The organism is Streptococcus sp. HMSC078H12, from assembly GCF_001814615.1.
GTDB lineage: Bacteria > Bacillota > Bacilli > Lactobacillales > Streptococcaceae > Streptococcus > Streptococcus salivarius_F.
The window spans coordinates 88,380-143,051 of sequence record NZ_KV817346.1 but is presented as its reverse complement, the minus strand read 5'-3'; the positions used below and the strand labels follow the sequence as shown (position 1 = coordinate 143,051).

At 41.9% G+C, this 54,672-nt stretch carries 40 protein-coding genes, 2 tRNA genes and 1 pseudogene; 5 read left to right on the top strand and 38 right to left on the bottom strand.

Going from position 1 to position 54,672, the window contains the following annotated elements:
* Together HMPREF2979_RS10525 and HMPREF2979_RS09855 are read right to left on the bottom strand one after the other, a co-directional pair.
* On the bottom strand, positions 1-2,578 hold a 2,578-nt coding region (locus tag HMPREF2979_RS10525), incomplete at its 3' end, for a Spy0128 family protein (RefSeq protein ID WP_261787330.1).
* 528 nt (positions 2,579-3,106) lie between these two features.
* The gene (locus HMPREF2979_RS09855; RefSeq protein WP_070656608.1) at positions 3,107-4,195 is read right to left on the bottom strand and encodes a hypothetical protein; all 1,089 of its coding nucleotides are present in this window, start codon (positions 4,193-4,195) and stop codon (positions 3,107-3,109) included.
* A gap of 434 nt (positions 4,196-4,629) precedes the next feature.
* Between HMPREF2979_RS09855 and HMPREF2979_RS09850 the strand changes: the two genes are divergently transcribed.
* Complete coding sequence (locus HMPREF2979_RS09850; RefSeq protein WP_070656606.1) at positions 4,630-6,153, top strand: ATP-binding cassette domain-containing protein; 1,524 nt, start codon at positions 4,630-4,632, stop codon at positions 6,151-6,153.
* Positions 6,154-6,244: 91 nt separating this feature from the next.
* Here HMPREF2979_RS09850 and HMPREF2979_RS09845 read toward each other — a convergent pair whose 3' ends face one another.
* Together HMPREF2979_RS09845 and HMPREF2979_RS09840 are read right to left on the bottom strand one after the other, a co-directional pair.
* Positions 6,245-8,113, bottom strand: coding sequence for an ABC transporter ATP-binding protein (locus HMPREF2979_RS09845; RefSeq protein ID WP_070656604.1), 1,869 nt, complete (start codon positions 8,111-8,113; stop codon positions 6,245-6,247).
* On the bottom strand, positions 8,103-9,848 hold the full coding sequence (locus HMPREF2979_RS09840; RefSeq protein WP_070656602.1) for an ABC transporter ATP-binding protein: 1,746 nt from the start codon (positions 9,846-9,848) through the stop codon (positions 8,103-8,105). The genes HMPREF2979_RS09845 and HMPREF2979_RS09840 overlap by 11 nt, the downstream gene beginning before the upstream one ends.
* A gap of 641 nt (positions 9,849-10,489) precedes the next feature.
* Between HMPREF2979_RS09840 and gshAB the strand changes: the two genes are divergently transcribed.
* Complete coding sequence (gene gshAB / locus HMPREF2979_RS09835) at positions 10,490-12,754, top strand: bifunctional glutamate--cysteine ligase GshA/glutathione synthetase GshB (RefSeq protein ID WP_070656599.1); 2,265 nt, start codon at positions 10,490-10,492, stop codon at positions 12,752-12,754.
* Positions 12,755-12,815: 61 nt separating this feature from the next.
* On the opposite strand, the gene HMPREF2979_RS09830 is transcribed toward gshAB, so the two are convergent.
* From HMPREF2979_RS09830 to HMPREF2979_RS09690, 29 genes are all read right to left on the bottom strand, one after another.
* Positions 12,816-13,412 (bottom strand): hypothetical protein, encoded by a 597-nt coding sequence (locus HMPREF2979_RS09830; protein WP_070656597.1) that lies wholly within the window; start codon positions 13,410-13,412, stop codon positions 12,816-12,818.
* Positions 13,393-14,922, bottom strand: coding sequence for a DUF1310 family protein (locus HMPREF2979_RS09825; RefSeq protein WP_070656595.1), 1,530 nt, complete (start codon positions 14,920-14,922; stop codon positions 13,393-13,395). The genes HMPREF2979_RS09830 and HMPREF2979_RS09825 overlap by 20 nt, the downstream gene beginning before the upstream one ends.
* A gap of 106 nt (positions 14,923-15,028) precedes the next feature.
* Positions 15,029-15,589: a GNAT family N-acetyltransferase gene (locus HMPREF2979_RS09820; protein ID WP_070656593.1), complete on the bottom strand. Its 561-nt coding sequence runs from the start codon at positions 15,587-15,589 to the stop codon at positions 15,029-15,031.
* 219 nt (positions 15,590-15,808) lie between these two features.
* Complete coding sequence (locus HMPREF2979_RS09815) at positions 15,809-18,214, bottom strand: glycogen/starch/alpha-glucan phosphorylase (RefSeq protein ID WP_070656591.1); 2,406 nt, start codon at positions 18,212-18,214, stop codon at positions 15,809-15,811.
* Positions 18,215-18,540: 326 nt separating this feature from the next.
* A complete protein-coding gene (glgA, locus tag HMPREF2979_RS09810; RefSeq protein WP_070656589.1) occupies positions 18,541-19,971 on the bottom strand; it encodes a glycogen synthase GlgA in 1,431 nt (476 codons plus the stop codon).
* Positions 19,968-21,104 (bottom strand): glucose-1-phosphate adenylyltransferase subunit GlgD, encoded by a 1,137-nt coding sequence (glgD, locus tag HMPREF2979_RS09805; protein ID WP_070656587.1) that lies wholly within the window; start codon positions 21,102-21,104, stop codon positions 19,968-19,970. Before glgD ends, glgA begins: the two co-directional genes overlap by 4 nt.
* Positions 21,094-22,236: a glucose-1-phosphate adenylyltransferase gene (locus HMPREF2979_RS09800; RefSeq protein WP_014634805.1), complete on the bottom strand. Its 1,143-nt coding sequence runs from the start codon at positions 22,234-22,236 to the stop codon at positions 21,094-21,096. Before HMPREF2979_RS09800 ends, glgD begins: the two co-directional genes overlap by 11 nt.
* 191 nt (positions 22,237-22,427) lie before the next feature.
* A complete protein-coding gene (gene glgB, locus HMPREF2979_RS09795; RefSeq protein ID WP_070656584.1) occupies positions 22,428-24,308 on the bottom strand; it encodes a 1,4-alpha-glucan branching protein GlgB in 1,881 nt (626 codons plus the stop codon).
* 169 nt (positions 24,309-24,477) lie between these two features.
* Positions 24,478-26,673 carry a type I pullulanase gene (pulA, locus tag HMPREF2979_RS09790; protein WP_070656582.1) on the bottom strand — a complete coding sequence of 732 codons (2,196 nt, stop codon included), beginning with the start codon at positions 26,671-26,673 and terminating at the stop codon, positions 24,478-24,480.
* A 214-nt stretch (positions 26,674-26,887) separates the two neighbouring features.
* Positions 26,888-29,302: an FtsK/SpoIIIE family DNA translocase gene (locus HMPREF2979_RS09785; protein ID WP_070656580.1), complete on the bottom strand. Its 2,415-nt coding sequence runs from the start codon at positions 29,300-29,302 to the stop codon at positions 26,888-26,890.
* 82 nt (positions 29,303-29,384) lie between these two features.
* On the bottom strand, positions 29,385-30,383 hold the full coding sequence (locus tag HMPREF2979_RS09780) for an NAD(P)/FAD-dependent oxidoreductase (protein ID WP_070656578.1): 999 nt from the start codon (positions 30,381-30,383) through the stop codon (positions 29,385-29,387).
* A 1-nt stretch (position 30,384) separates the two neighbouring features.
* Entirely contained in the window at positions 30,385-31,104 is a 720-nt protein-coding gene (trmD, locus tag HMPREF2979_RS09775; RefSeq protein WP_002886864.1) for a tRNA (guanosine(37)-N1)-methyltransferase TrmD, read from the bottom strand.
* Positions 31,094-31,612 (bottom strand): ribosome maturation factor RimM, encoded by a 519-nt coding sequence (rimM, locus tag HMPREF2979_RS09770; RefSeq protein WP_070656576.1) that lies wholly within the window; start codon positions 31,610-31,612, stop codon positions 31,094-31,096. Before rimM ends, trmD begins: the two co-directional genes overlap by 11 nt.
* Before the next feature lie 220 nt (positions 31,613-31,832).
* Positions 31,833-31,904, bottom strand: a tRNA-Glu gene (locus tag HMPREF2979_RS09765).
* 29 nt (positions 31,905-31,933) lie between these two features.
* Positions 31,934-32,005 (bottom strand) — tRNA-Gln (locus HMPREF2979_RS09760).
* 301 nt (positions 32,006-32,306) lie between these two features.
* Positions 32,307-32,951, bottom strand: a complete 645-nt coding sequence (locus HMPREF2979_RS09755; protein ID WP_070656574.1) for a response regulator transcription factor — start codon at positions 32,949-32,951, stop codon at positions 32,307-32,309.
* Positions 32,941-33,951 (bottom strand): envelope stress sensor histidine kinase LiaS, encoded by a 1,011-nt coding sequence (locus HMPREF2979_RS09750; protein WP_045768527.1) that lies wholly within the window; start codon positions 33,949-33,951, stop codon positions 32,941-32,943. Before HMPREF2979_RS09750 ends, HMPREF2979_RS09755 begins: the two co-directional genes overlap by 11 nt.
* Positions 33,948-34,646, bottom strand: a complete 699-nt coding sequence (liaF, locus tag HMPREF2979_RS09745; protein ID WP_014634809.1) for a cell wall-active antibiotics response protein LiaF — start codon at positions 34,644-34,646, stop codon at positions 33,948-33,950. Before liaF ends, HMPREF2979_RS09750 begins: the two co-directional genes overlap by 4 nt.
* Before the next feature lie 162 nt (positions 34,647-34,808).
* A complete protein-coding gene (locus HMPREF2979_RS09740) occupies positions 34,809-35,567 on the bottom strand; it encodes a potassium channel family protein (RefSeq protein ID WP_070656572.1) in 759 nt (252 codons plus the stop codon).
* A 147-nt stretch (positions 35,568-35,714) separates the two neighbouring features.
* Complete coding sequence (gene pknB, locus HMPREF2979_RS09735; RefSeq protein WP_070656570.1) at positions 35,715-37,586, bottom strand: Stk1 family PASTA domain-containing Ser/Thr kinase; 1,872 nt, start codon at positions 37,584-37,586, stop codon at positions 35,715-35,717.
* Entirely contained in the window at positions 37,586-38,323 is a 738-nt protein-coding gene (locus tag HMPREF2979_RS09730; protein WP_037604753.1) for a Stp1/IreP family PP2C-type Ser/Thr phosphatase, read from the bottom strand. The genes pknB and HMPREF2979_RS09730 overlap by 1 nt, the downstream gene beginning before the upstream one ends.
* A gap of 43 nt (positions 38,324-38,366) precedes the next feature.
* On the bottom strand, positions 38,367-39,689 hold the full coding sequence (gene rsmB, locus HMPREF2979_RS09725; RefSeq protein WP_070656568.1) for a 16S rRNA (cytosine(967)-C(5))-methyltransferase RsmB: 1,323 nt from the start codon (positions 39,687-39,689) through the stop codon (positions 38,367-38,369).
* Positions 39,679-40,614: a methionyl-tRNA formyltransferase gene (fmt, locus tag HMPREF2979_RS09720; RefSeq protein ID WP_070656566.1), complete on the bottom strand. Its 936-nt coding sequence runs from the start codon at positions 40,612-40,614 to the stop codon at positions 39,679-39,681. Before fmt ends, rsmB begins: the two co-directional genes overlap by 11 nt.
* A gap of 17 nt (positions 40,615-40,631) precedes the next feature.
* Complete coding sequence (locus HMPREF2979_RS09715; protein ID WP_070656564.1) at positions 40,632-43,028, bottom strand: primosomal protein N'; 2,397 nt, start codon at positions 43,026-43,028, stop codon at positions 40,632-40,634.
* 142 nt (positions 43,029-43,170) lie between these two features.
* Positions 43,171-43,485: a DNA-directed RNA polymerase subunit omega gene (rpoZ, locus tag HMPREF2979_RS09710; protein ID WP_013990232.1), complete on the bottom strand. Its 315-nt coding sequence runs from the start codon at positions 43,483-43,485 to the stop codon at positions 43,171-43,173.
* Positions 43,486-43,506: 21 nt separating this feature from the next.
* The gene (gene gmk, locus HMPREF2979_RS09705) at positions 43,507-44,136 is read right to left on the bottom strand and encodes a guanylate kinase (protein ID WP_002884259.1); all 630 of its coding nucleotides are present in this window, start codon (positions 44,134-44,136) and stop codon (positions 43,507-43,509) included.
* 233 nt (positions 44,137-44,369) lie between these two features.
* The gene (gene ftsY / locus HMPREF2979_RS09700) at positions 44,370-45,767 is read right to left on the bottom strand and encodes a signal recognition particle-docking protein FtsY (protein WP_070656563.1); all 1,398 of its coding nucleotides are present in this window, start codon (positions 45,765-45,767) and stop codon (positions 44,370-44,372) included.
* 10 nt (positions 45,768-45,777) lie between these two features.
* Positions 45,778-46,596, bottom strand: a complete 819-nt coding sequence (locus HMPREF2979_RS09695) for a Cof-type HAD-IIB family hydrolase (protein ID WP_070656561.1) — start codon at positions 46,594-46,596, stop codon at positions 45,778-45,780.
* The gene (locus HMPREF2979_RS09690) at positions 46,589-47,383 is read right to left on the bottom strand and encodes an HAD family hydrolase (RefSeq protein ID WP_070656559.1); all 795 of its coding nucleotides are present in this window, start codon (positions 47,381-47,383) and stop codon (positions 46,589-46,591) included. The genes HMPREF2979_RS09695 and HMPREF2979_RS09690 overlap by 8 nt, the downstream gene beginning before the upstream one ends.
* 181 nt (positions 47,384-47,564) lie before the next feature.
* Between HMPREF2979_RS09690 and HMPREF2979_RS09685 the strand changes: the two genes are divergently transcribed.
* Genes HMPREF2979_RS09685 through HMPREF2979_RS09675 form a run of 3 tightly spaced genes read left to right on the top strand, consistent with a single transcriptional unit; the run spans position 47,565 to position 49,442 of the window.
* Positions 47,565-47,942 carry a GntR family transcriptional regulator gene (locus HMPREF2979_RS09685; protein WP_002884206.1) on the top strand — a complete coding sequence of 126 codons (378 nt, stop codon included), beginning with the start codon at positions 47,565-47,567 and terminating at the stop codon, positions 47,940-47,942.
* 4 nt (positions 47,943-47,946) lie between these two features.
* Positions 47,947-48,645 (top strand): ABC transporter ATP-binding protein, encoded by a 699-nt coding sequence (locus tag HMPREF2979_RS09680; RefSeq protein WP_070656556.1) that lies wholly within the window; start codon positions 47,947-47,949, stop codon positions 48,643-48,645.
* A gap of 11 nt (positions 48,646-48,656) precedes the next feature.
* Positions 48,657-49,442: an ABC transporter permease gene (locus tag HMPREF2979_RS09675; protein ID WP_070656554.1), complete on the top strand. Its 786-nt coding sequence runs from the start codon at positions 48,657-48,659 to the stop codon at positions 49,440-49,442.
* Positions 49,443-49,495: 53 nt separating this feature from the next.
* On the opposite strand, the gene HMPREF2979_RS09670 is transcribed toward HMPREF2979_RS09675, so the two are convergent.
* The 5 genes and pseudogenes from HMPREF2979_RS09670 to HMPREF2979_RS09650 form a co-directional block, all read right to left on the bottom strand.
* Positions 49,496-50,425 carry an ATP-binding cassette domain-containing protein gene (locus tag HMPREF2979_RS09670; protein WP_070656552.1) on the bottom strand — a complete coding sequence of 310 codons (930 nt, stop codon included), beginning with the start codon at positions 50,423-50,425 and terminating at the stop codon, positions 49,496-49,498.
* Positions 50,418-51,503: an ABC transporter ATP-binding protein gene (locus HMPREF2979_RS09665; protein WP_070656550.1), complete on the bottom strand. Its 1,086-nt coding sequence runs from the start codon at positions 51,501-51,503 to the stop codon at positions 50,418-50,420. The genes HMPREF2979_RS09670 and HMPREF2979_RS09665 overlap by 8 nt, the downstream gene beginning before the upstream one ends.
* Before the next feature lie 9 nt (positions 51,504-51,512).
* The gene (gene oppC, locus HMPREF2979_RS09660) at positions 51,513-52,439 is read right to left on the bottom strand and encodes an oligopeptide ABC transporter permease OppC (RefSeq protein ID WP_070656548.1); all 927 of its coding nucleotides are present in this window, start codon (positions 52,437-52,439) and stop codon (positions 51,513-51,515) included.
* Complete coding sequence (locus tag HMPREF2979_RS09655; protein WP_014634823.1) at positions 52,439-53,932, bottom strand: ABC transporter permease; 1,494 nt, start codon at positions 53,930-53,932, stop codon at positions 52,439-52,441. The genes oppC and HMPREF2979_RS09655 overlap by 1 nt, the downstream gene beginning before the upstream one ends.
* A 60-nt stretch (positions 53,933-53,992) precedes the next feature.
* Positions 53,993-54,672, bottom strand: a pseudogene (locus tag HMPREF2979_RS09650) (peptide ABC transporter ATP-binding protein); the annotation flags it as partial.

Below are 54,672 nucleotides of genomic sequence, written 5' to 3'. Positions count from 1 at the left end.
TTTGAAGAACAGTTCCGTTGGCATCTTTCAATTGGAAACTGAATTCACCATCTTTAAGAGTACGACCTGCAAGAGCTTTGGTGAAGTCGAATTTAGTTTTAACTGGTGCTACAACATAGTTGTTGAAGATCTTATCATCTGCGCTTGAAGCAAAACCACCAGTACCACTGTATTTAACTGAAGCTTGCAAATCACCATTAGCATCTTTCGTAACCTTTACAGTCATGGTTACTTCCATAGTATCATAGTCGACATCCTTGTCTCTACCAGCTAATTCGGTGATTGTATATGTATAAGTACCTTCTTTTTTAAATGACAATTCTGAGAAGGTTGCCTTACCACCTTGGTTTGTAACAGTTTCTTCCACACCAGGTGAAGAAGAGTTTTCCTTGATCTTGAAGCTAAATTCACCATCTGTAAGGACACGTCCTGCCAATTGTTTTTCAACTTCTGGTTTTACCTTGATAGTTTCTGTCTTATCGTAGTAGTAAATTGGTTGTTTGTATGGTACAAGAGAGTTGAGCAAGTCAACATTCATACCACTACCTGTAACTCCTCTTCTAAGTTGCTCATTATCAATCTGATAACCAATATTATCTCCCAAGAACGGAACAAAGACAGTCTTATACGGTGTGTATCCAGCAGCTTTTTGGAAGTCAAATGGAAGTTCAATACCATTCGGATGATTCACACCATCAGTACCAGTAAATGGAATTGTATGAAGAGGTGACATTTTCTTAACCAATTCCTGAGTATTGTTCTCACCTGGTTTGATTGGCTTAGTTTCTGCTAAAAGCATATAGCCATCAGTACTCAAAGTACCATCTGAACGTTTGCTTTGTTGTTTTGGATCTAACAAGTAAACGCGAATGACGACTGAACCATCTTCACCAACGATTTCTTTGATACGTTTAATACCGTATCTATCAGCATCCATAAACTTGGTTCCAACTTTATATGGACGACTGACATAACCAGCAGTTGTATCTGGATCTGCTGTTTGATAAAGTTTATAAACCGTTTCTTTAGTAATGCCATTACCGAGATCTTCAGTTTGTTTCGTAAATTGACGTTCTCCAGAAGCTGTGAAGTTTTGACCTTCCATAGCTTTCAGAGTATATTTAGCTAACTCAGTTTCATTACGATTTTCTTTATAGTCCTGAGTTGTAACAGACTTACCAGTTTCCTTGTAGGTAGGGTTTTTCTTGTCAACAAGTTTATAGTAGGTAGTCTTTTCAACATTAACAGGAATCTTAAAGTTCGTATCAGTAACCTGACGACCATTATATGCAGGTTCAACTGCATTTAAGATATCATTTGAATTACGTGCAGAATATACGGCTAGCAAATGTTGTTGCTCGGCTTCGGTCAATTGATGTCCTGGAGCTACATAAGATTGAATCGCTGGTCCAACTTCAAATCCTAATTGAATGAAAGGTTGATCTGTCTTACCAGGACCTTGTCCAATACCGGCTTGGTAGTCCGCTTTGAGCGTCAACTCATTATTAGATTTTGGAGTTGTTGTAGTGAATTTTTGAACACCACTTGTTGCAGTAAGTGTGTGTGTTTCAACAACACTACCAGTCGTTTTATCTATCAATTCGACTGTTGTATCAGTTGAAGTATCAAAGTTTTTATAAGCACGGACATAGTAGTTTGTGTTGTAACGCTCATTGTATTTTGTAAGATTCCAGATACCATAAGTATAGAAGTCACCTTCTTTAGCTTGGTAACCTGCTGGAATTGTTTGAGAGTGTACAGAAGCTCCGTTAGGATCTTTCATATCTGGATTAGCAGAAACATTCGAAGCAATGGTCGTTACAACATCAATCGGTGTCACATTATGGTCTGTCAAATCACGTTTACGACGGCTACGACTTGTTGCCAAAGCACCACCATTTGTCATATCAGTTGCAGCACGATCAAGTGTTGCACTACGGTCTTCAGCTGCTGCTCTAACTGAGTAAGCACGTGCTGTGACATTTGGCTTAACACTTGTTGCTGCTGCCGCAGTTTCGGCTGCTGCTGTTTCTTCAGTTACTGGAGCGGCCGTTGCTGCAGTACGATTAGCCGCTGTTGCAGCTGGAGTTGCTGCAGCGGTTGTCGCTGAAGCTGTTGTTTCAACGTTGTTGCTAGCTGCATTTGAAGATGCCGCTGTAGCTGGTTTAGCTGTTTCTGTAGCAGCTTTTTCAGTTGGTTTTGCAGTCTCTGAAGCTGGTTTAGCTGCTTCAGGTTTTGCAGTTTCTGTAGCTTGTTTGTCAGTTGTCTCTGCGGCAGCCTTATCTGTTGTTGAAGCTTCTGGCGTCAAGTTAAATGTTGACGCAGTTGCATCAGTTGAAGATACAGCTGCAGTAGGATCTGCTTGAGCTGTTGATGCTGTAGACGTCTCAACCAGGTCTGACGAACTTTCGCCCTCAACTGATGAACCAGGGTTTGATGAAGAAGCGTCAGGCGCTGTTACTTCATCAGCCTGTGCAGTATGAGCAGCAAAGAGTGCCGTTCCTAGCAAGACTGAAGCGACACCAAACGAATATTTACGCAATGAAAATCGTTGACGTCTGTTAAAAATGTCTTTCATTTCAAGTCTCCCTCTGTATGAAATAGTTAGTTATAGGTCACGAGTATACAAGAATCCTATACTTGAACTCATGATTCTATTACATTCTAACATTCTGACAATTCATGGTCAAGTGATTAATCGATATTTTTTAAAAAAAATCAAGTTGTCTGACAATTCAACTAACAACTTTTGCTCGTTTTTTATTTTTACAAGTGTAAAATCCTTGATTTTATTTGCTTTATACCGTTTTCAAATTTCTATTTTATTTTCTTTTCATTCCTAACTTTCTCATATTATTCAAGTAAGATGTCAGAGTTATGAGAGATTTTAACTCATTTTATTGGCCGATATTCTCACTTTGATTCTAATTTTCACCTTCTTATTACAAACCATCCGATTCTGTAACACCTTCGATAAACCATTGATATACAATTTAATAATCCTCTTTCACGACTAAAGTCTCCCATTAGCATTTCAAAAACACTAAAAAACCCAAGTATCATAAACTTGGGTTCATAATCTTATGGGTTTCAGAGGTAAATTCCTCTATTTTTTTCTGATATGGTTGTCATTCCAAGTCTGCAATTCTTGGTAGGACTTGACTTTCCCTTCTTCCTGAGTCGGTCTAAATGCCCTAACCGGTAACTCGTAGGCATCCTGGCCTTCAGGTGCCATCCAATGGAGTAAGGTATTGAACCAGGTTTCATTATTAATCTTGCTTGGAATGGTGTAGATCCTAGCATGTTTGGTCTTAATCGCTTCATAAGCATCCTTATGCTCTTTGGCAAAGTTGGTACTATCCATATTGAGGCTTCTGTCTTTTTCAGAAATGTAATATAGAGCAGGCAGACTCGCAATTGGTGTTTCTCTTGGATAATCTAGATCTTTACCATTAGTTGCACCTGGCCACATTTCAAGACCAAAAGGCTCTAAAGTCTTACGCATATCAACATTGGCGTAATCCAATTCCGAGTCCAAAGTATTCGAGTTAGCTGGAATATTCATTTCCTCAATCTTTTGCGTTTTGAGATTGAGGTATTTTTTATTAGAAGCAAAATCAGCTGATGACGCACCAAAAGGCATTTGTAAGTAAGCTTGCTCATTAAGCATGAAAAGCCTTAGACTTGCCTGATTTAAATAATCTTCATCCCCAGCTTTTTTAGCCAATTTCAAGAGGTCAATTTGTTTAGGTTTTTGATTTGGTTTTTCCGTGTCATACATATAGATATTAAAGTAGTCATACTTATAAAGTGTCTCACCCTTGGCATTTTTCTTACCAGATTCACCCCCCTTGTACTCCTGAGTGACTAAGTATTGACCAGCTACCCCCACAATGTTAAACATGTTTCTATCATGACCAGGATTTGGTGTCACGAGTAAAAATTCTTTATTATCTCCGAAGGTTTTCAGGGTGATTTTGAACAAGGGGTCTTCTGCATTGCTGCCGGAATAGACTGTCGTACTCGACTTACTGGATGCAACTGAACCTTTGGTAGCCTTACTGCTACTATTCACAGCAAAGAAGATAGCCGTCCCTGCGATTATAAAAAGTAATGCCACTAAGAGACCTATAAAAACAATTCTTGTGGACTTATCCCCCTTAGGTGTTGGTTGCTTTACAAACTTATTTTCCATAAATAATCTCCATTTTAGTACTGATTCTAGTATAGCATAGGTGGAGACTGTTGATAAGGTGCATCGGAGGTCTAATAGGACTGGATATTTTATTTTCATTTGACAAAATCTCTCGGACAGCGTACAATCAAGGCAAGTAACATTCGGAGGTAAATGGAGACATGAACAACTAAGTCTATTCACAATAAACCTGCTTTATTTGATAGATTGTTTTCATGTCTTTTTTGCGCTCTTTTTCTGTAGAAAATTTATTGGTGGTATCTGCGTTTTTTTTGCATCCACACCATCACTATCTCCTAGAGGGCTTTTTAGCTAGATTCAAGACGGTTCTATCTTATAAGGTAGGACTGTTTTTTGACCTTTGATATTGTTTGAAGTAAGAACCATATTTTCCATGAAACACTATCAACAAGCACTCAGACCTAGGAGGTCCTATGATACAGATTCAACATCTAACTATTACCCATACCAAAGATTTGCGTGAACTCGTTCATGACTTAAATCTAACGATAGCTACTGGTGAAAAAGTCGCCATCATTGGGGAGGAAGGCAATGGAAAATCTAGTCTCCTTACCCTTCTTGTCAATCCTAAAGCACATTTTGATCATCTTTCTTATGAGGGAACTATTAATAAACCAGATAGCCCACAGGTCTATATTCCCCAACAGATTTCGGATGACTTACAATCCCTAACCCTTAACGACTACTTCTTTGCGGATACTTATGACCTAGACTATGCTACCCTCTATCGTCTGGCTGATGAACTTCATTTTGATAGTGAGCGTTTTGCTAGCAATCAGCTTATCTCCACTCTGTCTGGTGGTGAGAAACTCAAAATTCAACTCATCCGAGAATTAGCTCGACCCCACGACATCATTTTTCTTGATGAGCCCTCAAACGATATGGATTTGACTACTATGACTTGGCTAAAAAATTTTATCAAACATTCTGATCAAACCATAATCTATATCTCACATGACGAGGACCTACTAAGCCAGACAGCAGATACTATTATCCATCTGGAACTCCTTAAACGTCGCCGTCAGGCAAGGACCAGTGTGGAGCACCTCGACTATGATAATTATAGCCAGCAACGCACTGATGCCTTCCAGCAACAGATACAGCAAGCGAAAACCGAGAAAAAAGCCTATGACAAAGCCATGGCCAAGCATCGCCGTATCAAACAAAATGTCCAAACTACCCTACGTAATACGCATGATAGCACGCAAGGACGATTGGTTGCCAAAAAGATGAAAGCAGTCCTCTCGCAAGAAAAACGCTACGACCGCCTTGCCCAAGATATGACACAAATGCCTGATAAAGAAGACAGTATTGAACTATTCTTCTCTCATATCACTCCTCTACCTCAGGGAAAATATCTCTTAAATCTGGATGAAAAACAGATAAACATCGCTCCTCACCTGACCATTGACCATCTCAAACTTTCTTTGAAAGGGCAAGAAAAAATTGGTATTGTTGGAGATAACGGCTGTGGTAAATCTACTCTCTTATACTTTCTCTACCAAGAACTTAGCAAGAAGACAGACCTGACTATTGGCTACATGCCCCAACGTTATGACGCTATCTTGCCAGTGGAACTGTCTCCATTAGCATTTTTGAGTAAGACTGGCGACAAAACTGAGAGAGAAATCATAAGTTCCCATCTCGCCAACCTCAACTTTAGTCATGATGAAATGAACCATGCAATCTCTGATTTATCTGGAGGACAAAAAGGAAAACTACTCCTACTGCACCTGGTCTTAGAAAGCCCTCAGCTCCTTATCTTAGATGAACCAACCAGAAATTTTTCACCCACCTCGCAACCCCAAGTCCGACAGCTCTTCGAGAACTATCCAGGGGCAATTCTGACGGTATCGCATGATGTCAACTACCTCAGACAAGTCTGCCAAAAGATCTATCACCTAGACTCAAACGGTTTAGAAGAAGTTGAGATTTAAGATATCGAATCTATCGTTTTTGCAAGAAAAGTCTCAAAAGAAACCTTTTCATCACTAAAAAAACTCAGGCAAAACCTGAGTTCTTTTTATGTTAATCAATTTCAAGACCACCAGTATAGAGTCGGTAGTAGGTACCACCTTGCTCCATAAGGCTGTCGTGGTCACCACGTTCAATGATACGTCCGTGATCCATAACCATGATAACGTCAGAGTTGACGATGGTTGAAAGACGGTGGGCAATAACGAAGACCGTACGTCCTTCCATAAGTCGGTCCATCCCCTCTTGTACCATTTTTTCAGTACGAGAGTCAATAGAGGATGTCGCCTCGTCAAGGATAAGAACCGGTGCATTGGCAAGGGCAGCACGCGCAATGGCGATAAGCTGACGTTGTCCGTTAGACAAGCCTGCACCATCATCTGTAAGAACAGTGTCATAACCATTGTCCAAATGTTGCACAAAGGAATCCACGTTAGCAATGCGGGCAGCTTCAAGAATTTCCTCGCGTGTCGCATCAGCACGACCATAGGCAATATTTTCAGCGATAGTTCCCGTGAAGAGATGGGTATCTTGAAGCACGATACCAAGTGAGCGACGAAGAGAATCTTTCTCAATCAGCTTGACATCAATACCATCATAAGTAATCACACCAGATTGAATATCGTAGAAACGGTTAATCAAGTTGGTAATCGTCGTCTTACCAGCACCTGTCGCACCGACAAAGGCTACCTTTTGCCCCTTGTCTGCATAGAGGTTAACGTCATGAAGGATTTGTTTCTTACCATCGTAAGAGAAATCAACGTCTTGGAAGACCACATTTCCGACCAACTCAACCAATTCGTAGTCACCATTTGGACGTGGGTGTTTCCAAGCCCAAAGATTGGTTTTCTTGTCTGTCACAACCATCTGACCATCTACCAATTCGTAATTGACCAAAGTGACCTTACCTTGGTCAACTTCTTCTGGCTCATCCAAGAGATCAAAGATACGGTCAGCACCTGCAAGTGCCATAAGAACAAAGTTCAGTTGTTGAGAGACCTGAGTAATAGGACCGTTGAAGGAACGGTTCAATTGTAGGAAGGCCATGAGACCACCGATAGTCAAACCACCAACACCATTAAGGGCAAAGAGTCCACCAACCAAGGCGGTCAAAACAAAGGAAACATTTCCTAAGTTCCCAAGAATTGGCATGAGAACATTGGCATAGCGGTTGGCCAAGTAAGAAGATTCAAAGAGTTGCTCGTTAATCTTGTCAAAATCAGCCATGCTTTCTTCTTCGTGAACAAAGGCCTTGACCACTTTTTGACCTGACATCATTTCCTCGATGAAACCATTCTCAATCCCTAGATTCTTTTGTTGCTCACCAAAGTAACGACCTGATTTGGCTGATACATTTTTGATGACCATAAACATGATACCTACCATAACTAGGACCACGATAAATAGGAGAGGACTAACCGTAAGCATGGTTACAGTCACCCCAATCAGGGTAATAGCTGTTTGTAACAACTGTGGAATAGACTGCTCAACAGCCTGACGGAGGGCATCGATGTCGTTGGTGTAGATAGACATGATGTCACCGTGTTGGTGAGTGTCAAAGTAGCGAACAGGGAGCTTTTGCATGCGAGCAAAGAGCTGATTACGAAGGGAACGCAGAGAATCTTGTGAGATGGTCGCCATGAGGAGTGATGACACGTAGTTGGCTATCACACCGATAAGACAGAAGACAGCCACTGAAGTCAAGAAACGTAAAAGCGGTCCAAAATCATGGCTACCAGATTTGAGCATGGGTTGAACGTAAACGTCAACCAAGGACTGAATAGATGCTGTCAAATTGACCGTTGCCAAGGAAGCAACCACAATGAGGATAAAGGCGATAGAAAGCGAAAGTTTGTAGTCTTGCCACAAAAAGCGTAGAAGACGTGCTAGAGAGCCCCAATTAGCTTTTTTCTTATTCTTCATCTGCTACTCCTTTCCCTTGTGTTTGCATCTTGTAGACGTCACGATAAATGGCATTGTTAGCCACCAATTCATCGTGGGTACCAATAGCATCGATACGGCCATCATCCATAACAACGATGCGATCTGCATCTTGGATGGATGAAATACGTTGACCAATGATAATCTTAGTGGTGTCCTTAAGACTTGATGCCAAACCTTGACGAATCAAACTATCTGTCTTGGTATCAACCGCTGATGTTGAATCATCCAGAATCAAGATTTTTGGTTTCATGAGGAGGGCACGTGCGATACAGAGACGTTGACGTTGTCCCCCTGAGACATTGGCTCCACCACGTTCAATCTTGGTGTCATAGCCATCCTTAAATTCTTGGATAAATTCATCAGCTTGGGCAATTTTACAAGCTTCAATGATTTCTTCATCTGTTGCCTGTTTATTTCCCCAACGCATATTTTCCTTAATGGTTCCTGAGAAAAGGACATTGGTTTGAAGCACCATGGCAACTTGCTTACGCAAGCTATCCAAATCATAGTCCTTAACATCGTGGCCAGCAACCTTAACTTGACCGGCTTCCACATCATAAAGACGAGGAATTAGCTGAACCAAACTTGATTTCCCAGAACCTGTTCCACCAAGAATACCGATAACTTCACCAGACTTAATATCAAGCGTAATATCTTTGAGAACATGGGTCTTGTCACCATTTTCATCAGTATATGAGAAATCCACATGATCAAAGCTGATAGAACCATCTGCGACTTCTGTCAAGCCATTTTCAGGTGAAACAATGGTTGATTCAGTATTAAGCACTTCATTGATACGCTCTACAGAGGCCATAGAGATAGACAACATGACAAAGATCATCATGAACATCATGAGTGAGATGAGGATGGTCATGGTGTAACTGAACATGGAAGTCAATTCACCTGTAGATAGCTTGCCGACAACGATAAGGTGAGCACCAAACCAAGAAATCATGAGGAAGGATGCGTACATAGACAACATCATGGCTGGGTTAGACATGACAACCACACGAATGGCACGCATGAACATCTTGTAAATACGACGTGAGGCCTTCTTGAATTTGTCCGTCTCTTCCTGCTCTTTAACGTAGGATTTCACCACACGCATGTTAGTGATATTTTCCTTGATACTGTTATTGAGGTTGTCATAAGCCTCAAACACTTGAGTAAAGAGAGGATATACGATTTTGGTAATAATGGCCAAAACCACACCAAGGAAGAGTGTTACACCAACGAAAATCCAAGCCATTTCGCCATTAATCAGGAAACTTGCTGCAATGGCAAAGATCAGGTTAAGTGGTGCACGTACACAGATGCGGATAATCATCTGGTACGAGTTCTGTACGTTGGTAACATCAGTCATCATACGTGTTACCAAACCACCAGCTGAGAACTTATCGATATTTTCAAAAGAGAAGGTTTGAACCTTTTTGAAAATGGCTTGACGTAGATTCTTGGCAAATCCAGCAGAGGCAAAGGCCGCATAGCGTGCCGACTGCATCCCACAGAAAAGCGACAGAAAGGCACAGACCAACATGAGACCACCATAGAGCCAAATGTTAGACATGTTAGATTGCTGGACACCTTTGTCCAAAAGATTGGCCATGACAAAGGGAATGGAAATCTCAAACATGACTTCTAACGTCATGAAGAGGGACGCTAGGATTGAGGGTTTCTTGTATTCCTTTATCTGGGCGATCAGGGTTTGAAACATAATTACCTCCGTTTTTTATTCTTTTTTCTTTTTTTGATATTTTTCTTTTTTGATGCTTTCTTAAGTGATGGCGGACGTCAGCGACCGACTCAGTCGTTCCATGACTAGTTATCGAGCCAAAGTCTCGATAACTCCGCTTCCTATAACTGCTTCTGCAGTTATAGGAATATCATCACGGCGAAAGCATCGCTGTTGGGCAGAGCGAACTGTTAGTATCTTACTCTGTTTTCAGCAAGACTGGGCAGATTTAGATAACTGTTGCCACGGCGAAAAATATCGTCTACTCTAGGCATAGCAAAGCTTAAAACTAACAGTCTTATGCTTATCATTTATCTATAAAAGAACGGTCATACCCTTTTGAGAGCATACAAAAGCCCCTGAGGGCAGACCCTAGGGATTTTTTCGTTCTCATATATATGTCATTAGTATAGGTTAAATTGAGTAAAATTGCAAGCATAATGTCATTTTACTAACATTTGTAAGTATTTTAGGATATTTGATAAAAAAATCTCTCTAAAATCTGCTCATTTTTCACAAACTCATCATAAATGTTCGTAAATTACAACTAAACGTAGCAGAAATTTGTTTTCTGTCCCTATTTATAATAGACTAACACTAACATTAGATGAAAAGGTGACTCTATGACTATAAATCAACTGCTTCAAAAGCTGGAGCCTACCAGCCCTATCCTTCAAGCTAACTTTGGAATTGAACGCGAAAGTCTTCGTGTCGATAGACAGGGACAATTAGCACATACACCTCACCCTTCTTGCCTAGGAGCTCGAAGTTTCCACCCTTATATTCAAACAGATTTTTGTGAGTTTCAAATGGAACTCATCACGCCAGTTGCTAAATCTACCACTGAGGCTCGTCGTTTTCTTGGAGCCATTACCGATGTAGCTGGACGTTCCATCAGTAAAGATGAACTTCTCTGGCCCTTGTCCATGCCACCTCGTATCAAGGCCCAAGAAATCCAAGTTGCCCAACTGGAAAATGAATTCGAACGCCATTATCGCAACTACTTGGCCGAAAAATACGGAACCAAACTTCAAGCTATCTCAGGTATCCACTATAATATGGAACTTGGGAAAGATTTGGTTGAGGCTTTATTCAAAGAAAGCGACCAGACTGATATGATTGCTTTCAAGAACGCCCTCTATCTTAAGCTGGCTCAGAACTATTTGCGCTACCGTTGGGTGATTACCTATCTCTTTGGTGCTGCACCTGTTGCTGAGCAAGGCTTCTTCGACCAAGAAGTGCCAGAACCCGTGCGTTCCTTCCGAAACAGCGACCATGGTTATGTCAATAAGGAAGAAATCCAAGTATCTTTTTCAAGCCTAGAAGACTATGTCTCTGCCATCGAAAACTATATCGAACAAGGAGATTTGATTGCGGAGAAGGAATTTTACTCAGCTGTTCGTTTCCGTGGACAAAAGGTTAATCGTTCTTTCCTTGACAAGGGAATCACCTATCTGGAATTCCGTAACTTCGACCTCAACCCCTTTGAGCGTATCGGTATTAGCCAAACTACCATGGATACCGTACACCTGCTCCTTCTAGCCTTCCTCTGGATGGATGCCCCTGAAAATGTTGATCAGGCTCTGGCTCAAGGGCACGCGCTTAATGAAAAAATTGCCCTCTCTCATCCTTTAGAACCTCTACCTTCTGAAGCTGAAACTCAAAACATTACGACGGCTCTAGACCAACTGGTGCAACATTTTGGCCTAGGTGACTATCATCAAGGTTTGGTCAAGCAAGTTAAAGATGCCTTTGCTGATCCTAGCCAGACACTAGCAGCCCAACTCTTACCTCATATCAAAGACAAGTCTCTTGCTGACTTTGCCCTTGACAAGGCTCTTGCCTATCATGATTACGACTGGACTGCCCACTATGCTCTTAAAGGTTACGAGGAGATGGAGCTTTCTACTCAGATGTTACTCTTTGATGCCATTCAAAAGGGAATTCATTTTGAAATCCTAGATGAGCAGGATCAGTTCCTTAAACTTTGGCATAAAGATCATGTTGAGTACGTCAAAAATGGTAATATGACCTCAAAAGACAACTATGTAGTACCTCTTGCCATGGCCAATAAAACCGTGACCAAAAAAATCCTGGCTGACGCTGGTTTCCCTGTTCCCGCAGGCGACGAATTTACCAGTCTAGAACAAGGTCTAGCCTACTATCCTCTTATCAAGGACAAGCAAATTGTGGTTAAACCAAAATCAACCAACTTCGGTCTGGGTATTTCCATTTTCCAAGAGCCTGCCAGCCTTGATAACTATAAGAAAGCCCTCGAGATTGCCTTTGCAGAAGATACAGCTGTTCTTGTTGAAGAATTTATCCCAGGAACCGAATATCGTTTCTTTATCTTGAATGGACGTTGTGAGGCTGTCCTCCTTCGTGTCGCTGCCAATGTTGTCGGTGATGGCAAACACACCATTCGTGAATTGGTCGCTCAGAAAAATGCCAATCCATTGCGAGGACGTGATCACCGCTCACCACTTGAAATCATTGCGCTAGGAGACATCGAACAATTGATGTTAACGCAACAGGGTTATACCCCTGATGATATTCTCCCAGAAGGGAAAAAGGTCAATCTACGTCGTAACTCAAACATTTCTACGGGTGGTGACTCTATTGATGTCACTGAGACCATGGATTCCTCTTACCAAGAATTAGCTGCAGCTATGGCAACTAGTATGGGCGCTTGGGCTTGTGGGGTTGACCTCATTATTCCAGATGAAACCCAACCTGCTAGCAAGGAAAACCCTCATTGCACCTGCATCGAGCTCAACTTTAACCCCTCTATGTATATGCACACCTACTGTGCTGAAGGACCTGGACAAGCTATCACTCCTAAAATCTTAGACAAGCTTTTTCCAGAAGTTGCCACAAATCACAACTAAAACTTAAATCTTAGGAGCAAACAAATCACCTTTATCTCGAGATAAAGGTGATTTTGCTTTATTAACCAAACTCTCCTGCTTCTTCCTCAGGATGAGTTTCCATGTACTGGATGTGTTGTATATAGGCATCTTGAGCCTGATTGAAGGCTTCCTGATCACTATAAGGATAATCTATGTAAAAGAGGTCCCGCCAGCCATTAAAGGTCTGACTATTGTAAAAACCTTGAATCTTTGTAGGAAGAAACTCTTTGTTGTAGCTAATCCGCAACTTGAGTAGGGTCTTATCCTGAAACTGAGTGATGATACTGTTGGAGGTTTCTTGGCCTTCCAAACTAGTCCAAACTTTGTTCAGAACAATGTCCTGACTATAGTGGTTAGCCTTGATGCGATTTTTGTCCACTGGGAGCTTCTGGGTAGCCTCTAAAAGGTAGGACACCTCTCCTTGAAAATAAGCCTCAATGGTTAAATCCCCAAGACTTGAGCCATATAATAGGCCATCCTTAATAGCAATGTTTGATCCAAAAAGTCTTTGGCCAGCCACATCAAAGGACATCCCCTCATCCTGCCCGTAGAGCTTGATGGCATAGGCATCCCTTACACGATAGAAATTTTTAGCGACAAGAACACTATCAAGGGTTTCAGTCTTTTTTGTCTCCACCTTGGGGCTTGTAGGTTTCTTGGTAAAAGCTGTCAAACCCATTAAGCACAAGATGAGAGCGAATATAATCAAGGTAAGCATTGTAGACCTGGAGCCGGTCTTCAGCTTTAACTTGTCTCCATGTTTCAAGGTCTTTCAAGCCTCCTTTTTTAACAATATCAGCATAGCGCCCACCGTTTAAGACATTCTTGGGATTTTTCCACTTCCTAACCATCTTGCGTCTAATCGCATTGTCAGCAGGATGACGAACGTCAAGATAGGTATGGCTATTATTGAGATAGGCTGGTAGGTCAGCATTCAAGCCCTTAGACAGCCCATAGTTAGCAGAGTCCGTATCGGCAATGTCAGCACCGTCTTCAATCTTATAATGCTTAGGATTAGAGTCGATGCTGCCGTCTTTCCTTTTCTTGTAGACATTCCACTCAGAGACAAATCTCCCCGTATCCATATTGACAATAAACTCAATAAAACGGGAATTGCTAACTCCGTAAGGACCCATGACACTGGTCTGGGGTAGCTGAATTTTCATGTTCTGCGGATAGGTAAAGTCTCCCAAGCTTCGATTATGGTAGGAAGCACCTGTCGTGTAATCCAAATGAATCTTCTTGTCCTTGCTGTAGGCCAGTAGCTTGTCTAAATCCGTCTTACCCTTGTAGTTGCTCCTAATATAATCCATAGACTGCTTATCAATCCAAGACCTAAAAAGGTGAAGCTTGATACCTAAGTCGTCCACCCCAAGACCTAGATCCGTCTGATAGGTCTCCATAATAGCCTCACGGAAGTAACTGTAAAAAGGACTAGTCGGCTCTAGCTTCTTGGAAATTTTATAACCTGACTTCCCTAACTGGAGGAACTGGTACTTGTCCACATAAACCTGCATGTGCTCCATAACCAAATTGAGCTTGTCATGATTAGGGAGTTGAGAAGCTTGGAAAAAGGCCGTATAGGTATCTGAGCCCACTTCCTTGCTTTCTTGGTCAATGTCCTGTAAAACCTTGTCTAACTGGGTCAAGGAAGTCTTTCTCATCTTACTTCTCACCTGAGCCACATAGGCTGGCTTAATGCCCTGATCCCAGTGGTCACGAGCCATAATAGCATCTGCCTTTTGCGAAATCAAAGTCAATCGCTTTTGATAAGACGCGTCCTCCAAGGCCAGCTTTAAAGCCTTTGATGGCGTCGCTTGAACCACAGATAAATCACCGTAGATATCTGCCTTTAGGACAAGATTTACCTGCATATCATAGGAATGATTGATATGGAGAACGAGGTGAATCTTCCCGTCTTCCTTCCTAACAGACAAAGAATCGAGTTGATAAGATTTGATAACCCCAGCCTGACTGAGCGCCAGTCTATCTATATTTTCCAAAGAATCCTGATAGATATAGGAAATCTCAGGGTCTTTGACCTTCTTTACCAAAGAGTCATTTCGCTGTCGATTGAAAACCACAAGACCAAGTATGAGGATTACAGCCAGGGCACTTGCCAGATACTGTAAAATTACTTTCTTCATAGTACTTCCATTATAGCATAGGTGGACAAAATATTCTGAAAACGATTGGCAAACGTTGAAAACAAATGAAAAAACAGGTCGACTATGACCTGTTTAAATGGATTGTTTATAAATCGCTCAAGCGACGATGTTTAATACTAAAATCAAAATAAGCATTTTCCTGAAGTTTGTGGAATATGTCTCTGTAGGCTTTTTCGTCAAAGTGATCACCACGATAGAGGATTTCAAAGCTCAAGCCCTCATATTCCAAGAAGGCATTGGAAGTCTTGAAACCATTACGCTTATAGAAATCCCAACGCGCCGCACGTTGCTCAGGATTGTCATTGGGTTCATCCAAACGTTCTACTTCCAAGACCATAGAACGCGATGGTCCATAAAAATCCACTAGCTTATCAATAATTTCACTGCCATAGCCATGACTCCGCATTTGAGGAACAATGGCAAAGAAACTCACATAAAAAACTTTAGCATTGTAGAGAACCGAGGCAAAACCAACAAAATCATCCTCATCGTAAAAGGCAAAGAAATGATAATCCTCGCGACCATCCAGTTGCAGGAATTCACTTAATGGAATACGCTCCTCTTCTGGAAAGGCCTCGTTGTTTAAGCGCTCTACCCTATCTAAATCTGGAAACTCCTTGGTAATTAATTGGCTACGTAAAGCCATAAATTTTCCCCCTTTTTCTGATGCTTATACCTATAGGTCATTATAACATCTTGATAAGCAAGTGCAAGTTTCAAGGGCTTGGATTAAGCTAGGGACAAACACTTACTGTAACAGGCACTCTAAATGCTACTTGACTGTCTCAGTCATCTCTCTTCTTAAAAAGCATAAAAACAACGACCATTTCTAGTCGTTGTCTTTTCGTAATTCATAAGCTATCGCTTATTTTTTCAATTCCCAAATTTCTTTAGCATACTCTGTGATGGTATCATCTGAAGTGAATTTATGAGATTTAGCAATATTAGCCAAGCTCATACGTGCCCACTTGTCCTGATCACGATAAAGCGCATCGATTTTCTCTTGAGCTTCTACATAAGAAGCAAAGTCTTCCAAGAGGAAGTACTCATCGTTGTGGGTGATGAGGGCTTCGTAAATTTCAGTACCTTCAGCTTGAGCATTTGGAATCGTACCGTTAACAAAGGTATCAACGACACGACGAATGACTGGGTTATTTTCATAAACTGCACGAGAGTAGTAATCGTGACGTGCATAGTGTTCATAAACTTCGTCCTTGTCCATACCGAAGATGACAATATTCTCATCGCCAACTTCGTCCTTGATTTCAATGTTGGCACCGTCAAGTGTCGCCAAGGTAATAGCACCAGTCATCATGAATTTCATGTTTGATGTACCAGATGCTTCTTTAGAAGCCAATGAAATTTGCTCAGAGACATCTGCTGCTGGAATGATAAGTTCTGCTAGACTGACACGGTAGTTTTCAAGGAAGACCACTTTAAGTTTTCCTTGGAGGCTTTCGTCGTTGTTAACAAGGTTGGCAACTTCGTTGATGAGTTTGATTACTGATTTAGCGAAGTGATAACCAGGGGCAGCTTTGGCACCAAAGATGAATACACGTGGTACCATGTCTTTATCTGGATTATCTTTAAGATCCCAATAAAGTTTGATGATGTGAAGAAGATTAAGCAATTGACGTTTGTACGCGTGAAGACGTTTCACTTGAACATCAAAGATAGCATCTGTAGACACTTCTACGCCTGTTGTTTCCTTGATGTAGTCTGCCAAACGTTGTTTAGCAGTTTTCTTAACCTGATAGAACTGGTTCAAGACTTCCTTGTCATCCAAGTAAGTTGTAAGATTTTCAAGCTCATGGATATCGTTACGCCAACCGTCACCAATCACGTCATCAATTGCTGCTGAAAGTTCAGGAGCTGCAATTTGTGTCCAACGACGTTGAACGATACCATTTGTCTTGTTATTGAATTTTTCAGGATAAATTGTATAGAAATCGTGGAGGGTATCTTCTTTAAGAAGTTCTGTATGAAGCTTGGCAACCCCGTTGACTGAGTGACCACCAATGATAGCTAAGTTAGCCATGTGGACTTGGTTATCCTTAACAATACGTGTGCGTTCGATAACATCTGCAGCAACGCCACGTCCAGCCATTTCAGCGATGTAACGGTTGTCGATTTCCAAGATGATTTGGTAAACACGTGGAAGAACACGTTTGAAGAGCTGTTGATCCCATTTTTCAAGGGCTTCTTGAAGAATAGTGTGGTTAGTGTAGCTCATAGTTTTAACAGTCGCATTCCAAGCATCTTCCCATGAAAGACCATATTCATCAAGGAGGAGACGCATGAATTCAGCTGGTGCAACCGCAGGGTGCGTATCATTGATGTGAACAGATACTTTTTCGTGGATATCTTTCAATGGCAAGCCCATCTTGAGGTAAGATTTGATGATTGTTTGGAGACCGGCACTTGTCATGAAGTACTCTTGAACCAAACGCAATTCTTTACCTTCAATTGTCGAATCATCTGGATAAAGAATAGCAGTAATATCTTTCACACGACGGCGTGCTTCCAAAGTTGGGTAATCCAACTCGTATTCTTCAGGAATTTCAACATCCCAAAGGCGAAGGTTGTTAATCACACCATTTTGGTAACCAATTTGTGGCACATCGTAAGGTACGGCACGAAGGACTTGAGCGTTCTTATAAGTTGGAACAAAACGACCATCTTCATTGCTTTCAAGGACAACATCACCGAAGAGTTTTACATCGACAATATCGTGGTCCTTACGTGTTTCCCAAACATTTCCTGTTGAACCAAACCAACCATCTGGTAGTTCCACTTGGTAACCATCCACAATACGTTGTTTGAAAAGTCCGTAACGGTAACGAAGACCATTACCAAAACCTGGATAACCAGTAGTCGCAAGTGAATCCATGAAGGCAGCAGCCAAACGACCAAGACCACCATTACCAAGTGCCATGTCATGCTCAGCTTCTACAACTTCACGGAAGTCAATATCAAGTTCTGCGAATCCCTCTTTAACAAGGTCAAGAATCCCAAGGTTGAGAAGGTTAGTTTCCAACATACGACCTGGAAGAAATTCAATCGAGAAGTAGTAAGCAATCTTTTCTTGATTGTCTGAAAGTGCATGGTTACGTTCAATCCATGTATTTGTGTAATATTTACGGATCAAACCAGCCAAGGCAGTAAAAATCTCCGTTGGTGTGGCCTTAGCAACTTTAATCAACTGCTCTTGATGGAGAGTATCCTTAAAGTCACGGATGAATTGTTCTTTTGTTAAATTTTCGAGTTGCATAGAAATCCTTTCTTACTACTTCCTTATCTTCAATACACTTCTTACAGGTATCTATTCAGATAAGAGGGAATTGGAAATTTTACTCAAACTTCCAAACCTTGCCAGATAAGATTCGAAACAGACATTTCAAAATCTTTATTTACAAAACTGTCAAAACAGTCAATTATATTATAACATGATTAGAGTTATTCTTCTATTCAGACTTTTAGACGCTTTCTCTATAATCTCTGCCAAGCAAAACTTAGTGGGCTAAATGAATTTAGAAGCGCTTTCAAACGCTTTACACGAAGATAACTTTTCCCCTTCGAGAAAAGTTATCTTTGGAATTATACTAATTGTTTATACAAATCAACATATGCCAAACTTGCTGTATCCCATGAGAAGTCACGTGTCATCGCATTGTGCTGGAGTTGCTTCCAAGCATCAGCATTGTTTTCGTAAACATCGAGAGCTTTTTCAAGGGTTTGAACCATCCAGTAACCTGAGAAGTTACCAAATGAGAATCCTGTACCTGAGCCTGTTACAGGGTTGTAAGGTTCAACGGTGTCACGAAGACCACCAACCTCACTAACGACTGGCAAGGTACCATAGCGCATAGACATCATTTGAGAGAGGCCACATGGTTCAAAGGCTGAAGGCATGAGGAAAATGTCACAACCAGCATAAATTTGTTGAGCCAACTCTAGGTTGAAAGTAATGTTGGCAGACATTTTTTCTGGGTAAGCATGACCAAACCAAGAGAAAGAATTCTCATAGTCGCTATAACCAGTACCCAAAAGAACAATCTGAACATCATGTTGCAAGATATTGTGAAGTTCATTTACCACCAAATCGAAACCTTTTTGGTCTGTCAAACGTGACACAATACCAATCAATGGAACGTCTTCACGAACTGGAAGCCCAACACGCTCTTGAAGAGCTGCCTTGTCTTTGGCTTTACCTGACAAATCATCCACTGAGAAATGATAAGGAATGTGAGTATCTGTTTCTGGATCAAGGAGGTCCGTATCGATACCATTAACAATACCAGATAACTTACCAGATTCCATGCGCATGATTTGATCAAGGCCTTTACCAAATTCAGGTGTTTGGATTTCACCAGCATATGATGGTGAAACTGTTGTGACACGGTCTGCGTAAAGAACAGCTGCTTTCATCCAGTTGAGGCAATCATTCCAACGAAGGGTACCATCAGCATAACGCTCGTAACCAACACCGAAAATTTCCCAAAGCATTCCACTGTCAAATTGACCTTGGAATTCAATATTATGGATAGTGAAGACTGTCTTAATACCTTGGTAAGCTTGAATCCAATGGTATTTTTCCTTAAGAAGGAATGGAATCATGGCTGTGTGGTAGTCATGAACATGGAGAACATCTGGAATAAAGTCCACTTTTTCCATCAACTCAAGGGCAGCCATTTGGAAGAAACCAAAACGCTCACCATCATCCCACTCACCGTATACCGTACCACGGTTGAAATACTGCTCATTATCAATGAAGAAGAAAGTCACACCATCACGGACAATTTTCTTGATGCCGACATATTGACGACGCCAACCAACATTTGTATAGAAGAAGCCAAGGTCTTCAACCTGATCGCCAAACTTAGCCGAAACCACATCATAATAAGGGAGAATTACGGCAACTTCGTGACCATTTTTAACAAGAGATTTAGGAAGGGCACCGATAACGTCACCTAGGCCACCTGTTTTAGCGAAAGGTGCACCTTCAGCCGCTACAAATAAAATTTTCATCGTACAATATCCTCTGTTACAACGCTACCTTTTTTGATGACAACTGGGTTGTTTTCTGTACCGCGAATAGTAACACCTTCAGCGATTTCAACACCTTTATCCACAATCGCATACTCAACTGTAGCGCCTTTACCAACTTTAACACGTGGGAAGAGAACTGAGTGGTCCACGCTTGAACCCTCTGCCAAATCTACATTACGTGAAATCACTGAGTGTTCCACTTTACCACGTACAATAGAACCTGATGCAAACTGAGACACTTTAACATCAGAAGAAGTTGCATAGTATGTTGGCTCTTCATTTTTAACTTTTGTATAAACTTTTTGGTTTGGTGCAAAAAGTTTATAGAATTTTTCTGATTCCAACATATCCAAGTTAGCATCAAAGTATGCTTTAACTGAGTGAATATTTGAAAGATAACCAGTGTATTCGTAAGCAAAAGCATTTTCAGCAACTGCTAAATCGCGAAGCACATAACGAAGCTTACGTGGTTCTTCTTTAGCTGCTTCTTCTTCCAATTTTTCAATCAAGTATGGAGTATCCACAACAAAGATGTCTGTTGACATATTGTAAACTTCTTGATCTCCGCCTTGGAAGAGCTCATGGCCAAGCACTTTATCAGATTCATCAATTTCTAAAACACTGTTTACATCAGAGATTTGTTCTTTAGGAAGTTTTTTGTAGACAACGGTAATTTTTGGTTCTGTTGTATTGTGAAGGTGGAAAACTTGGTTAAGATCAATGTTGACCAAAACATCACTGTTAAGGGCTACCGTCTGGTCTGACCCTGAACGTTTAAGGTAAGTCAAAATTTGACGATAGTATTCTTCATCAACAGTTGAACTTTCAACTGGAGTGTTATAAATACCAAGGTAGTAGTGGCTGAGGAGTGTTGACAAGCCCCACTCACGACCTGAACGAATGTGGTCGAAAACAGAACTGATGTTTTCGTTTTGGAAGATACCAAAGACGCTACGGATACCAGCGTTAGCCAAGTTAGACAATGGGAAGTCGATGAGGCGATATTTTCCACCAAATGGTAGGCTGGCAATAGGACGGTGCTCAGTCAAACCATCCATGTCATGGAATCCTACGGTATTTCCTAGAATTGCAGAATATTTATCAATCTTCATCTTTTGGTACCCCCACTACTTCATTGTATCCTACGACTTGCACTTCTTCTGTACCGTCAATTTCCACGCCATCAGAAATGTGTGCCCCTTCACCGATAATCGCACGTTTAATTTTTGCACCTTTACCGATAACTGCACCACTCATAATCACTGAATCTTCAACGACCGCACCTTCACGGATTTGGGCACTTGTTGAGAGCACTGAATGTTTAACAGTTCCATCAACCAAACAGCCGTCAACAACGAGTGAGTCTTCAATTTCAGCATGTTCACCAAAGAAGTTTGGTGGAGCAATCATGTTACGTGAATAAATTTTCCATTGACGGTTACGGCTATCCAAAGCATTTTCAGGAGAAATATACTCCATATTTGCTTCCCAAAGGGATTCGATAGTACCTACGTCCTTCCAGTAGCCTTCAAATTCATAAGCATAGACGCTTTCACCTGTTTCAAGATAAGCAGGAATAACGTTCTTACCAAAGTCAGACATATCAACCGCACTCTTTTCAGCTGAAACCAACATATTGCGAAGACGTTTCCAGTCAAAGATGTAAATACCCATTGATGCCTTAGTAGATTTAGGATTTTCAGGTTTTTCTTCGAACTCGACAATACGGTTATTAGCGTCTGTGTTCATGATACCGAAACGGCTAGCTTCCTTAAGTGGCACATCAAGAACTGCTACAGTAAGACTCGCGTTGTTGTCTTTGTGTGCTTGGAGCATATCATCATAGTCCATCTTATAAATATGGTCACCAGACAAGATTAAAACGTATTCAGGATTGATGCTGTCGATATAGTCAATGTTTTGGTAAATAGCGTGGCTGGTACCTTCGAACCAACGATTACCTTCACTAGCTGAGTAAGGTTGAAGAATTGATACACCAGAGTTAACACCATCCAAGCCCCAACTTGAACCATTTCCGATATGGTTGTTCAAAGCAAGTGGTTGATACTGTGTAATGACACCAACATTGTTAATCCCTGAATTGGCACAGTTTGACAAACCAAAGTCAATGATACGGTAGCGTCCACCAAACTGAACGGCTGGTTTGGCAATACTTTGGGTCAATTTTCCAAGACGAGTTCCTTGCCCACCAGCAAGGATCAAAGCCAACATTTCATTTTTCATGAATAGTCCCCCTCATGATTTTTAGTTTCATCCCAAAAAGGATGACGAGACAATCAGTCGAAACTGATTATGACAATTAAAGTAAGTTTTTCATTCTGGCAATAGTTTGGGCATCAAACAGCTTCTTTCAACCGTGACTTCCTTGCTATCACCTCTGAAAAACAAATCGTGTACACGTTTAAGTCTACCCTTTATCTCAAGCGACGTTTTACACGCCAGATACTTGCTCCTAGAGCAGGTAGGGTGAAGCTAAGGGTATTTTCATAGTCCTTCCACTTCGCTTTTTGGGTACGGGTTTCAGGATTTCCTTCCTTCCAGACACCACCGAATTCTTCCATCTCAGTGTTAAGCACTTCTTGGTAGATACCAGCTACTGGCAATCCTATAGTGAAGTCTTGACGTTCCACTGGAGCTAGGTTGAAGACACAGACGAGGAAGTCACCCTTATCGCCTTTGTCATCCTTACGAATGAAGGAAAGAACACTTTCAGCGCGGTTATCCGCATCGATAATTTCAATACCATCGTAAGAATCATCAATTTGCCAGAGAGATTTATGGTCCTTGTAGAAAGCATTCATATGGCTTGTAAAGGCCTGCATCTTCTGGTTCATCTCATCTTCAAGATTACCCCATTCGAGTTGATAATCAAACTTCCACTCCAAGAATTGACCAAACTCAGAACCCATGAAGAGCAATTTCTTACCTGGGTGACAGAGTTGGTAAGCATAGAGGTTACGAAGACCAGCAAACTGATTATAGCGGTCACCCCACATCTTATGCATCATGCTCTTCTTACCATGAACCACTTCATCATGTGAGAAAGGTAGAACATAGTTTTCATTGAAGCAATACATGAAACTGAAGGTCATCAGATTGAAGTCATACTGACGGTAAACTGGATCTTCTGCGTAGAATTTGAGGATATCGTTCATCCAACCCATATTCCATTTGAAGTCGAAACCTAGACCACCTTCTTCAATCGGTTGTGTGATTGGCGTTGCCGCAGTTGATTCTTCCGCAATCATCATGACATCTGGATAACGGTTTTTAATTTCACGATTGAGCTTTTGAAGGAAGCCGTAACCTTCCAAGTTACGATTGCCACCATCCTTATTAGGCATCCATGGACCTTCATCATAGTCCAAATAGAGCATGTTAGATACTGCATCCACTCGGATACCATCGATATGATAATTTTCAATCCAGTAAAGAGCACTTGAAATAAGGAAAGACTGAACTTGATTTTTTCCTAAGTCAAAGTTAAGTGCGCCCCAACGATAGTTATGAGCTCGATCATGATCCTGATATTCGAAAGTTGGTGTACCATCGAAGTAGGCCAAAGCATCGTCATTCTGTGTATAGTGACCTGGGACCCAGTCTACCAAGACCCCGATATTATTCTGGTGACATGCTTCTACGAAATCTTGAAATTCTTCTGGTGTGCCATAGGTATGCTCAAAAGCAAAGTAACCCATAAGCTGGTAACCCCAACTCATCCCAAGAGGATGAGCCATGAGTGGCATGAATTCCACGTGGGTATAGTTCATCTCAACCAAATATGGAATCAACTCTTCTTTCAATTCTTTGAAAGTATAAGGTTGACCATCCTCTTTTAGTTTCCAAGATGATGCATGAGCTTCATAGATATTAACCGGACGTTTTTGGAAACCAAAGCGTTTACGACGACCCATCCAAAGGCCATCCTTCCACTTCTTAGTTTTCTTCTTACGAATCACAGCTCCTGTTCCAGGACGAGGCTCTAAGTAAGTCGCAAAAGGATCCATCTTTTCGACGACTTGACCTCCCTTACGTTTCACCAAGAACTTATAGAGTTGTCCTTCCTCTGGGAGAGCTGAAGTCGCCTCCCAAACACCGATATGGTTTTTGGTCATATCCAGAGGTTCATCAAACCAACCTGTGAAATCTCCAATTACCTGAATCTGCTCAGCATGAGGGGCCCACACACGGAAGATAAAACCTTCTTCTCCCTCTAATTCATGCACACCCAAATAATTCTGAAGGTGAAAGTTCTCACCTGTTCCAAATGTGTACATGGCTTCATCGAGATTCATACCATCACTCCTTTCTTAAACTAGCCTTGATAGTTCTAACTATCAAGAAATTAAAACATTGAAATATATGTAAATACACTAGAAAACCCTTCAGACCGATAGGGCTTACAAGTAAACAAAACCACTTATGTAAGCGTTTACTGTATTATAACATTTTTTGACATTCTTGTCAGTAAATCTCCAAATCTTTTTTCATATTATCGAACACAAAAGTCTTACGTAATTTTCCAGAAATATGTAATTCAACAATACCTGAATCGTACTCAGCTTTTGCGACATAGAGATTATCGTAAATATCTGCATATGAACGATATGAAAATTCTTGTACGGTTTGCTTACGCTCAATTAATTTGGCAACTTTAGCAACCAAGTCTTTCTTAAGAGTCACTTGATTCCAATCCACCTGATTAACAGCATCAGGGGCATTGTAGCTATTCATGGCACGCTTAACATCCGCTTCCGTGTAATTTCCATCTTCACCTGTTGCAACCATCTTACTACGCTGGAATTCTTGTCCCAACTGCATGAAACACATCCCTTGCATACTTAGATTAAGAGCATTTGCCAAGTAAATACGTTTTTCAATATCTTCTGGCGAATCATGTGGATGCAAATGATGCATAAGGTCATTCAAATTGTAGTTGTCGTGTGCTTCGATATAGTTGAGGACCTGACCTGGCATGAGGTAGTTTACAAAACCACGGCTACCAAGCAGACTCTTGGCAATCTGGTCTTCCAATGGGGCTCCAGACACATAGCCGTTATTGATGTACCCATAGACCTCTGCCCCCTTGACCGCGTCACGCGCATTGTCATTGAAAAATCCGATTCTAGGCATCAAGGCTGCATTATCCTTCTTGCCCTTTTGGTCTACAGGAAGTCCAATTCCCATATCCCATCCTTCACCATAAAGAAGGATTCGTGGATCAATATCATCCATGGCCGAACGAATGGCATTCATCGTAGCAACATCATGTAAGCCCATAAGGTCAAAACGAAAACCATCCACTCCAAATTCTTCTGCCCAATAGATTAAGGAATCAATCATATACTTACGGTACATTTCCTTTTCACTGGCTGTCTCATTTCCACAGCCTGATCCATCTTGGAAAGACCCATTGTCATGCATACGGTAGTAATAAGCCGGCACAGATAGTTGGAAAGGAGAGCTGTAAGATGAGTAAGTATGGTTATAAACCACATCCATGATAACCCCTATTCCTGCTTCATGGTAGGCCTGAATCATTTTCTTAAGCTCTAAAATTGGTGCCACGGGATTCTTTTGATCAGCAGCAAACTGACGATCCGGAACATTGTAATTTTCAGGATCGTACCCCCAGTTGTAGAGAAGCTTCCCACCTTTATCATAGGTTTTATGGTGATCAAAGACTGGTTGCAGTTGGACATAGTTGTAGCCCATACGTTTGAGGTAATCAAAACCAGTCACATCTCCATGGGCATTTCTAGTCCCTTTCTGACAAGCACCTAGATAGGTTCCTCTATAGGACTTCTTAACACCAGATGTCTCTGAGATTGAGAAGTCACGGAGGTGCATTTCACAGATAACGGATGAGCAAGCATTTGCCTTACGCCAGCTCGCTTTTTGCTTGGTAACCTTTTCATACCCTCTTGGAACAAGTCGCTGTGGATTGACCACCAAACTTTTTTTATTATCTAAGCTAAGGGCGATACTGTAGGGGTCTCTCGTATCCTGATAAAAACTTTCCTCATGATACACACGAAACTGGTAGGCTACCCCATCCAAATCCTTTTTAACAGTGGCACTCCAAACACCGTGAGTATTCATCTCATGACGGTCTTTATTGACACTGGTTCCTCGGCTCATCTTAATGATCTTAGGATTTTTACTGCCCTTTTTAAAAAGTAAGAGCTGCACACGACGAGCTAGAGGTGACCAAAGGCGAAACACTGTGGCCCCTTTTTCATACTTATGACCTAACCAACCTTGAAAGCCCCACTTCTGGTCAAATTCCTGTCTACGAAGAGCCATATCAAAGGCATGCTGGTCGCGACCTTCGAAACTATGGCTAGTCAAGGCTGCCTGTTTAGAATAATAAACAGTTGGATCACCTTCAACTATCCAAATAGCATTGGGAGCATCCCCTAGGAAGCGTCGGACACGGTAATCATGTGTTTGCCTCGACCAGTCTTCCGTTTTGACCAAAAGATTGACAGAATCAATAAAACGGTTAGAGGGAGAAGTAACCTGACCAACAAGGCCAAAATCATCTTCACGTGAAAAATGGGCTTCTTCGCCCCAATAACCATCTAGCCACTTCCACATACTGTATCTGGAATAGTCGCCATGCATACTATGAAAATGAACGGTTAATAAATTGTCCATTTTTTACTCCTTAGTTTTTATTACTCACTTTTTCTCCTATTATAGCAGAAAATGTTCGTTTTATAAGCGTTCTTATGGAATATTTTGCAATTTTTTGGTCTATTTTGAACATAAAAAAAGAATGAGAAAATAAATGGCAAAACACTCATTTTTCTCATTTCTTTTGTCTATTTTAATTCCTTTAAAAACCAGGCTTGAGACTCTTTCCAGTTTATTATTCTTGAGTCATCAAAACCTTACGTGGTTTGGTACCTTCAGCTGGTCCGATAACACCTGCTTCTTCCAATTCTTCCATCAAACGAGTGGCACGGTTGAAACCAACCGACAGACGACGTTGAATCATGGAAGCACTTGCTTTTTGTGTTTCAAGGACCAAAGCCTTGGCCTCTTCAAAGAGTGGGTCACCTTCTGGGCTACCACCATTGGCAGAGGAACCTCCACCAAAATCATTTTCAGAAACTTCACCAGGATCAAAGCTCTCATCGTAGTCAGCTGAAGCCTGATCCTTGATAAAGGTCACAATACGTTCTACGTCATCATCAGAGATGAAGGAACCTTGTAGACGAACAGGGTGGTTTTCATCAATCGGTTTGAAAAGCATATCCCCACGTCCGAGTAGCTTTTCTGCCCCATTTTCATCTAAAATGGTACGACTATCTGTTCCCGAAGACACCGCAAAGGCCACACGAGATGGCACATTGGCCTTAATCAAACCAGAGATAACATCAACCGACGGACGTTGAGTGGCGAGAATCATGTGAATTCCCGCAGCACGCGCTTTTTGTCCTAGACGAATGATGGCATCTTCCACTTCCTTACTGGCTACCATCATCAAGTCAGCCAACTCATCAACAATAACCACAATTAAAGGCAGGGGAATCTGTTTTTCTTGAGACTGGGCGTTCCAGTCGTCCACCTTGGCATTGTAGCCAGCAATATTACGCACACCAAACTTACTAAAGAGTTCGTAACGATTTTCCATCTCATCTACCACTTTTTGAAGAGCCTTGGCGGCCTTACGTGGGTTAGTCACTACAGGGATAAGGAGATGAGGAATATCATTGTAAACCGAAAGTTCAACCATCTTCGGATCGACCATGAGGAACTTGACCTGGTCGGGACGAGCCTTCATAAGAATACTAGAGATAATACCGTTTACCGCAACCGATTTACCAGAACCCGTAGATCCAGCGACTAGCAAGTGAGGCATCCGACCCAAATCAAAGCTACGAGCCGAACCGTCAACTGCCTTACCAAGGGGAACCTCCAAGAGCTTATTAGGATCCGTCTTGGACTGTTCCCAAAGTTCACGGAAAGAAACCGTCGCAATCTCTGAGTTAGGCACTTCGATACCAACCAAAGATTTTCCAGGAATAGGTGCCTCAATACGGACATCTTTCGCAGCTAGAGCCAGAGCCAAGTCATCCGCTAGATTTGAAATGCGATTGACACGGACCCCAACAGCAGGCTTGACCTCGTATTTGGTCACTGACGGTCCAATTTCAGCTCGCTCAACCTTGACATCAATATTGAAACTCTTGAAGGTATCTTCTAAGATTCGAATATTCTTACGAACGATGTTCTTCTCTTTAGATTGACTCTTAGGCTTATCAGGTGCAAAGAGATCTATATGAGGTAATTTATACTGCAGGAGTTCCTTAGGCGTGAAATCAACCTCGACTGGAGCATCATCTCCCTCAACCACCATAGATGGGGGAAACTCCTCGCTTGGCACATCCTCTGGATAAGGTACATAATCTTCTTGGAAATCCTCATAATCCTCTGGAGGCAGATGATCATAGTAATCCTCAGAGGCATAATCACTGATTTCAGGTTCAGGTGCAAAAATCTCAGTTTCTTGTGGCAACTCCTCTGCAGCATCATCTAAGATTTCTCCCGTCTCCTCGTCAACAGTCAAATCAGCCAGACGCTCGGCTTCGGCACGTTCTTCTGCTTCACGTTCTTTCTGAGCCTGACGTTCTGCCTTCTTCTCCTGACGTTGAGCCGTCCGTTCCAAACGCTTCTCAGCCCCTTTTTGCCAAGCTTCCTTAGCATACTCCATGATATCCAAGACATCCCAAGGGCTAAGAATGAAAGCCCCTAAGAGAATAATCAATACCCCAATCATGAAGCTACCGATATTTGAAAAGAGGAAGGAGATCGGTTGGTACAGAAGAGCCCCCAACATACCACCACCCGCAAAACGAGCGACTTGCACACTCACAAGTTCCCCAAAAAGCAAGTCCTTGGTACCAGGGAAAATATCCAGACCGCTCATACGATCTAGACTAAAGAGATAGGCGTGAAACTCCAACAAGAGCCCTGCGAAGACCATCCAAAATCCTGTGACATAGTTACTGTGTTTACGTAACCATTTAAAGCCAAAGAGATAAACATAGATAGCAAAAATTAAAGGGTAAGCCATACTCCCCACAAATACTCGAAAGATATTATAGAGGGTAACCCCAAAGAAACCCAATCGAAAGACTGGGAAAATTAAGATAAAGGCAAAAAAGAAGGTCCATAGCATTCGCTTAATCGCCTTCTGTCTGTCTAATTCTGCTTTTGTAAGACGCTTCTTACCGTTCTTAGAAGCCGCCCCTTTTTTCGTTTTTTTCGTTGTAGCCATAGGTGTATTATACCACGTTTTTAGACATGAAAAAAGAGAGACAAGTCTCTCCATAGTTTGAAGACAAAGTCTTCTTTTGACATTATTCTTCAATTAATGATGTTGAGTGAACCGGACGATTCTTACCGTCTGGATCAATATATTGGATAGCTTGGTTGATAGCGATAGGGGCTTCACCCATTCCCACAGCAATCAAGTCAATCTTACCTTCATATTCTGCTGCATCACCAATAGCATAAACACCTTCTTGTGAAGTTTCAAACTGAGCATTAACAGTAACGCTAGAGCGTTTGAAGTCAACATTCCAGTTACGAAGGTTTTTATTGTTGGTTGAGAAGCCAAAGCTAACAATAAGGGCATCAAGCGGCAATTCCACAACTTCATCTGACTTCACTTTTTGAACAGTCAAACTTTTGGCAAGACCATTTTCACCCTTGATTTCAAGAGGTACATAAGGTGTCATCACATTAACTGATGATTGATGAAGAAGCTCTACACTATGCTCATGGGCACGAAAGGCATCACGACGGTGAATCAAAGTCACGCTCTCAGCAATACCATCCAAGTGATTGGCCCAGTCAACAGCTGAATCCCCACCACCAGCAATCACAACTTTCTTGCCAGCAAACTGGTCCAGGCTATGCACATTATAGAACAAGTTATTATCCGCATAATCTTCTTCATTATCCACACCTAAAGGACGTGGGGCGAAGGCACCATTTCCACAGGCAATGACGATAGCCTTAGACAAGTGTTGGCCCTTACTAGTAGTAATTGTGAAGATACCATCGGTCTTTTCAAAGGTTTGAACTTCCTCTTTCAAATGAATGCTGACACGGTCTTCAAAACGCTTAAGCTGAGTCAAGAGGTTTTCTGTCAATTCCGCACCTGTTGTTTGAGGAAAGGCAGGAATATCATAGATTTTCTTCTCAGGGTAGAGGATGGCAGGTTGTCCACCAAGCTCTGACAGACTCTCAATAATATTAACAGTCATGCCACGTAGACCGGCATAAAAGGCAGCCCAAAGTCCTACTGGTCCACCACCAATAATGGTAATATCATAAATCTTTTCTTCTGACATTTTATTTTCCTTCTGCTTTTATCTCTTCTAAAATCTGACGTTCTTCATCCGTAAAATCATAGTTTTCCAAAAGATCTGGTCGACGCTCCCAGGTCTTACGCAAACTCTGCTCCATACGCCAACGTCGAATATTGACATGGTGACCTGACAAGAGCACATCTGGCACCTTCATGCCACGAAACTCAGCTGGGCGAGTATATTGTGGAAATTCCAAAAGCCCTGATGAGAAACTATCATCCTTATGACTAGCTTCCTTACCTAAAACCTCAGGAATCAAACGGACAGTGGCATCTACAATAGTCATAGCAGCCAGCTCTCCCCCAGTCAGGACAAAGTCTCCCAAGGAAATCTCGTCTGTCACCAAAGTTTTGATGCGCTCATCATAGCCCTCATAATGGCCACAGATAAAGACCAGTTCCTCTTCTTGCGCCAATTCTTCTGCATAGGCCTGATCAAAGGTACGACCAGCAGGATCTAAGAGAATAACGCGAGGCTTAGTGACATTTAGCTTGTCAAAGGTATCAAAAATTGGCTGGGCACGAAGCAACATGCCTTGTCCGCCACCGTAAGGTTCGTCATCTACATGACGAGCCTTCTCCGCATTTTCACGGAAATTGTGATAGTTGATTTCTAGAAGCCCCTTATCCTTTGCCTTACCAACAATGGAATGCTCTAAGGGAGCAAACATATCTGGAAATAGGGTCAAGATATCAATCTTCATCGTCTAATCCTTCCATGAGCTCAACCTCAATACGGCCAGCTGCGACATCAACATCGAGAACTACAGGTGGGATATATGGCAAGAGCAAGTCTTTCTTGCCTTTACGTTTCACTACCCAAACATCATTAGCACCCGGTTGGAGAATCTCTTTGACCTGACCAATCAAAGTATCACCTTCATAAACATCAAGGCCAATGATTTCATGGTAGTAAAATTCACCGTCATCAAGGGCTGTTAGATTTTCCTCAGCAATCTTAAGACTGCAGCCTTTATACTTCTCTACATCATTGATATGGTAAAGTCCTTTAAACTTAACGATATCAAAGTTCTTATGTTTACGGTGACTCGCAATCTCGACATCCATGATGTAATTATCTTTGTCATCAAAAAGGGCTAGGACACTCTTCTTCTTAAAACGCTCATCCTCAAAATCTGTTACAGACAAAACACGAAGTTCGCCCTGCAAGCCCTGTGTATTCACAATCTTTCCAACGTTATAGTATGTCATTGCATTTCCTTATTATCTGTTTTCTTATTCAAATAAAACCACGACTCGACCAACTGCTTATCATCATATGACAGCCATCACAAAACAAAGTTTTTTCTTCGGGTCGAGGTCTCGTTATTTATGATTTTAAAGTGGTATAAAATGTCTGAACTAGGCCAGTCAACCCCTCTATTTTATCAAAAAGGACACAAAAAAACCAGCTTTCTCTAGCTGGTACTTATAGTCCGTACGGGATTCGAACCCGTGTTACCGCCGTGAAAAGGCGGTGTCTTAACCCCTTGACCAACGGACCATAATCTGTGTCTCTACCCTCAGGTAGAACTGGGGTAGCTGGATTCGAACCAACGCATGAGGGAGTCAAAGTCCCTTGCCTTACCGCTTGGCTATACCCCAAAAGACTCTTATAATTCTACAGAAAAACTAGTAGGCTGTCAACACTTTTTTAACTTTTTTTCAAAAAAAGCAACCGGAAATACCGATTGCTAGGAGTTAGGAGATTTCATCATCTAAGCGAACTTAGATAGATGATATGAGGTCGCTTCAACCTCATATGAAAAAAGAAAAGTTTTAGGATGGTTTAATTATATGTTTTGCTAGAAATAAAGTCAAAGAATTTGACTCGCAAAATCCGAGTTAGGGTTAAGAGTTATGATAACCCTCTCTAGCCCCTAGATAACAAGCTTAGTTGATAGCTTTATTCATCATCCTGCGAAACCAAATGATGTCTAAAGGCATAAACAACAGCCTGAGTACGGTCATCAACATTGAGTTTTCCAAGGATATTAGACACGTGAGTTTTAACGGTCTTCAATGAGATAAATAGCTCGTTAGCAATGGTTTGATTGTCATAACCCTTAGCCAAAAGAGCCAAGATATCACGTTCACGTGCTGTCAAGTCATCGTGTAGGTCCGGATGGCTATCATGGTATTTAATCTTATTGTCCACCTCAGTTTCGATAGCTTCTTCACCACGGTAAACCTTACGGATACTATTGAGAATCTCTGCTGCACTACTAGTTTTAAGCATATAGCCTTTGGCTCCAGCTTCAATGACTGGATAAATTTTTTCATTGTCCAAATAGCTAGTCAAAACCAAAATCTTGGCTTCAGGCCATTCTTTGAGCAATTCCAAAGTCGCTTGAACCCCATCTAATTCAGGCATGACAAGGTCCATAACGATGACATCCGGACGCAGTTCCAAGGCAAGATCGACACCCTCTCGACCATTTCCAGCCTCTCCAACGACTTCTACATCTCCTTGGAGATTCAAGAAACTTTTAAGGCCCAAACGGACCATCTCATGGTCATCGACCAAAATCACATTAATCTTATTCGACATTGTCTTCTCCTCTTAATATCGGCACACGAACATCGATAGATGTCCCCTTACCTTTAGCAGATAGGAACTGCACAGTTCCCGCCATTTCATCGACACGCTCTTGGATATTTTTCAGGCCATAACTCATCTCGTCAGTCGAAGCATTTAAGTCATAACCAACACCATTATCCAACATTTTCAATTGAATTTCCTGACTATTTTGATAAAGATAGACCTCTATCTGGCTAGCCTTGGCATGCTTTAGGGTATTAGAGATAAACTCTTGGGCAATCCTAAAGAGATTATTTTCAATACGCTTGGGCACTTTCTTAACCATATCCTTGTAGACGACATGAATATTGGATTTATCGGTTAATTCCTTAAGGATCATCTGCAAGCCTTCTTGCAAGGTCTTGTTCTCAAGCTCTGTCGGACGAAGATGCAAAAGCAAGACACGCATATCATTTTGAGCGTCTGTAAGCATAGCCTCAACCGCCTGGATCTGATTATGCAAATCCTCCTTACTTAGCTGATCTGCCATCTGAGAGACTCCAGATAGGATCATACTAGCCGCAAAAAGTTCCTGACTAACGGTATCGTGAAGGTCCCGAGCAATACGACCTCGCTCCTTCTTGATAATATCACGACTTTGAAGGGCTTGAGCATTCTCAGTTTTCTGCAAGTCCTTAGTCAATTTACGCATCTTATGAGATAAGCGCATCATATTCTTGTCTAACTCAATATCTCCCTGACGTTTGACTGGTTGATTATTGATAATACGTCGCAAATCCTGATTGACTGAACGCATACTGTTATCATTAGCAATGGCCCAGAGAATATAAAGCAATATGAGCAAACTCAGAACCACAAAAAACATGTTAAAAAGGAAGTGGAAGGCCTGAGACAGATTGCCGAAAACCAGTGAAAAGTTGAGGTTAAAGCTATCCATCACTACAAGGGTAACGCCAACCAAAACTACAACCGAGTAAATCAGGATTAAAAATAGGTACTGTTTCTTCATTTGCGACGTACCTCCACTGGTCCAGCTCCCACATTGAGAATCAATTTAACTGTCCGATGGGCATGCTCATACTCTGCACCTTGCAAGGTCAAGCTTTCATAACGGAGGTCGTATTCATCTTCATTAAAGAAGGTGACAGAGCTATAAATTGCCGATATGTTGAGTTTGACGGAAACATCAATTGGTACCAAGATAGTCGTCGGTCCATAGAGTTTCTGCAAAATCACGACATTATCTCGCCCCGAAACAATAACCTGAGTCAAATCAATCACATCTGTCCCAAAGAAACGGATGATATTGATATCATCAAAGTCATAACGATCACTGACAGGTTCCATACGGGTCCCAATCCACTGATTTCGGACAGCCCGAGGATCTAAGTCATCTTCCTTAAATTGGATGAGGGCGTAGCGATTCTTTTTCTTAACCTGTGAAAAATGGTTTATCATGACATAGGCCACACCCACTAGGATAGCAAGCACCACATAGATATTCCACATGGAAACCAGAAAAAGTGAGATCAAACAGATGGTCAAGACAAAGTCACTCTTGGACTCCTTGTTAAAAAAGCGAACAGCCAGCAAGGTCAAGACCAGAATGAAAATAAAACTAGTAATATCATTATTAAAGATGGTGATCAGACCCAGAGTCAAAAGCAGGGCTTCCACCACTAAGAAAAAATTAAATTTGGTCATAAGGACCTCTCAAATAAAAGTATACAGGCTTCATTCTATCAAATTTTAAGGCAATTGACAAAAAGACCCAGTTTAAGCACCGACTAACCAAGATAGAAAAGGGGTAGCAGAAAGCAAAAAGGTGCCTCCATTAAAGGAAACACCATCCTTCATTCAAAAATCCTAATCGTCAGTTTCGTCCATTTTACTATTTATGAGTTGCACCGTACTTCTGATTTCCTCCAGTATGACACGTTGTTCCTCCAACTCCTTCTCAATCTCAGCCAATTTTCTTTCAGTCTGACGACCTGACCGCACAAAAATATTATTGAGAGAGCTTGTTAACAACCCCAGAGTGGCAATCCCACTAAACATGAGAACGACCGCAACGGCCTTACCTACCAATGTTTGAGGAACGATATCGCCATAACCTACCGTAGTAACCGTTGCTACAGACCACCAAATAGCATCAATAAAATTATGGTGCTCTACTCGGGCAATGACAGCACTACTGATAAGGATGATAATACTATTAACCGAAAGCAGAAAATAAAAGCCATTTCTGCGATTAATGCGATTGGAAATGTGCTTGAGCTTGCTACTCAAACCAATTAAGCGGGAGAGTTTGGCCAAACGAGCAAAGCGTCCCACCCTTGAAAAACGAAGGAAGGTAAAGACTTCATTGTAGGGAATGATAGCTAACAAGTCCAAGACATGCGTTTTAACAAAAATTCGCTTACGAGGTGCCAAGGAGAAACGAATCGCATAATCAATGGCAAAGATGAGCGTTATAGACTGATCTATCACTCTGAAAGGTCGCCTTCCAATTGAAATTAATCCAACCAAATCAAAGATAACCAAGCTAATGGAAATCAGGGCCAGGACCGTCATGACGATATCGTAGGTAATGATATACCTTCTCAGTTTTCTACGGTTTCTCATAGCGTCTCTCCTATATGTGATGTCTTCATTATAAAAGAATCTCTGACCCCTGGCAAGCAGGCTTTTTAAGCTATCGACAAGAAGTCTAGATAACAAAAAAGAGAGATGAAATAACCTCTCTTTTTTTGTTATCTTAGTTATTTAAAACTACTGTAGCTCTGTGTGAGTAGCCTCTGTCGAGGTTTCAGTGCTTGAAGTTGTACTGTCAGTACTTGAGCTCGTCGATGACGAATGTGTCGTACTGCTTGAGCTTGACTGTAGACTTGAACTTGCTGTTGCAACTGAAACATAGAGAATCACTGTACCATCAACACTTGTACCAGCTTGTGGATCTTGATAAAGGACCTCTGTACTGCTAGGAACCTTATCCTTGTCTAACTTGGCACCAGTATTATAGTCATGGTACTCGATACTACTACTTGAGATACTCTTACGATTCAAGGTTTGAACCGCTGTTGAAACCGTCAAACCAGTCACATCAGGCATGGTAACTGTCTTAGGAGTTGCCACACGGAACTTAATCTTGGCCTTACTATCCTTAGGATTGAAAGACTTGTTTTTCCCTGGACTTTGAGATAGGATTTCTCCCTCTTCAGCACTGTCGTCTTCGACATGCTGAATATCAATTTGGTCCTCAGAAACGCCATAATTCGAAGTTAAGTCCTCAATGGCATCTTTGTAGTTTTTACCTTTGTAGTCTTTCAACGCAAAACCTTTACTACCGGAAGAAACATAGATATCAATGCTTGATCCTTCTTTTCGTGTGGTTCCAGCTGTAGGATCAGTCTTGATGACCTTGCCCGTATCGACAGAATCATCTTCCACTTCTTTGACTTCTCCTACCTTAAATCCAGCACCCTCAATTTTAGTCTGAGCTGTGGACAACTCTTGGCCGACCACATTAGGCACCTGGACATTATCAGGATTGGTAAATACCAAATAGGCAAAGATGATAATACCAATAAAGACAAGTCCTAGGAAAACCTTGAGTAAGGTTGAAAAGAAATTCTTCTTTTTCTTCTTAGCTGGTGTCGTTTTCTTCCTCGGTTGTTTACTTGGAGCAGGTGTAGGCTCTGATGGCTCAGCAGCAACGGCCTTTTTCTCAAGGCTTGCTGATGGAACTGGATCAACCTTCGGTAAGGTCTTGGTATCCGTCATATCATCAAAGACTACCTTGGCATCGCGTCGATGACTAGGATGCAAACTCGTTACCAAGTCACGGCTCATTTCCAAAGTACTATTATAACGATTCTCTAGTTTTTTGGCTGTTGCTCGAATTACCACGTTTTCCAAGGCTTGGGGAACGTTACGGTTCTCTGCCAAAATCGATGGGAGTGGCTTTTGGAAATGTTGGAGTGCAATGGTTACCGCACTATCGCCATCGTAAGGAATATGACCTGTTAACATTTCAAAAAGCATAATACCCATAGCATAGATGTCGCTCTGGATAGTTGCTTTCGATCCACGAGCCTGCTCTGGTGAGAGGTAGTGGACAGACCCCAACATAGAGTTAGTTTGAGTTAGACTAGTCTCTGCAAAGGCAACCGCAATTCCGAAGTCTGTAACCTTGGCTGTACCGTCCTTAGTTAAAAGAACGTTTTGTGGCTTAAGGTCACGGTGGATAATGCCCTTTTGATGGGCAAGAGTCATGGCGGAAAGAACCTCCCCCATGATACGCACAACATCTTGGTTAGAAAGTGGCGCATGGTCTTGAATATATTTCTTCAAGTCCGAACCATCTACATACTCCATCACCAAAAACTGCTGGCCGTCTTCTTCGCCAATATCTCGGATTGCAACGATATTAGGATGACTGAGTTCTGCCATGGCACGCGCTTCACGCTGGAAACGCGCCACAGCCACCTGATCCGTTTGGTAATTGGTACGTAGCACCTTAATAGCTACTCTTTCATTATCCAGAATCAGGTCGTTAGCCAGATAAACATCCGCCATACCACCACGCCCGATAGACTTAAGGATTCGATAACGTCCAGCAAACAATTTGCCAACTTGGATCATTATCCTTCCTCACTTTCTATTTTGATGAGAGCAACGGTAATATTATCATGACCACCAGCCTCATTGGCTGCAGCTACCAAACGACTCGTTTTTTCTTCGACGAAACCAGGGCTGTTGACAATATGAACAATCTGTTCAACTGAAATCATATTGGTCAAACCATCTGAATTAGCCAAAATATAGTCTCCTGGTTCCAATTGTTGGACACCAAGGTCAGCCTCAATCGGAGCAGCTTGCCCAATAGATTGCGTAATGATATTACGTTGTGGGTGAACCGCTGCTTCTTCTTCAGTCAACTGACCAGCCTTGATAAGAGCATTGACCAAAGAGTGGTCGTTCGTCAATTGCTTATACTCACCATTACGGATAAGGGCAATACGTGAATCCCCGACATGGGCGAAAATCACAGCATTATCAACAAAGGCAAGAACCTCGATAGTTGTTCCCATTCCCTTATATTCTTCGTTTTGGCCAAGCTCATAGATTTTACGATTTTCTGCATCAATAGCAGCAATCATCCAATCACGAATTTGACTCAACTCACGAAAATCAGTGTTAATCCAGTCACGACCAAGGTCAGTTACCGACATCTCACTGGCAATATTTCCAGCACGGTGTCCACCCATTCCGTCTGCAACAACGACAAGGGTAACACCAGCTTGGTTGACAAATTTATTAACAAAATCTTGGTTGTTTGACCGTTTTTGGCCAATGTCCGTTAATAATGATATTTCCATAGTTTTCTTTCTGACTTGCGTCAGCATTTCCTCCTCTGTAACCCTAAGCTTTTTTACGCAACTGTGCGATGAAAAAACCATCAGTTAGATACTGTTCGGGGGTAATTGCCAAACAGCCATTGACCACGATGTCTTTACATGGATGGTCTAAGGCAACTTGCTCAAAATCAGGATGGCTCTCAAGAAAGGCTTGAATCACCTCTTGATTTTCTTCTGCTATGATGGTGCAAGTACTATATGTTATTATACCACCTTTTCGTAGGGTTTGACAAACGCTGGATAGGATATCCAACTGCACAACCTTAAGGGACTCAAAGTCTTGGAGATCCTTGTTATATTTGATGTCGGGTTTCCGACGAATGAGGCCAATCCCTGAACAAGGAGCATCCACTAAAATCTTGTCAAAACTATCAGCCGGAAAGACTTGATGTACCTGACTAGCATCCAATTTCTGTGTCTTAACCTTATCAGCTAGGCCAAGACGCTGTGCATTTTCTTCGATAAGGGCAAGCTTATGATCATAGAGGTCAAGCGCCGTCACATGTCCACTCGTCAAATAAGAGGCCATATGAACCGTCTTACCACCAGGTGCCGCACAGGCATCCAGGATCTCTTCTTCACCTTGAATTCCTAAAGTTGGTGCAACCAGTTGACTGGTCTCATCCTGAATGGTCAACAAGCCCTCTTTAAAATAATCTGTTCCAGCAAAGTAACCTGAAGACTTAACAAGCCCGACTGGTGATAGGACTGAACGCTCAGCCCCAGTGGTCTCCGCTATCTCTTTCAAACGTGACGCATCCGTTACACGTACACTAGCCTTATTTCTCACAAAGAGGCTTTGGAAAATAGCAAGGGCACGGTCTTCTCCATACTGGTCGATAAGTTTTTTAACCAACCATACAGGTAGAGAATACTGAACGGAATAGCGTTTATTGACACGTTTAATCTTGCTTGGATCTGGCAAAGGCTGGCTAGATAGTTTACGAAGAACCGCATTTACCAGCTTCTCAGCACCCTTTTTATTGCCACGATTTTTGGCAATAGCAACAGCATCATTAACCACCGCATGGGCTGGAATCTTATCTAAATAGACCAACTGATAAAGGCTCAAAAGTAATAAGTCATAAACCCAAGGCTCAAGCTTATCACGGTCCTCAATAACATGGGCTAGGATCCACTCCAAAGTAATCTTACGAGCCACGGTCCCATAGACAATTTCCGTCACCAAGGCCTTGTCCTTATCTGTAAGTTGCGACTTGCTCAGATGTGCATTGAGAGCAATATTTGAGTAAGCCCCTTCCTGAAAGACTTCTTCTAAGACTGCAAGTGCCTGTCCACGAGCTGTTTTTTTCCAATCATTGGCCAAATGCATCACCTACTTCAAGATTGCGTCCGACCCCATTAAGGAAATCAGCAATAGCCATACGAGGTTTTCCAGCAGGTTGAACTGTCTTAAGCGAAATGGCTCCTTGACCAGTCGCAACTACCAAACTCTTCTTGGTTTTTTCAATAATATGACCAGCCTGTCCTTGACCTTCTGCCAAGTCCGCCTCATAAATTTTGAAACGTTTGCCATCAAGCAAGGTATGTGCTACAGGCCATGGGTACATACCACGGATTTGATTGAAGATGTCACGAGCGGACTTGTTCCAATCAAGGCGCTCCTCTTCTGGGCTAATATTTGGCGAAAACGTTACCTGACTAGCATCTTGAGGAACAGGTTTGATTTCCCCAGCGATATAGGCAGGCAAGGTTTCAAGCAAGAGGTCACGACCCAAGACTGCCAATTTTTCAAACATGGTACCAACATTATCCTCGTCAAGAATTGGCAAGGCCTTTTGGCTAACCATGTCACCAGCATCCATTTCCTTGACCATCTCCATAATCGTCACACCTGCTTCTGCATCACCATTGATAATGGCATAATGAATAGGTGCTCCACCACGGTATTTTGGCAGGAGTGAAGCGTGGACATTTACTGCAAAATCCATGCTATCAAGCAACTTGCTTGGCAAGAATTGTCCATAAGCCGCAGTAACAATCCCATCAGCACCAAGTGCCATAAGCTGTGCCATTTCCTCAGAACCTGACAATTTTTCAGGTTGATAAATTGGCAAGTCATGCGCCAAAGCTACTTCCTTGACTGGTGTCATGCGGATTTCTTTTTTACGGCCGACAGCACGGTCTGGTTGCGTCACCACAGCGACAATATCATAACGCTCATCGGTCAAAAGTCCTTCCAGCACTGTCGCTGAAAAGGCAGGCGTTCCCATAAATACTAATTTTGTCATATTCTTCCTTTTCTAGATTAGGTAAAATTCTGAGGTTCGTGATCAATAATCAAACGCAGGTCCTTGTTTTCAGGTTCCTGAGTCATGTCAAGGACCCTATTAAGCGTTTCTTCTAAGTTATCCTCAAAACGGTATTTGATAATAATCTGATAATGATAAAGGTTATGTGTTCGGGCAATTGGCTTAGGCGTAGGCCCTAGGAAGGTCACCTTGTCTGACAGGTGCTCTCTTAAATAAGCCATAACCTCATAGCTCTTGCGAACCACAAACTCTTCATCCTTGTGAGAAAGCGTAATTCCTACCGTATAGAAATAAGGCGGATAGGCCAACTGACGTCGAATCCCCATTTCATAGGCGTAGAAACCTTCATAATCCTGTTGCTGTGCAAACCGAATGGCATAATGACTAGGATTATAGGTTTGAATAATAACTTCCCCTTCCTTGTCAGCACGACCAGCACGACCAGCCACCTGAGTCAACAGTTGGAAGGTACTCTCAGCTGAACGAAAATCTGGTAAATTTAGCGACGTATCTGCATTCAAGACCCCTACCAAGGTAACATTTGGAAAATCCAAGCCCTTGGCAATCATCTGAGTTCCAAGCAAAATGTCGGCCTTACCACTTCCAAAGGCCTCCAAGAGTTTCTCGTGAGCCCCTTTCTTACGTGTCGTATCAACATCCATACGAATCACTTTGGCTTCTGGCAAAAGTTCCGTCAACTGGTCATAAGCCTTCTGTGTCCCAGTCCCATAATAGCGAATCTGACGGCTCTGACAGTTAGGGCAGACATGTGGTATTGCTTTTTGAAAATCACAATAGTGGCAATTCATGGTCTTAGTATCCATGTGCAAGGTCAATGAAATATCACAGTTGGGACAATCATCCACATAGCCACAGTCACGACACATGACAAAAGAGGAATAGCCACGACGGTTCAACATTAGCACGACTTGTTCCTTACGTCCCAAGCGTTCTCGGATTTTCTCTAAGAGAGGTGGCGTAAAATCACTGGCCTCTTGACGGCCCACAAAATCCTTAAAGTCCACCACTTCCACCTGAGGAATTTTGGCATTAGGATTAGCCCTCTGAGTCAACTCAAGAAAATGGTAAACCCCTTTCTGAGCTCTCGCCCGAGTCTCAATAGACGGTGTTGCTGAACCAAGAACAAGCACGGCTCCATGACTCTTAGCCCTAAGCAAGGCCACATCTCTAGCATGGTAGCGAGGATTGGATTCTTGTTTATAAGTAGCCTCATGTTCCTCATCGATAATGATAGCACCGATATTGTCCAAGGGAGCAAAGACAGCCGAACGCGCTCCTACGACAACCTTGGCCTGGCCTGACCTAACCTTTCGCCACTCGTCAAATTTCTCACCGTCTGACAATCCTGAATGCATGATGGCCACCAAGTCACCAAACCGTGAAATGAAACGATTGGTCATTTGGGGCGTCAGGGAAATCTCTGGCACCAAGACAATAGCCGTTTTCCCCATAGCCAAGGTCCTCTCGATAAGATGCAGATAAACTTCGGTCTTCCCTGATCCCGTCACTCCTTCCAATAAGAAAGGTTTGCCACCTTGTCCGATTTGACGCGTCATTTCTTCAACAGCCTGCGCCTGTTGAGCATTAAGCTCAAGAAAATCCGTCTTCTCTACCTTTTCAAAGTAGCTATCGGCACGATTGACCTCAACTTCAGTGATGACCAAGGCACCAGCTTCGATGAAAAACTTAACCACATCTCGTGAAAAAAGCTTGTGAAGGTCTGCCACCTTCCCTGGCTCACTCTTCTCGAGCAAGAAGTCCCGCAACTCCAATCGTTTCTTGGCCCGTTGCGAAATAGCCAAAGTCTCGAGAATGCCCTTTTGAACACTATAGTGCTTCTCAGTCTTGATATTCTGCTTATCCTTAGCAAGGTAATCAACCGTTACACGCCCAGACTGGACCAGACGAGGAATGGCTTGACGCTGCTCCTCTGACAACTGCGAGAAAAGAACATGATCCTGCCCCTGAAGAAAAGTCTGTTTATCTTCTTCACCTAGTTTATCAGTCGCCATGATAACCTTATCGTACTGAGAATTAAGGAGACCAGGTAGCATTGACTTCAAGATGGAAATCTTATAGGAAAAGACCGTATGTCGCATCTGATCAGCCAAGTCCAGTTGATCCTGATTAAGGACTGGCTCATAATCTAAAAGCTCAGCAATAGGTTTTAATTCAGGAAAGTCTCTTAAGTTCTCCTGCTCTTCTAAACCAATAACAAAGCCTTGCAATAGACGATTTCCTTTACCGAAAGGTACATGCACTCGCATACCAAGGGCAATTTGACCTTGCATAGCTTCAGGGATAAGGTAACTATAAGGCCTGTCCGTCTGCATCAGAGGAACGTCTACAATAATTTGTGCTACTAAAACCATAAATTTCCTCCTGTTACTTCCTTAAGACCAGTATCTTTCAAGCTCAAGAAAAGCTGAGCTCTTGATTATCATCATAAAGAAGGAAGCTGAGACACTATGCCTCAGCTCCCCTCTCCTCATAAACCAAAGCATGACTTTGATTTTAGATTTTATCGCCTTCTTCTTTTTCTTTAGCGATTTGTTCTTTGATTTTACGTTCTTCTTCCTCAGCAGCAAGACGTGCTTGGATCACTTTCAAACGTGCCAATTCACGTTTAGATTCTGGATCTGGGTGAATAGTCACATTACCAGTTTCAATTTCTTCAAGGGCTTGAAGGGTTGGTTTTACTGACGTAAACTCTTGAGTTGGTTCAGCACCAGCGGCCAATTCATGGGCGCGTTTTGCTTGCAAAATAACCAATGAATATTTTGAAGGCACTTTATCCAAAAGTTTGTCAATAGAGGGTTTCAACATCATAATTCTATACCTATTTCTAATTTATTTATCTGATAATTTCTTTTCTGAAATCATATTACGATAGCGGCCAATCACACGGTCAACACGGAAGTGTTCTGCTTCAATAACACGTTTGACACGCTCAGCAGCTAGAGGCACTTCGTCATTAACAATGGCATAATCGTATTCGCTCATGAGAGCAATTTCTTCACGCGCACGCTCGATACGTTGAGCAATAACTTCCTCAGAATCTGTTCCACGACCAACCAAACGTTCTTGAAGCTCGTTCAAATCTGGTGGCGTCAAAAAGATGAAGACAGCATCTGGAACCTTTTTCTTAACCTGAAGGGCCCCTTGAACTTCGATTTCAAGGAAAACATCAATACCTTTATCCAAGGTTTCATTGACATAAGTCAAAGGTGTTCCGTAGTAGTTACCTACATACTCAGCATATTCCAACATTTGACCATTACGAATAAGTTCTTCAAATTCCTCACGTGAACGGAAGAAATAATCCTTCCCATCAACTTCACCAGGACGCTGGGCACGTGTGGTCATTGATACTGAGTATTCAAATTTGTGGTCAGGTGTTGAAAAAATCTCCTGACGAACAGTTCCTTTTCCGACACCAGAAGGCCCTGAAAAAACAATCAAAAGTCCACGTTCAGACATGTCTTCTCCTTAAACTAAGATTAAAAATCTTCTTATGACTCACCTTAAAAAAGAGAAAGCAATCATCTCCTTTTACGGCTTAGGGGTTGTTCAGTGATTAAGTTACAGCTCACTTTTCAAAGCATGCGTTTTTCCTTACTATTTTACCAATAAAAGTGACTTTTTTCAAGGTGAGGACACCATTAAAAAGAGTGAATTCCTTTTCCCAGTACTCACTCTTTTTAAATACTCTTTTAAACCAAACCAGTCAGGAGACCTTGCATGAATTCTTCTGAATGGAACTCACCAATATCATCAATTTTCTCACCAAAACCAATTAATTTAACTGGAATATCCAACTCTTGGCGAATAGCTAGGACCACACCACCCTTGGCACTACCATCCAACTTAGTCAAGACAAGACCTGTAAGAGGTGTAATTTTTGAAAATTCCTTGGCCTGACTAAGGGCATTTTGACCTGTTGAAGCATCCAAGGCCAAGAGGGTTTCATGAGGTGCTTCTGGAACCACACGTTTGATAATACGACCAATCTTTTCAAGCTCTGCCATAAGATTGTCTTTATTTTGCAAACGACCCGCAGTATCAATCATAAGGACATCGACTCCCTCTGCAAGGGCCTTTTCCATACCGTCAAAGACCACTGAAGCTGGGTCAGCCTTTTCAGCACCGGTCACTACTGGCACATCAACACGACGCCCCCACTCAACCAACTGAGCGACAGCTCCCGCACGGAAGGTATCAGCAGCTACCAACATAACTTTTTTGCCTTCTTGTTTGTATTTATGCGCCAACTTACCGATAGACGTTGTCTTACCAACCCCGTTGACACCAACGAAAAGCATGACTGTCAAACCATCTTGGAAATTAATCTGCTCCTTGTAGACATCATCCTTCTCGTAGATGTCCACAAGTTTTTCGATAATCAAGCGTTGCAAATCTTCAGTCTTTTTGACATTTTCAAGGCGAGCTTCATAGCGCAAGTCTTCCGTTAATTGCGTGGCAACATTAACCCCAACATCGGAAAGAATCAGCATTTCTTCCAATTCTTCGAAGAACTCCTCATCAACACGACGGAAATTCGCAAAGAATTCATTCAAGCGAGCAGCAAAACCTGTACGCGTCTTCTTAAGGGTACGATTGTATTTTTCTTGTTCTGTTTCAGTTTTTGAGGCCTGAACTTCTTCAGGTTTTTCCTCAACTTTACGGGTTTGAACAGCCTCAAAAGTAACCGTTTCACCTTTTTCTGCAGCAGCAGCTACCTGAGCCTTTTTAGCATAGTAATCAGCCATGACATCTGCGAAGTGGTTATCCACAGCGACTTGGATTTCTTCTGACTCTGATACGCCCTCTGCTTCACTTGACGCCTGATCATCAACAGATAGGTCCTCATCAGACGCTACTTCACTTTCTTCTGTTACAGTAGATTCGCTTTCTTCAACAGATTCTGTAGACGAAATCTCTTCTACTTGAGTCTCTGACTCACTGAGCTGTTCTGTTTGACTTTGGCTTGTCCCTTCACTTGTTGACAAGTCTTGATTATCAAGAGCCTCAGTTTCTGAAATTTCCTGATTTGCTACAGTCTCCTGTGACTGGTTTTCCTCTTGTCCAAATAATCGATCAAATAGACCCATTTGGTTCTCCTTATTTCTCTAGAATATATTTGTGGATGGCCTCAGCCACTCCAGATCCCTCATTAGTTTTTGTCGTTACTGCCTTGGCAACAGCCTTAACCTTAGGAACAGCATTTGCCATAGCCACACCTAGACCAGCCCACTCCAACATGGTCAAGTCATTTTCCTCATCTCCCATAGCCATAACCTGACTTTTATCAAGGGCAAGATAATCAGACAAAAGTTTCAAGCCTACAGCTTTATGAACCCCTTTGGGCATAACCTCAAGGATAATTTCACGAGACTTAAAAACTTCAAAATTCTGGTATAGCTGTTTAGGTAGTTTTTGAATTTGAGCATCCAAAAACGCTTCCTCACAGACCGTAACTACCTTATTATAGACGATATTTTCAGGAATGTCATCAATACTCTCCACATCAACGAAGGTCAAGGTAGGATTAGCCTGACGATAGAGAGAATGGTTGCCTTTACTCGGAACCCCATAGACAATACCATCACTGATAACATCCATAGGAAGCCCTAGAGGTTCAAAGACAGCATAAATCTGTTTTAAATCTTCTCGACTCATCTCTTTCTTTATGAGGATATCCCCATTATTACGCTGAACCAAGCCACCATTGAAGGTCACACTATAGTGCTTATCATCCAACAATCCCAAATCTTTCAAGATATGAGTAATAGCTGGCAGAGGACGACCAGTCGTAATGACCACATGAACCCCCTTAGCTTCTGCCGCCTTCAGAGCAGCTCTATTTTCAGCTGTTACTTGCTTATCCTTAGTAAAGAGGGTCCCATCTAGGTCCAAGGCTAGTAATTTAATCTCAGACATCTGAGCCCACCAATCCTTCCATGTAGTCAAAAACTGCACCGTCTTTATGGTGACCAATCACCTCATCAGCTACTGCCTTAATCTCATCACGCGCATTTTCCGTAGCAACCGCACGCCCTGCAAAGGTCAGCATCTCCATATCATTGAGATTATCACCAAAGGCTACAACATCTGAAGCTTGACGCCCCAACTCTTGACAAAGATGGTAAAGACCAAAGCCCTTGTCCACACCTTTAAGGATAATATCCATAGAATCAAAGCCAGTTGTCACAGCTGTCATATCCTCAAAAATCGTGTTGAGGTAGTCACCACGTTCCATAATGGTATCCCCTTGGAACTTAGCAGTTACCTTGAAAATGTCATCTGTAACCGCTTCAAGGTTCGTTGCCATAACATTTTCATAGTAACGTTCCATGGCCTTAAGATAGGCTGGATCTGCATCGTTTGGAGCATAGGCACCACGACGTCCCGACAAGAGAATTCCCTCACAAGTTGGCAAGGCTAAAGTCGTGTCTGCAATTTCTAAATAATCTTTAGGTTCTAGCTTGGACTCAAACAGGACTTCACCCTTGTACTGAACCAAGGCTCCATTCTCCGCAATAATAGCAATGCGGTCCACAAAACCATCAAAAAGCTCCTCCAAGGCCAAGAGAGCTCGGCCAGAAGCTACTGTAAAAACGTAATCTTTAGCTTCACAAGCAGCCAAAAGGTTATCCAAACGTGTCTTATCATAGGTACCAAGATGGTCTAGAAAAGTACCATCCATATCTGTTGCTAAAATTTTCAAAATAATCTCCCTTCAGGTCGAATATACTTGCCCCTATTGTACCAAAAATAGGAACATAAGTTTGGGAAAAGCCAAAGAAATTAGAGAAAATATGGCATTTTACTTGCAAATTCATCATTTTAGTTGTATCATTACGATAGTACAAAAATAATACTATTATACTTTTAGAAAGGAGTCTCTTATGGCTTGGACATTTGATGAAAAATCGCCAATCTATCTTCAAATCGCCTATCGCGTCAAACTGAAGATAGCTTCCAAGGAATTGAGTATGGGACAACAACTCCTACCTGTAAGGGAATTTGCTCAGGAAGCCGGGGTCAATCCCAACACCGTACAAAGAGCCTTCCAAGAACTTGAAAAAGAGGGGCTGGTCTATTCTGCCCGTACCTCTGGTCGCTTTGTTACCGAAGATGAAAAACTTATTGATCAAAAACGACATGAGATTGCCCAAAGTCTCATGAAGAACTTTGTCACTGAGATGGCAGCCATTGGTTTTAGCTCACCTGAAATCAAAGCTATCATTACTGACTACATTGAACAAACAGGAAAGGACTTATAGACCGATGACTGATATTGTAACTCTAACAAATCTCACCAAGACCTATAATGGTCTTCCAGCCCTTAGAGATGTGACCATGTCCATTCCTTCTGGTAAAATCATTGGTCTCTTAGGACCAAACGGTAGTGGTAAAACAACTCTCATCAAGATTTTGAATGGCCTCCTCCAACCAACTTCTGGTTTAGTAACCATTAATGGATTTCAGCCATCACCTATCACCAAAGCTCAAGTAGCATATCTACCTGATACAACTTATTTAGATGAAAGTAAGACTATCCAATACTACTTGGACTTCTTCCAAGATTTCTATGCTGACTTCCGCTATCCTCTTGCCTTGCAACTCTTGCAGGATTTAAAGCTCCAGCCTGATTTGCGCCTTAAAGATCTTTCAAAAGGTAACAAAGAAAAAGTTCAGTTGATTTTGGTTATGAGTCGTGAGGCTAAACTCTATCTCCTCGATGAACCTATCGGTGGTGTCGATCCTGCATCACGTGACTACATCCTTAAAACCATCATCAACCAATACTCTGAAGATGCTTCTGTTATCATTTCAACCCATCTGATTGCAGACATTGAATCTGTCCTAGATGAAGTTGTCTTCTTAAAATACGGTCAGATTGAACTTCAAGGGGACGCTGATAATATTCGTCAAGCCCATGGCAAATCTATCGACAAACTCTTTAGAGAGATGTTCCACAACTAGGAGGTATGAGCATGTTTTGGAAATTAGTTAAATATGAATTACAATCGGTCCGTAAATGGTACCTCGGCATCTATGGTATTGCCATCCTACTCTCAATCCCCTTGGGTTTAATGCTTCGAAAATCTATTTTTGTAACTGAACAGAGCCACCAAGAACCTAGTCTACTCTTCTTTGCTTTCTTCACACTGATGGTTTTTGCTACCATTATTGTATGGGGAACTATTTATATAGCGACAATAGTCCTCATTGTCAGACGCTTTGCAAAGACTGTCTTTGGGAGAGAAGGTTATCTAACCAATACGCTCCCAGTTTCTGCCCACCAATTAATCTTGTCTAAACTCTTGGTAGCCTTTATTTTAGATATCATTTCATCACTCGTTATACTTCTTTCGATTGGAATTATAGCTGCTTTCTGCCTTGATATGAAAGATATCCTCCTAGCTACCAGCTACTTTGGCCAAATTCTAAAAGAGATAGGCGCTTTCTACCTATTCATCCCTTCTACAATCTTGTCAATGATTGCTGGTATCCTTTTCTATTACCTCTGTATTAGTATCGGAAACCTCTTCAATACTAACAAAGTTCTTATGGGATTTGTCGCCTATTTCGCCATTCAGGCTATCCTATTCTTTATTGGTTTCTTCTTTGGACTCGGTGCAGCCCTGACCGGAGATGCAACAAATACTGCAATTAATAACTCGTCATATATCTTTAGTCTAGTTCAGTCTCTCATTCTCATCGCGGCAAGTTACTTTGGTACCTACTATATCATGACCAAACGCTTAAATTTAGACTAAAGAAAAACCGTGTTCCTTCTGGAACACGATTTTTTTTTTTGCATTGAAAAGACTTATTTACTTTGTTCTTTACGATAAGTCTCGGTTTCGACCTTGTTACCCCAAACGAAGTGTCCTGGACGTACTTCAACCATTTCTGGTTTATCAACCGAATAGTCGTGTTGGTTTGGATCATAAACCTTCAAGACTTTCTTACGTTCCAAGATTGGGTCTGGAATAGGAACAGCAGACAAGAGTGACTTGGTGTAAGGGTGGATAGGATTGTTGTAGAGTTCTTCTGTCTCAGCAACTTCCACGATTGTCCCCTTGTAAATAACAGCGATACGGTCAGAAATGAAACGGACCACTGACAAGTCGTGAGCGATAAAGAGGTAGGTCAATCCCAACTCTTTTTGAAATTTCTTAAGCAAGTTCAAAACTTGGGCACGAACTGACACGTCAAGGGCTGAGATGGGTTCGTCAGCGATAACCAAATCAGGTTGCATGACCAAGGAACGTGCAATCCCAATACGTTGACGTTGTCCCCCAGAAAATTCGTGAGGGTAACGTGTCAAGTGCTCCTCAAGAAGCCCTACTTCTTTGATGATTTCCTTGATTTTAGCCTTACGGTCTTCTTCATCCTTATAAAGATGGAAATTGTACAAGCCTTCAGACAAGATATAATCAACTGTTGCACGTTCATTCAAACTAGCCGCAGGGTCTTGGAAAATCATCTGGATACGACGGATAAGGTCGTTTTTCTCAGAGTGAGACAAGTGTCCATTGATTTTCTTACCGTCAAAAATAATCTCACCATTACTTGTATCATTTAGACCAATAATGGCACGCCCGATAGTGGTTTTACCACTACCAGACTCACCAACGAGGGAAAAGGTTTCACCCTTGTTGATGAAAAAATTAGCATTGTGGACAGCAACGAATTTCTTGCTTCCTTCACCAAAGGAAATCTCCACATCTTTTACTTCAACTAACTTCTCAGGCATTGCCTTCCTCCTCATCTCCTAAATGTGCAAATCCCATATTAGCACGGATTTTTTCATGTAGATTTTGGATAACCGCAGGTTTTTCAACTTTTGGTGCATCCTTATGTAAGAGCCAGGTCTTAGCCCAGTGAGTATCTGAAACTTGGAATTGTGGTGCTTTTTCCTCGAAGTCAATCTGCATAGCATAGTCTGAACGCAAGGCAAAGGCATCCCCAACAACTGGTGTATAAAGTGATGGTGGTGTCCCTGGAATTGAGAAAAGCTCACCCTTATCATCAGCCAACTGTGGCAAGCTTGAAAGCAAGCTCCACGTGTATGGATGACAAGGCTCATAGAAAATTTCCTCAACAGTTGCGTATTCAATGATTTCACCAGCATACATAACAGCAACCTTATCAGCGATACTTGCTACCACACCAAGGTCATGGGTAATGAAAATCACTGAGAAACCGTACTCCTCTTTGAGTGATTTCAAGAGGTCGATGATTTGAGCTTGAATGGTCACATCGAGGGCAGTTGTTGGCTCGTCACAGATAAGGACATCAGGACGACAAGCCAAGGCAATGGCAATAACGATACGTTGACGCATCCCACCAGAGTATTGGAAAGGATATTCGTTGAAACGTTTTTCAGCATCAGGAATACCAACCTTGTCCATGTAATCAATGGCCATTTTTTTAGCTTCTTTGGCTGATTTTCCTTGGTGTTTGACAATGACCTCAACAATTTGGCTACCGATAGTCTTAATTGGGTCAAGACTGGTCATAGGATCTTGGAAGATAGTTGCAATCTTAGCCCCACGAATAGGTGCCCAATCTTGGTGACTCTTAAGCTTAGTCAAATCTTGACCGCGATAATCAATCGAACCACTAGCGACACGACCATTTTCTTCCAGCATCCCTGTAAAAGTTTTGGTCAACACTGATTTCCCTGAACCAGACTCACCAACCAAGGCTAAAACTTCACCTTCAACCAAATCAAGAGAGACCCCTCGAATAGCTGTCAAAACACGGTCACGAACGTCAAATTCCACGACGATATCGCGAGCCGATAATATTACATTTTTATTTTCTGTCATATTGGACTCCTATCTATGCGTACGTGGGTCACTGGCATCCGCCAAGTTTTGACCGACAATAAAGAGAGAGAGAGAAACGAGAATCAAGGTAGTCAATGGAATCCAGAAGAGATATGCATTGACTGTAACGTTCTGTGCATAGTCTGAAATCAAACGACCAAGACTAGGCGTAGTAACGGGAAGCCCCAAACCAAAGTATGAAAGGAAGGCCTCATAAGAGATAAATCCTGGCAAAAGTTGACTAGCCATGGTTACGATAACTGATACTAGTTGTGGCATGATGTTTTTAACCACAATCTTAGGAGTTGGTGTTCCCAGTGTACGAGAAGCCAAGTTATACTCCAAATCACGGTAACGCATGATTTGAATACGGATAGTATAGGCAATACCAATCCACCCTGTAACAGTCATGGCAAAGATCATATTCCAGAAACCAGCACCCAATGAGTAAGTCAAGACGATAACTACAAGGAGGGCAGGAATATTTGAGATGATGTTGTAGATTTCCATCATAATCATATCGAAGGTCTTAGAAATCCCCCAAACAGCACCCACAAGTAAACCAATAACAACGTTAAGGAAGGTAGCGATAACAGCAATAAGGATAGAATTACGAGCTCCAAACCAAACACTATCGAAGAGGGACTTACCATTACTGTCAGTACCGAACCAGTATTGAGCGTTTGGATGTACATAACGTACACTAAAGTCATTAACCTTAGACACATCATTAAAGTCAAATTTTGAAAACATCGGGTAGATAAAACTCATCAAAATGATAGCAATCAAGATTCCCAACATGACAGTTGTTGACTTCTTCTTGAAGAACTGACGCATCACCGATTTCCAGTATGAATAGGCCGGCGCATCAATTGTTTCAGAGGCAAAATCATCGCGCTTTACAAATTGGAACTTACTTTTATCAATTGAAGCCATTATTTACCTCCTTTAGATGTCAATTTGATACGTGGGTCAATTATAGTCATAAGGATATCACCCACAAGCAATGAGAAGATGGTGAGGGCTGTGAAAATAAATACAAGACCCACAACCATAGCGTTATTTGAAGCACGAACAGAGTCAATCAACATTTTACCCATACCAGGGAAGGCGAAGATCGTTTCTGTCAAGGTTGCCCCTGTGATAACACTAACGATAGAAGCTGGAATCCCTGAAACCAAGGAAACCATAGCATTTTTGAAAATGTGTTTATTCGAAATTTCTTGTTCTGACAACCCTTTGGCACGTGCAAAACGAACGAAGTCTTGTGATTGCAAGTCGATCATGTAACGACGAATCCAAATAGCAAGACCTGGTGTTGACAAGAGACCGAGAATAACAGATGGCAAGACGTATGAACGCCAGTCACCTGCACCCAAGATAGGGAAGGAATCTGGAAGACCAATTTCAGAACCTATCAAACGAATGATATAAACCAAGGCGATGGTTGGTAGTGAAAGCAAGAAAGTCAAGACACCTGTTGATACACTATCAAAGAGCGTGTTTTTAAAGCGTGCCATGTATGATCCCAATGGAATTGCCAAAGCATAAGACAAGACCAAACCAATCAAACCTGCAATGGCAGAACTTGTCACCATTGATGGGTATTGGTAGCGACTCTTGGTTGCTGTATATGGGTCATTTCCATAGTAAGAACGATCTCTCGCATCAGCCTGACTTGGTGATTTATAAGTACGAGAGTAGATATCTACTGAAGATATCTTCTTACCAGTAGGGAAGTTGACCTCAGAGCTTTGTGTTTGCCCTTGGCCTTGCGTAATAACATCAAGAACACCTTGCTCAGCATAAGTTGGGTAAGAGGTACCAAGGTTCATCTTCACAAAGTTTTGGTGAACAAATGGGAACTGACCGTTAAAGTAAAGCAAATATTTATGCTTAGTTCCTGAACCGACAACTGACCAACCGATAGCTGGATCATTTTCAATACGGATGTAACGCTTCAAGTTTGGATTTGTTTTATCTTTAACCCATCCAGTATTGTCAAATTCAAAGAGGTGCGTATAGAAGCCAAATACACGTTCAAGCACTGGAACATCACGTGTTGCATAGAATTGTTTACTTTGCTTGAATTGATGCAAACGCCAGCCATGTCCTAAACTATCCACATATTTTTGGTAAATAGCTTTATTTTCTTTTGTTGGCTTAGTGGTTACTGACTTATCAAGGGAGCTAGCTTTCTCCTGCAACTCCTTGGTGTCATAGTAATCAATGTAACCCATACGTTCATAGATTGTATTTTCATAGTTAGCCTTAGAATCAGCTGTCTTAGCAATCTTGTTGTAGTTAGGGTCCTGTCTGAAAATCAGACGCCTCGGCACCATGGTATAGATAATCGTGTAGGTCAAGGCCGTCACGACAAATATTGACAATAGAGAACGGAGGGTTCTCAATAAAATGTATTTTTTCATGTCTCTTCCTTTAATTCCAAAAGAACTTTCCCAATCTAATGAGAAAGTTCCATCGTCCTTTTATTTAACGTGTTTCTCAAGGTCTTTTTGAGCTTTTTCGTTGGACTTAGACTTTTCTTTAAGCCAGCTTTCACGGGCTTTATCATAGTTTTTCTTAGTGACAACATCTTTTTGAGGCTCAAGGTACTTGAAGTATCTGTCAGAACCCTTAGGTCCTACTTGAGAGTAAGCACCTGAGAATGGTGTCAAACGAGCTACCATTGGAGCAGCACCCTTGTTAACCATAAGTGGCATGAAGAGTGAGCTATCTTCCAACCAAGCTTGTGCCTCTGCATAACGTTCATAACGTACATTGAGGTCGCTTGTTTCTTTAGCTGCATTATCAACCAAAGCATCAAAGTCTTTAAGACCTACTTGAGCTGCTGCTGCATTGTTAGGATCGTCGAATCCCATGTAAGTTTTTGTGTTCTCACTAGCTGTTGTCTTGAAGATATCAAGGAATGTTGATGGGTCTTCGTAGTCAGGCGCCCAAGCAACTGAAATATTGATATCCCAGTCTTCTGCTGCCGCATTAGCTGCATACAAAGTACTGTTAAGAAGATCATCTTGAGACATTTGATGAACGTCCACAACCACATTTTCTTTACCGAGTGTCTTTTCAACAGATTGTTTCAAAGATTGTGCACGTGCTACAGTTGGTTTTGCAGCTTGGTCAACTGGAAGGTCCAAGTGAATTGGGA

Coding starts and splice junctions, on each gene's coding strand:
- oppC (WP_070656548.1), bottom strand. CDS start 52,439: ATGGCTTCAATTGATAAAAGTAAGTTCCAATTTGTAAAGCGCGATGAT.
- HMPREF2979_RS09825 (WP_070656595.1), bottom strand. CDS start 14,922: ATGAAGAAAGTAATTTTACAGTATCTGGCAAGTGCCCTGGCTGTAATC.
- HMPREF2979_RS09740 (WP_070656572.1), bottom strand. CDS start 35,567: ATGAGAAACCGTAGAAAACTGAGAAGGTATATCATTACCTACGATATC.
- HMPREF2979_RS09695 (WP_070656561.1), bottom strand. CDS start 46,596: ATGTCTGAGATTAAATTACTAGCCTTGGACCTAGATGGGACCCTCTTT.
- liaF (WP_014634809.1), bottom strand. CDS start 34,646: ATGACCAAATTTAATTTTTTCTTAGTGGTGGAAGCCCTGCTTTTGACT.
- HMPREF2979_RS09670 (WP_070656552.1), bottom strand. CDS start 50,425: ATGCCTGAGAAGTTAGTTGAAGTAAAAGATGTGGAGATTTCCTTTGGT.
- HMPREF2979_RS09800 (WP_014634805.1), bottom strand. CDS start 22,236: ATGAAAAATGAAATGTTGGCTTTGATCCTTGCTGGTGGGCAAGGAACT.
- fmt (WP_070656566.1), bottom strand. CDS start 40,614: ATGACAAAATTAGTATTTATGGGAACGCCTGCCTTTTCAGCGACAGTG.
- HMPREF2979_RS09855 (WP_070656608.1), bottom strand. CDS start 4,195: ATGGAAAATAAGTTTGTAAAGCAACCAACACCTAAGGGGGATAAGTCC.
- ftsY (WP_070656563.1), bottom strand. CDS start 45,767: ATGGGTCTATTTGATCGATTATTTGGACAAGAGGAAAACCAGTCACAG.
- HMPREF2979_RS09715 (WP_070656564.1), bottom strand. CDS start 43,028: ATGGTTTTAGTAGCACAAATTATTGTAGACGTTCCTCTGATGCAGACG.
- glgD (WP_070656587.1), bottom strand. CDS start 21,104: ATGAAGATTGATAAATATTCTGCAATTCTAGGAAATACCGTAGGATTC.
- rpoZ (WP_013990232.1), bottom strand. CDS start 43,485: ATGATGTTGAAACCCTCTATTGACAAACTTTTGGATAAAGTGCCTTCA.
- gmk (WP_002884259.1), bottom strand. CDS start 44,136: ATGTCTGAACGTGGACTTTTGATTGTTTTTTCAGGGCCTTCTGGTGTC.
- glgA (WP_070656589.1), bottom strand. CDS start 19,971: ATGAAAATTTTATTTGTAGCGGCTGAAGGTGCACCTTTCGCTAAAACA.
- HMPREF2979_RS09755 (WP_070656574.1), bottom strand. CDS start 32,951: ATGTCGAATAAGATTAATGTGATTTTGGTCGATGACCATGAGATGGTC.
- HMPREF2979_RS09730 (WP_037604753.1), bottom strand. CDS start 38,323: ATGGAAATATCATTATTAACGGACATTGGCCAAAAACGGTCAAACAAC.
- HMPREF2979_RS09675 (WP_070656554.1), top strand. CDS start 48,657: ATGTTTTGGAAATTAGTTAAATATGAATTACAATCGGTCCGTAAATGG.
- HMPREF2979_RS09840 (WP_070656602.1), bottom strand. CDS start 9,848: ATGTTTCAAACCCTGATCGCCCAGATAAAGGAATACAAGAAACCCTCA.
- HMPREF2979_RS09750 (WP_045768527.1), bottom strand. CDS start 33,951: ATGAAGAAACAGTACCTATTTTTAATCCTGATTTACTCGGTTGTAGTT.
- HMPREF2979_RS09820 (WP_070656593.1), bottom strand. CDS start 15,589: ATGGCTTTACGTAGCCAATTAATTACCAAGGAGTTTCCAGATTTAGAT.
- HMPREF2979_RS09815 (WP_070656591.1), bottom strand. CDS start 18,214: ATGCAACTCGAAAATTTAACAAAAGAACAATTCATCCGTGACTTTAAG.
- HMPREF2979_RS09780 (WP_070656578.1), bottom strand. CDS start 30,383: ATGTCAGAAGAAAAGATTTATGATATTACCATTATTGGTGGTGGACCA.
- pknB (WP_070656570.1), bottom strand. CDS start 37,586: ATGATCCAAGTTGGCAAATTGTTTGCTGGACGTTATCGAATCCTTAAG.
- HMPREF2979_RS09680 (WP_070656556.1), top strand. CDS start 47,947: ATGACTGATATTGTAACTCTAACAAATCTCACCAAGACCTATAATGGT.
- rimM (WP_070656576.1), bottom strand. CDS start 31,612: ATGACATACTATAACGTTGGAAAGATTGTGAATACACAGGGCTTGCAG.
- gshAB (WP_070656599.1), top strand. CDS start 10,490: ATGACTATAAATCAACTGCTTCAAAAGCTGGAGCCTACCAGCCCTATC.
- glgB (WP_070656584.1), bottom strand. CDS start 24,308: ATGAATCTCGATGAAGCCATGTACACATTTGGAACAGGTGAGAACTTT.
- trmD (WP_002886864.1), bottom strand. CDS start 31,104: ATGAAGATTGATATCTTGACCCTATTTCCAGATATGTTTGCTCCCTTA.
- HMPREF2979_RS09850 (WP_070656606.1), top strand. CDS start 4,630: ATGATACAGATTCAACATCTAACTATTACCCATACCAAAGATTTGCGT.
- pulA (WP_070656582.1), bottom strand. CDS start 26,673: ATGGACAATTTATTAACCGTTCATTTTCATAGTATGCATGGCGACTAT.
- HMPREF2979_RS09685 (WP_002884206.1), top strand. CDS start 47,565: ATGGCTTGGACATTTGATGAAAAATCGCCAATCTATCTTCAAATCGCC.
- HMPREF2979_RS09665 (WP_070656550.1), bottom strand. CDS start 51,503: ATGACAGAAAATAAAAATGTAATATTATCGGCTCGCGATATCGTCGTG.
- HMPREF2979_RS09655 (WP_014634823.1), bottom strand. CDS start 53,932: ATGAAAAAATACATTTTATTGAGAACCCTCCGTTCTCTATTGTCAATA.
- HMPREF2979_RS09845 (WP_070656604.1), bottom strand. CDS start 8,113: ATGAAGAATAAGAAAAAAGCTAATTGGGGCTCTCTAGCACGTCTTCTA.
- HMPREF2979_RS09785 (WP_070656580.1), bottom strand. CDS start 29,302: ATGGCTACAACGAAAAAAACGAAAAAAGGGGCGGCTTCTAAGAACGGT.